At 64.4% G+C, this 57,671-nt stretch carries 41 protein-coding genes, 1 tRNA gene and 2 pseudogenes (1 of these 44 running past the window's edge); 31 read left to right on the top strand and 13 right to left on the bottom strand.

Annotation, left to right across the window (positions count from 1 at the left end):
• The 10 genes from AC1RLW_RS29105 to AC1RLW_RS29060 form a co-directional block, all read left to right on the top strand.
• A protein-coding gene (locus AC1RLW_RS29105; RefSeq protein ID WP_493196002.1) for an acyltransferase crosses the window boundary here: on the top strand, positions 1-143 show its 3' portion. 367 nt of this gene lie to the left of the window's left edge; the window shows 143 of its 510 coding nt (coding positions 368-510); its start codon lies beyond the left edge, outside the window; its stop codon occupies positions 141-143.
• A gap of 4 nt (positions 144-147) precedes the next feature.
• The gene (locus AC1RLW_RS29100) at positions 148-1,044 is read left to right on the top strand and encodes a glycosyltransferase family 2 protein (RefSeq protein ID WP_493196001.1); all 897 of its coding nucleotides are present in this window, start codon (positions 148-150) and stop codon (positions 1,042-1,044) included.
• 196 nt (positions 1,045-1,240) lie between these two features.
• Entirely contained in the window at positions 1,241-2,479 is a 1,239-nt protein-coding gene (locus AC1RLW_RS29095; RefSeq protein ID WP_493196000.1) for a hypothetical protein, read from the top strand.
• Positions 2,476-3,399 (top strand): glycosyltransferase family 2 protein, encoded by a 924-nt coding sequence (locus AC1RLW_RS29090; protein ID WP_493195999.1) that lies wholly within the window; start codon positions 2,476-2,478, stop codon positions 3,397-3,399. The genes AC1RLW_RS29095 and AC1RLW_RS29090 overlap by 4 nt, the downstream gene beginning before the upstream one ends.
• Positions 3,396-4,481, top strand: a complete 1,086-nt coding sequence (locus AC1RLW_RS29085) for a glycosyltransferase family 4 protein (protein ID WP_493195998.1) — start codon at positions 3,396-3,398, stop codon at positions 4,479-4,481. The genes AC1RLW_RS29090 and AC1RLW_RS29085 overlap by 4 nt, the downstream gene beginning before the upstream one ends.
• Positions 4,482-4,550: 69 nt before the next feature.
• Positions 4,551-5,666 carry a glycosyltransferase family 4 protein gene (locus tag AC1RLW_RS29080; protein ID WP_493195997.1) on the top strand — a complete coding sequence of 372 codons (1,116 nt, stop codon included), beginning with the start codon at positions 4,551-4,553 and terminating at the stop codon, positions 5,664-5,666.
• A gap of 68 nt (positions 5,667-5,734) precedes the next feature.
• Positions 5,735-6,337, top strand: coding sequence for a sugar transferase (locus AC1RLW_RS29075; protein WP_493195996.1), 603 nt, complete (start codon positions 5,735-5,737; stop codon positions 6,335-6,337).
• On the top strand, positions 6,337-6,996 hold the full coding sequence (locus tag AC1RLW_RS29070) for an acetyltransferase (RefSeq protein ID WP_493195994.1): 660 nt from the start codon (positions 6,337-6,339) through the stop codon (positions 6,994-6,996). Before AC1RLW_RS29075 ends, AC1RLW_RS29070 begins: the two co-directional genes overlap by 1 nt.
• Before the next feature lie 4 nt (positions 6,997-7,000).
• Positions 7,001-8,188: a DegT/DnrJ/EryC1/StrS family aminotransferase gene (locus AC1RLW_RS29065; protein ID WP_493195993.1), complete on the top strand. Its 1,188-nt coding sequence runs from the start codon at positions 7,001-7,003 to the stop codon at positions 8,186-8,188.
• A 59-nt stretch (positions 8,189-8,247) separates the two neighbouring features.
• Positions 8,248-8,556, top strand: a complete 309-nt coding sequence (locus tag AC1RLW_RS29060) for a VanZ family protein (protein ID WP_493195992.1) — start codon at positions 8,248-8,250, stop codon at positions 8,554-8,556.
• Positions 8,557-8,658: 102 nt separating this feature from the next.
• Here the strand turns inward: AC1RLW_RS29060 and AC1RLW_RS29055 are convergent, their stop codons facing one another.
• Both AC1RLW_RS29055 and AC1RLW_RS29050 read right to left on the bottom strand, forming a co-directional pair.
• Positions 8,659-10,920, bottom strand: coding sequence for a polysaccharide biosynthesis tyrosine autokinase (locus AC1RLW_RS29055; protein WP_493195991.1), 2,262 nt, complete (start codon positions 10,918-10,920; stop codon positions 8,659-8,661).
• Positions 10,917-11,351: a low molecular weight protein-tyrosine-phosphatase gene (locus AC1RLW_RS29050; RefSeq protein WP_493196130.1), complete on the bottom strand. Its 435-nt coding sequence runs from the start codon at positions 11,349-11,351 to the stop codon at positions 10,917-10,919. The genes AC1RLW_RS29055 and AC1RLW_RS29050 overlap by 4 nt, the downstream gene beginning before the upstream one ends.
• Before the next feature lie 492 nt (positions 11,352-11,843).
• Here AC1RLW_RS29050 and AC1RLW_RS29045 point away from each other — a divergent pair, with 492 nt between their 5' ends.
• A complete protein-coding gene (locus AC1RLW_RS29045; protein ID WP_493195990.1) occupies positions 11,844-13,802 on the top strand; it encodes a polysaccharide biosynthesis protein in 1,959 nt (652 codons plus the stop codon).
• Positions 13,803-13,903: 101 nt separating this feature from the next.
• Here the strand turns inward: AC1RLW_RS29045 and AC1RLW_RS29040 are convergent, their stop codons facing one another.
• Positions 13,904-16,954: a YjbH domain-containing protein gene (locus AC1RLW_RS29040; RefSeq protein ID WP_493195989.1), complete on the bottom strand. Its 3,051-nt coding sequence runs from the start codon at positions 16,952-16,954 to the stop codon at positions 13,904-13,906.
• Positions 16,951-17,568 (bottom strand): YjbF family lipoprotein, encoded by a 618-nt coding sequence (locus AC1RLW_RS29035; RefSeq protein WP_493195988.1) that lies wholly within the window; start codon positions 17,566-17,568, stop codon positions 16,951-16,953. The genes AC1RLW_RS29040 and AC1RLW_RS29035 overlap by 4 nt, the downstream gene beginning before the upstream one ends.
• 923 nt (positions 17,569-18,491) lie before the next feature.
• Here AC1RLW_RS29035 and AC1RLW_RS29030 point away from each other — a divergent pair.
• The 8 genes from AC1RLW_RS29030 (at position 18,492) to asnB (ending at position 25,922) form a co-directional block, all read left to right on the top strand.
• A complete protein-coding gene (locus tag AC1RLW_RS29030) occupies positions 18,492-19,253 on the top strand; it encodes a LuxR C-terminal-related transcriptional regulator (RefSeq protein WP_493195987.1) in 762 nt (253 codons plus the stop codon).
• A 160-nt stretch (positions 19,254-19,413) separates the two neighbouring features.
• Complete coding sequence (gene petA / locus AC1RLW_RS29025; RefSeq protein WP_062473677.1) at positions 19,414-20,031, top strand: ubiquinol-cytochrome c reductase iron-sulfur subunit; 618 nt, start codon at positions 19,414-19,416, stop codon at positions 20,029-20,031.
• A 14-nt stretch (positions 20,032-20,045) separates the two neighbouring features.
• Positions 20,046-21,482, top strand: a complete 1,437-nt coding sequence (locus tag AC1RLW_RS29020; RefSeq protein WP_070059900.1) for a cytochrome b — start codon at positions 20,046-20,048, stop codon at positions 21,480-21,482.
• A gap of 37 nt (positions 21,483-21,519) precedes the next feature.
• Complete coding sequence (locus AC1RLW_RS29015; RefSeq protein ID WP_062473681.1) at positions 21,520-22,296, top strand: cytochrome c1; 777 nt, start codon at positions 21,520-21,522, stop codon at positions 22,294-22,296.
• 95 nt (positions 22,297-22,391) lie between these two features.
• Complete coding sequence (locus AC1RLW_RS29010; RefSeq protein ID WP_062473683.1) at positions 22,392-23,003, top strand: glutathione S-transferase N-terminal domain-containing protein; 612 nt, start codon at positions 22,392-22,394, stop codon at positions 23,001-23,003.
• A 41-nt stretch (positions 23,004-23,044) separates the two neighbouring features.
• Positions 23,045-23,623 (top strand): ClpXP protease specificity-enhancing factor, encoded by a 579-nt coding sequence (locus tag AC1RLW_RS29005; protein WP_493195986.1) that lies wholly within the window; start codon positions 23,045-23,047, stop codon positions 23,621-23,623.
• Between the two features lie 56 nt (positions 23,624-23,679).
• Positions 23,680-23,755, top strand: a tRNA-Thr gene (locus AC1RLW_RS29000).
• Positions 23,756-23,951: 196 nt separating this feature from the next.
• Positions 23,952-25,922 carry an asparagine synthase (glutamine-hydrolyzing) gene (gene asnB / locus AC1RLW_RS28995; RefSeq protein WP_493196129.1) on the top strand — a complete coding sequence of 657 codons (1,971 nt, stop codon included), beginning with the start codon at positions 23,952-23,954 and terminating at the stop codon, positions 25,920-25,922.
• A 279-nt stretch (positions 25,923-26,201) separates the two neighbouring features.
• On the opposite strand, the gene AC1RLW_RS28990 is transcribed toward asnB, so the two are convergent.
• The 4 genes from AC1RLW_RS28990 to AC1RLW_RS28975 all read right to left on the bottom strand — a co-directional run bounded on the left by AC1RLW_RS28990 (position 26,202) and on the right by AC1RLW_RS28975 (position 29,360).
• Positions 26,202-27,349 (bottom strand): IS3 family transposase gene (locus tag AC1RLW_RS28990; RefSeq protein WP_493195985.1). Its coding sequence is split into 2 segments (ribosomal slippage): positions 26,202-27,301 and positions 27,301-27,349, totalling 1,149 coding nucleotides; the frame shifts between segments, so codons are not numbered across the junction.
• A 154-nt stretch (positions 27,350-27,503) separates the two neighbouring features.
• The gene (locus AC1RLW_RS28985; protein ID WP_493195984.1) at positions 27,504-27,860 is read right to left on the bottom strand and encodes a transposase domain-containing protein; all 357 of its coding nucleotides are present in this window, start codon (positions 27,858-27,860) and stop codon (positions 27,504-27,506) included.
• Between the two features lie 298 nt (positions 27,861-28,158).
• Positions 28,159-28,974: a class I SAM-dependent methyltransferase gene (locus tag AC1RLW_RS28980; RefSeq protein ID WP_492697784.1), complete on the bottom strand. Its 816-nt coding sequence runs from the start codon at positions 28,972-28,974 to the stop codon at positions 28,159-28,161.
• The gene (locus tag AC1RLW_RS28975; RefSeq protein ID WP_062473689.1) at positions 28,971-29,360 is read right to left on the bottom strand and encodes a cupin domain-containing protein; all 390 of its coding nucleotides are present in this window, start codon (positions 29,358-29,360) and stop codon (positions 28,971-28,973) included. The genes AC1RLW_RS28980 and AC1RLW_RS28975 overlap by 4 nt, the downstream gene beginning before the upstream one ends.
• A 141-nt stretch (positions 29,361-29,501) precedes the next feature.
• Between AC1RLW_RS28975 and AC1RLW_RS28970 the strand changes: the two are divergent.
• Positions 29,502-30,704, top strand: a pseudogene (locus tag AC1RLW_RS28970) (AfsR/SARP family transcriptional regulator); the annotation flags it as partial.
• A 2,014-nt stretch (positions 30,705-32,718) separates the two neighbouring features.
• Here AC1RLW_RS28970 and AC1RLW_RS28965 read toward each other — a convergent pair.
• The 4 genes from AC1RLW_RS28965 to AC1RLW_RS28950 all read right to left on the bottom strand — a co-directional run bounded on the left by AC1RLW_RS28965 (position 32,719) and on the right by AC1RLW_RS28950 (position 36,494).
• A complete protein-coding gene (locus tag AC1RLW_RS28965; protein WP_095743821.1) occupies positions 32,719-33,066 on the bottom strand; it encodes a zinc ribbon domain-containing protein YjdM in 348 nt (115 codons plus the stop codon).
• A gap of 89 nt (positions 33,067-33,155) precedes the next feature.
• Positions 33,156-33,749: a hypothetical protein gene (locus AC1RLW_RS28960; RefSeq protein ID WP_062473695.1), complete on the bottom strand. Its 594-nt coding sequence runs from the start codon at positions 33,747-33,749 to the stop codon at positions 33,156-33,158.
• Between the two features lie 49 nt (positions 33,750-33,798).
• Complete coding sequence (recJ, locus tag AC1RLW_RS28955; protein ID WP_493195983.1) at positions 33,799-35,520, bottom strand: single-stranded-DNA-specific exonuclease RecJ; 1,722 nt, start codon at positions 35,518-35,520, stop codon at positions 33,799-33,801.
• On the bottom strand, positions 35,517-36,494 hold the full coding sequence (locus AC1RLW_RS28950) for a hypothetical protein (RefSeq protein ID WP_493195982.1): 978 nt from the start codon (positions 36,492-36,494) through the stop codon (positions 35,517-35,519). Before AC1RLW_RS28950 ends, recJ begins: the two co-directional genes overlap by 4 nt.
• A gap of 123 nt (positions 36,495-36,617) precedes the next feature.
• Between AC1RLW_RS28950 and AC1RLW_RS28945 the strand changes: the two genes are divergently transcribed.
• The 8 genes from AC1RLW_RS28945 to AC1RLW_RS28910 all read left to right on the top strand — a co-directional run bounded on the left by AC1RLW_RS28945 (position 36,618) and on the right by AC1RLW_RS28910 (position 54,097).
• Positions 36,618-37,874 carry a lipoprotein-releasing ABC transporter permease subunit gene (locus tag AC1RLW_RS28945; protein ID WP_062473701.1) on the top strand — a complete coding sequence of 419 codons (1,257 nt, stop codon included), beginning with the start codon at positions 36,618-36,620 and terminating at the stop codon, positions 37,872-37,874.
• Positions 37,867-38,544, top strand: a complete 678-nt coding sequence (gene lolD, locus AC1RLW_RS28940) for a lipoprotein-releasing ABC transporter ATP-binding protein LolD (RefSeq protein ID WP_095743838.1) — start codon at positions 37,867-37,869, stop codon at positions 38,542-38,544. The genes AC1RLW_RS28945 and lolD overlap by 8 nt, the downstream gene beginning before the upstream one ends.
• A 235-nt stretch (positions 38,545-38,779) precedes the next feature.
• Positions 38,780-39,538, top strand: a complete 759-nt coding sequence (locus AC1RLW_RS28935) for a TonB-dependent outer membrane receptor (protein WP_493195980.1) — start codon at positions 38,780-38,782, stop codon at positions 39,536-39,538.
• 7 nt (positions 39,539-39,545) lie between these two features.
• Positions 39,546-40,064 (top strand): RNA polymerase sigma factor, encoded by a 519-nt coding sequence (locus AC1RLW_RS28930; protein ID WP_493195979.1) that lies wholly within the window; start codon positions 39,546-39,548, stop codon positions 40,062-40,064.
• Between the two features lie 99 nt (positions 40,065-40,163).
• Positions 40,164-41,183 (top strand): FecR family protein, encoded by a 1,020-nt coding sequence (locus AC1RLW_RS28925; protein ID WP_493195978.1) that lies wholly within the window; start codon positions 40,164-40,166, stop codon positions 41,181-41,183.
• A gap of 100 nt (positions 41,184-41,283) precedes the next feature.
• Positions 41,284-52,716, top strand: coding sequence for a filamentous hemagglutinin family protein (locus AC1RLW_RS28920; RefSeq protein ID WP_493195977.1), 11,433 nt, complete (start codon positions 41,284-41,286; stop codon positions 52,714-52,716).
• A gap of 20 nt (positions 52,717-52,736) precedes the next feature.
• Entirely contained in the window at positions 52,737-53,369 is a 633-nt protein-coding gene (locus AC1RLW_RS28915) for a sigma-70 family RNA polymerase sigma factor (RefSeq protein ID WP_493195976.1), read from the top strand.
• Positions 53,370-53,476: 107 nt separating this feature from the next.
• Positions 53,477-54,097 (top strand): ATP-dependent Clp protease proteolytic subunit, encoded by a 621-nt coding sequence (locus AC1RLW_RS28910; RefSeq protein ID WP_489058886.1) that lies wholly within the window; start codon positions 53,477-53,479, stop codon positions 54,095-54,097.
• Here the strand turns inward: AC1RLW_RS28910 and AC1RLW_RS28905 are convergent, their stop codons facing one another.
• Positions 54,098-54,487 (bottom strand): RidA family protein, encoded by a 390-nt coding sequence (locus AC1RLW_RS28905; RefSeq protein WP_062473709.1) that lies wholly within the window; start codon positions 54,485-54,487, stop codon positions 54,098-54,100.
• Positions 54,488-54,680: 193 nt separating this feature from the next.
• Here AC1RLW_RS28905 and AC1RLW_RS28900 point away from each other — a divergent pair, with 193 nt between their 5' ends.
• The 3 genes and pseudogenes from AC1RLW_RS28900 to AC1RLW_RS28890 form a co-directional block, all read left to right on the top strand.
• On the top strand, positions 54,681-56,255 hold the full coding sequence (locus AC1RLW_RS28900; protein ID WP_493195975.1) for an ABC transporter substrate-binding protein: 1,575 nt from the start codon (positions 54,681-54,683) through the stop codon (positions 56,253-56,255).
• 91 nt (positions 56,256-56,346) lie between these two features.
• Positions 56,347-57,543 (top strand): lactonase family protein, encoded by a 1,197-nt coding sequence (locus AC1RLW_RS28895; protein ID WP_493195974.1) that lies wholly within the window; start codon positions 56,347-56,349, stop codon positions 57,541-57,543.
• Positions 57,540-57,671 (top strand): annotated as a pseudogene (locus AC1RLW_RS28890) (ABC transporter permease); the annotation flags it as partial. The gene AC1RLW_RS28895 and the pseudogene AC1RLW_RS28890, both read left to right, overlap by 4 nt.

Raw genomic sequence — 57,671 nt, 5'->3', positions numbered from 1 at the left:
CGGCGAAAATCGTTGGGAGTACGACTGAGTTAGCCGCAACACGCGATCACCTCTTGCAAGAGGCGATTTTTGATTGGCGCGATGAAATTACACCAGAATTAATCATACGCCAGCAACAGCATCTACTTAACAAAATACGCTGAAAATATGACTCCACGCGTCAGTATCTTGGTTGCAGCATGGAATGCTGCCGCATATATTTCAGAAACTATACAAAGCGTTCGATCGCAAGATTTTCAATCTTGGGAATTAATTGTTGTAGATGACGGATCTGTGGATGAGACTGCTGATATTTTGAAGGCATATGCGTCTCTTGATGCGCGAATAAAGCCGTACAGCCATTTAAACCAAGGCGCACATATCGCAAGAAACGTTGCCTTTCAGAAGAGCTGTGGCGAATACATCGTAATCTTGGATGCTGACGATCGGATCTTGCCGGGAAAATTGAAAACCCAGGTTGATCTATTGGACTCCAATTTGGACTGCGGTGTTGTGTACGGTGATACTTGGCATTGTGATCAATTTATGAAAAGATTGGTGCTGGAATCAAAAAAATACCCAGGGCAGCACGTTTCCGGTGATATTTTTGATCAGATGGTAGTTGGCAATCGATTTGCCGTTCACGCTGGAATGATCAGGCGCTCTGTGCTGAGCGACGTTGGATTGCACGATCAGAATCCGAACTTAATTGCCGATTGGGATCTCTGGGTGCGTGTGGCTGAAAAATATAAATTTTTCTACGACAATCGCCCGGTTGCAGAGTACAGAATTCATCCGGGCATGTCTGCAAAAACCGACTTGAGTCAAAAACAGTTTGAGCAACGCATGGGCACTGCGAAAAATATCGAAAAGCTACCGCGCTTTAAGACTATCCCCGCCCATGTAAAGGCTGATTTCTTCTTCGCCAATGGTAGGTTTGCGCAGAAATTCGGGCTGCACTGGGAGGCGCTAAAAATAGCTAAAAAACTTATTTTTAGTCAGCCTTTGAGATTTAAAGGGTATTTGCTCTACGCTTATGCATTAAAAAAAATCGTAATTGGATGAGATTTTAAAAAATAGCCAAAACGGGGCGGAGATTGAAGATAGACGACGACAGTTGACTTTTTCTTGTGCAGCTAAAAATAAATACAATTTCCGGCTTGACGATGAGCGTGCCGACTTTTGGCGCGAATTTATTCTAAGTTATTTTTGTTGAGATCGATTTTGTCTTGTCCGGAGTTGTTGGGAAAATAAAATGCGATTGGATAGAGTCTTCATTGGGGCGTTGTTGATTTCATCAATTGTCCTTCCGGCTGCTGTACCCGAGCTAAAATTCGTCCTGTTCGGCGGCGCGATATTTTTCTCTCTCCTTGGGGATTTGAGAATTAACAAAACAATTTTCCTGTTATCTGTTTTTTTTGGTTTTATCGGATTCGCGTACTCTTTTTATGGTTTTCTTGTCGGGGCTCCCGGGGCATTAAGAGTGCTAACTGTCATGGTGGCTTATCCGCTGTTATTTCCTTTAATTGCCTCTCGCTATAAGGAGGTCGATTCCGAAAGTTTGTTTAGACTTTTTGCTACGGCCTCTTGGTTGTTGGTGGGGGTTAATGTTTTCTATTTACTTTCTGGATTATTGTGGCCGGATAATTACTTCATCAGATATATTAAGTATATTTATGAGGATTATGCGGTTATTGATTCAAACGAAGACTACTTCAAGTACACAATACCAAATATATCTTCATTGGTTTTCTTGTTTCCGTTTTGTATTTCTGCCTTCTTTGTAGTTAAGCGTCAAGCTGAAAAGGTTGAGTTTTTTTTCTTGATCTTGATGATGCTGGTGTTGACGGTGCTTTCTGGGCGAAGGGCGTTGTTTGTTGCTGCTGTTACAGGCCCGGTAGTTTTGTATTTCGTATCTTTGAAGGTAAGAGGGGGAGGGGGAGCGTCGAGATTTTCTTTTGCGAAAATATCATACCTCGTTGCTTTTTCTGTATTTGTTGTTGCGTTTTTGTATTTTTTTGACTTTTGGGATTTCTATTATTCTCAAATTGGATCCATATTTGATTTTACTGGAAGCAGTAGCAATATTGAGCGCGCATTACAGTTCAAGTACTTGATTGAGGGCGTTGTTGAAAAGCCATTCTTTGGACACGGTGCGGGAGCGGCAGCTGGATATTCAAGGTCATTTGAGCAGCCCTGGGCGTATGAATTGTCATACGTGGCATTTTTGTTTCAATATGGGATTGTTGGATTTCTTATCTATGCATCCGGGGTAGGTTTGCTTTTTTACGGGCTTTGCGTCTCGTTGAAAAAGAAAGAAAATCCAATATTTGAATATTGCTTTATATCTGGCTTTGTGGCTTTTATGGTCGCCAATGCTACAAATCCATATTTGGCCAAATTTGATTACATGTGGGTTATCTTTATTCCGGTGGGAATTTTGTCTGCGAATCTAAAAAATTTGAACCGATCGGCGAAAAATCGATTGATTAAATCATGATAACGGTGATTGTTGTTAATTGGAATGCCGGGAGAATGCTCCGGACATGCCTTGATTCTGTTGCCAACTACGGATCTGGATTGATCAGTAAAGTTGTTGTGGTTGATAATGGTTCGACGGATCATTCTGATGCAAATATTGAGAGCTTGCAGAATGTTTCTGTGATTCGCGCAGGCGCAAATTTAGGCTTTGGAAAAGCCTGCAATCTAGGGGCGAGGCAGGCTGAAACCGAATATCTACTATTTCTCAACCCGGATGCGGCGCTGCATGAAAATACCGTCGCCACGGCATTGAGTTATATGCAGAGTCCAGGTAATTCGGGCATCGGTATATGCGGCGTTCAGTTGCTTGATGAATTTGGTCGTGTTTCAAAAAGCTGTGCGCGATTTCCACGCCCCGGCGGTTTGATTGCGCATGCAATCGGTGTTGATAGATTGTTTCCGCATTTTGGGTATTTCATGGCTGATTGGGATCATGCCCAAACGTGCCAGGTTGATCATGTTATTGGGGCTTTTTTTCTGATTCGGCGGTCTTTGTTTGACTTGCTAAAAGGATTTGACGAGCGTTTTTTTGTTTATTTGGAGGATTTGGATCTATCTCGTCGTGCCCGATCGGCTGGATGGAATACGGTATATCTAGCTAGCGCGCAGGCTTTTCATGCAGGTGGAGGTACCTCTAACCAAGTGAAGGCACGACGTCTGTTTTATTCTCTACGCAGTCGTTTGCTATACGCGTTCAAGCATTTTTCATGGCTGGGTGCTTTTGGTGTGTTATTGGTTACGCTTTTGATCGAGCCGTTGTCACGGTCGGCATTCGCGTTGCTGCGACGCTCGTGGTCTGGTTTGATGGAAACTTGGACTGCTTACGGTATGCTTTGGCGTTGGTTGCCACAATGGGTGCTCATGGGAGTTACCCGTTGAAAACAGTCAAGATGCTGGCGCTGACCAAGTATGGCCGAATGGGGGCGTCGTCACGCATGCGTTCATTTCAATATGAGCCATGGCTTAAAAGTTTTGGATTGCAGATTTCGGTACAGCCATTACTGTCCGACGTATTGCTTAAAGCTCGTTATGAGAGGGGGAGCTATGGTCCGGCGCTGCTACTGGCATATGCCAGTCGCTTACGAGCCTTGATGACACGTCGACATTTCGATGTACTTTGGATTGAAAAAGAAGCCCTTCCCTGGTGCCCCCTTTGGCTGGAATTGCTCCTGCTGCGCGGAGTGCCGTTCGTGCTGGACTATGACGATGCAATTTTTCATAGCTACGACCAGCACGCGAACTCCGTAGTTCGCCATCTATTTGGACGCCGCCTTGATGAGCTGATGGCTCGGTCAGCTTTGGTGGTTGCAGGTAATCACTATTTAGCAGAACGTGCTCGTGATGCGGGTGCACCAAGAGTGGAGACGCTGCCCACCGTAATTGACCTGCAACGCTACACTTTTGCGTCCCAAGAGGTGGCGAGCGACTTGAGTGTGCCGAGAGTTGTTTGGATCGGCTCGCCTTCCACGGTGCGCTACCTTCAAGCGATTCAAGGCCCCTTACAGGCATTGGCTGCGCGCCGACCGTTTATATTGCGCGTGATCGGTGGCGGTAGTGCGGTTGACTTGCCTGGTGTTCGAGTGGAAGTAATGGATTGGGCAGAGGAGAGCGAGGTCGCAAACATTAGTGCTTGCCAAGTAGGTGTGATGCCTTTGCTGGATTCGGTCTGGGAACGTGGCAAATGCGGCTACAAACTTATCCAATACATGGCGTGTGGCTTGCCAGTAGTTGCTTCCGGCGTAGGAGCCAATTTGGAAATCGTTCGCAGCGGCGAAAATGGATTTTTAGCTAATAGTGCGGAAGAGTGGTTGGCGGCACTTGAAAATCTACTTCAGTCTCCAGCATTGTGCCGCCAGATGGGGGCGGCGGGAAGACTCAGGGTTGAGAAGGAGTATTGCATCCAAAAAACGGCCCCCCGACTCGCTACGGTTTTGCGTTCAGTCTCGAAAAACTGCAGCTAACCATGCGCAGATTTTTGCTTGGCTTGGTTATGAGAATTCTCATTTGCTTAAAAGCAGATTAATCGAGTAATGAAGTTTTTGTTAATCGCTGGTTTCGCGGATTCACTCCTGAATTTTCGAGGGCCTTTGATTGCGGCTCTGCAATCGCGTGGCATGTGCGTGCACGTGGTTGCACCAAACTTACCCTCTGAACATCCGATACGCAAGCAATTGGAGTCTCGAGGCTTATGCGTACACAGCATTCCTATGCTTCGTGCGGGGACCAATCCACTAGCTGATCTAAAGACGTTTTTGGCTTTATGGGGGCTTATGCTCCGCGTGCGGCCCGATTACATGATGGGTTACACCGTGAAGCCAGTCATTTATGGCTCACTCGCTGCTTGGTTAGCTGGGGTACCGCACCGATTCGCATTGATTACGGGGCTGGGCTATGCCTTTCAGGGAGAAGGCCAGCGTGGATGGGTTCAAGCACTGGTGCAGTGGCTGTATGCGCTGGCACTGACTCGCGTGGACAAAGTTTTTTTCCAAAACCCAGATGATGAAGCGTTATTCCGCCGTCGCAGTATTTTGGCCCCAGGCACGCCCTCTTGTGTCGTCAATGGCTCGGGCGTGGATGTGAGCAGTTTCATAGTGGCGCCGCTGCCACCCGGACCCCCGCGATTCTTGCTCATTGCACGCTTGCTGGGGGATAAGGGCATCCGTGAATATGTCCAGGCGGCGCGGCGTATTCGAAGCGTGCACCCTAGTGTGCGGTTCTCGATGGTGGGTTGGATCGATGCGAACCCTGACGCTATTTTGCAAACTGAGTTAGACATGTGGATCGAAGAAGGCAGCGTCGATTTCTTAGGCCGGCTGTCGGATGTTCGCCCCGCCATTGCCGACAGTAGCGTATATGTATTGCCTTCGTACCGGGAAGGCACGCCTCGCACCGTCCTTGAGGCTATGGCCATGGGTCGAGCCGTCATCACCACCGATGCTCCCGGGTGTCGCGAAACGGTTGTGAATGGCGACAATGGTTTACTGGTCCCTGTCAAGTCCGTCGATGCACTAGAGCAGGCGATGCTGCGATTCATTGAGGATACAACGCTGATTTTTCGTATGGGGCGGCGAGCCCGCCAGTTGGCGGAAAAAAAATATGACGTGCATAAGGTGAACGCGGTGATGCTGCGGGAAATGAATATTTGATGATTGGCCGTTGCGTGTCAGTTTCATCATTTCTAGCCTATGACATTCCAATACTCTTCTGAGGTCCGATGAAGCGCTTCTTTGATTTCACCGCCGCTTTCGTTGCCTTGCTCATACTTTGCTTGCCGCTCGCTATATTGATCGTCCTGGTGCGCCGCAAACTGGGGCGCCCCGGGTTGTTTCGACAGATCCGCCCCGGATTGGACGCCAAGCCGTTTGAAATGATCAAATTCCGAACCATGACTGACGCGCGTGCATTGGATGGTCAGTTGTTGCCAGACGCCCAGCGACTTACAGCATTCGGAAGCTTTCTTCGCGCTAGCAGCCTCGATGAGTTGCCAGGACTCTGGAGTGTGCTCAAAGGGGACATGAGTTTGGTTGGTCCGCGTCCACTTTTGATGGACTACTTACCGCTGTACTCGGCTGAACAATCGCGACGTCATGAAGTCCGCCCTGGCGTCACAGGTTGGGCGCAGGTCAATGGGCGCAATGCCTTAAGTTGGGAGGAGAAGTTCAAACTCGACGTTTGGTACGTTGACAACCATTCAATGTGGCTCGACGTCAAGATCCTTTGGCTCACCGTTCGCAAGGTACTCGTGCGGGACGGCATAAGCGCAGCGGGCGACGTGACGATGCCGCGTTTCACGGGCTCGCGGATGGGCTCCGAATAATGACTTTCCCGCTATTTGCCGTATTTGGAGCCAGTGGCTGCGGGCGTGGCGTTATGCCTCTGGCTCGCGCGCAACTTGAATCTGCGGGTGTTCCTGCAACGCAATTGGTTTTTGTGGATGACCAGCTTGGAGCTACAGTCGTCAACAGGCATCATGTATTGCGATACGAAGACTTCTTGCGAACTGAAGCTAGCGCGAAGCACGTCGTCATCGCCATCGCCAATGGTGCCATTCGCGAGCGGCTTGCCAAACGCTGTGCGGTCGATGGGGTGCACCCTTGGACTGTGGCTGCTTCCAATGTGGTCGTGATGGATGACGTAACGCTTGGCGAAGGAGCTGCGCTCAGTCCGTTCGTGACACTTACTTCCAACATTCGCATTGGCAAGTGTTTTCACGCCAATCTGTACAGTTACGTCGAGCACGATTGCACGATCGGCGATTTCGTCACGTTCGCCCCCGGCGCCAAGTGCAATGGCAACGTGATCATCGAGGATCACGTCTACGTCGGCGCCGGCGCCGTGATCAAGCAGGGCAGGCCCGGCCTGCCCCTCGTGGTTGGCCGGGGCTCGGTAATCGGTATGGGGGCCGTGGTCACCCGCGATGTGCCGCCCGGTGCCACGGTTGTTGGCAATCCCGCCAAACCACTTTTGAGAGGTTGATCTTGTGTTAAATACTCCCTTTTCCCCTTGGCCCAGCTTTACCGCCGAAGAGGCTGCTGCCGTGCAGCGCGTGCTGTTGTCCAACAAGGTCAATTACTGGACCGGTCAGGAATGTCGCGAATTCGAGAAAGAATTTGCAGCATGGACGGGAACTGCCCACGCAGTCGCATTGGCTAATGGGACGTTAGCGCTAGACGTTATTCTCAAAGCCATGGACATTGGTCCCGGTGACGAGGTGATCGTCACGCCGCGCACTTTTATTGCGAGCGTTTCGTGTGTCGTGAATGCGGGAGCAACTCCAGTGTTTGCGGACGTTGATGCCGAAAGTGGCAATCTGTCGGCAGAATCTATCGCGCGTGTAATTACTCCGCGAACCAAGGCTGTTATCTGCGTGCACCTTGGTGGGTGGCCGTGCGACATGGAGCCGATCATGGCACTTGCAGCCAAACACGATTTCAAGGTCATCGAAGACTGTGCGCAAGCGCATGGTGCGCGCTACAAGGGCAAACCCGTTGGTTCGATCGGCCACGCCGGCGCTTGGTCTTTTTGCCAAGACAAGATCATGACTACTGGTGGGGAAGGTGGCATGGTGACCACCAATGACGAAGCACTCTGGCGAACCATGTGGCAATACAAAGACCATGGAAAGAGTTACGAAGCCGTCTACGAGCGTAAGCATCCGCCAGGCTTTCGCTGGGTACATGAGAGCTTCGGTACGAACTGGCGAATGCTGGAGTTACAGGCAGCTATTGGCCGCATTCAATTGCGCCGCTTGACTGATTGGTCTGCTGCGCGCATGCGTCATGCTCAGGCTGTGTGGGAGTCCGCACAACCTCATGCCGCGGTTCGCGTTCCTGACTTTGCCAATCACGAAGCGGCTGGCAGTATTCATGCGCACTACAAGTGCTATGTCTATGTGCGACCCGAGAAGTTGGCCGCTGGCTGGAGCCGAGATCGGATCGTCGAGGCTATTCAAGCGCAGGGTGTGCCTTGCTATCAGGGATCGTGTTCCGAAGTGTATCTGGAGCGCGCATTCGACGGCACGGGCTGGCGACCGGCTGACCGTTTGCCCATTGCGCGCGAGTTGGGCGAGACGAGCTTGATGTTCTTGGTTCACCCGACGTTAACTTCGGGCGAAATGAACAAGAGTTCTCAGGTCATCGCACAAGTGCTGGCAGAGGCGTCGGCGTGACAAGGTGGGGCCGCCTCGCGGCCCATGTAGCTGTGTGGCGCTGGTTGCTGGCTATTGCTATGCTGGCGCTGCTGGTGCTCAGCTTGACGCCCGCATCTGTTTCAACTCCAAGCACCGGCTGGGACAAAAGCAATCACGCGCTAGGCTTTGCGATATTGGCACTTCTCGCCCATTGGGCGTGGCCGGAGCATAGGCCAAAGGTGCTATTGGTGCTCTTCGGCTATGGGGCGCTGATCGAGCTGCTGCAGTCAATCACGCCGGATCGCTCGGCTGAATGGAGCGATCTGTGGGCGGATGGGGTGGGGCTTCTGATCGGTGCAGTGGCCGCTTCAATGGTGCGGCGACTAACCGTGGCTCGATCGATCTAATCGAGGTCAGAGCCCCCGCGGTATGTGCGTTAAATACCCGCCCCTAGGGCGGGTAGTACGACGGGCCTATTTTACCCCGTGCACTTTTCATTGAGGCTCGCCTTACGCCGCCTCTTCTTTGTACTTGTATTCGGTGTATCGATAGCCGCCATACTTGTAGCCGTAGCTGCCATAGTGACGGCGGGAGAGATCCATGCCATTGAAGACCACGCCGTTGACCTGTTGGCCCGCATGCGCGAGGCGTTTGACGCTCTCGTTCAGCTCGCCAAGTTGAGTCAGATTGTCACGAGCGACCAGCAGGACAGCGCCGACATGCGCTGCAACCGCCGCAGCGTCGGCAGCCACTAGTACTGGTGGGCTGTCGATCACAATCAAGTCATAGCGTTCCGAGAAGCCGTTTAGCAACTCACCCAGAGTTGACGAGAGCATCATGTTGGCGGGATTGAAGGGATAGTTGCCGGTCGTCAAAACGTCCAAGTTGGGAATCACCTGGCCATGGATTGCTTGCTCTGGTGACATGTCGCCCGCCAGAATATCTGCCAAGCCACCCAGGCGTGGTAATCCAAAGGCTTTTTGCAGATGGCCCTTTCGCAAGTCGGCGTCGATCAGTAATACGCGTTTTCCAGCTTGTGCCATGATGACAGCAAAGTTCCCGGAAACGAAGCTCTTTCCCACTCCCGGCGTAGCTCCAGTGATGAGCACGCGGTTGTTGCCGCTTTCCATCAAGGTTAGCTGGAGGGATACCCGAAGGTTGCGCAGGCTCTCAATGGCAAGGCTTTCGGGGGAAGTCACGGCTAGTAGTTGAACGCCCTTCGCGCCGCCCGCAATGTGCTGCAGGATCGTTTCCTGCTCAAGGGCGAGTGGGACGACAGAGTAAACGTTCAGGCCAAGCCGATCTTCGATCTCTTGAGGGTTACGAATACCCCTCGACAGCTTGGCGCGGAGGATGGCCAGTGCAACACCTGCCAACAAGCCCAAGACCAGCGAAAGTGCGACGACCAGAGATCTTTGAGGCTTGACTGCGTTTTTGGGCTCCACGGCTGTGTCGAGTAGCCGCACATTGCCGATCTTGCCTTCCTTAACGAGACGCAATTGCAAAGAGCTATTGAGCAAAGACTTGTAGAGTTCGCTGTTGACGCGCACGTCACGTTCCAAACGCAAGGCGTCGCGCTGTATGGCGGGCATCGCGCTCACACGAGTTTCTAAGCCATTGATTTCATGTTGGATAGCTGCAATCTGTCCGTCGACCATGCGAACCTTTGGGTTGCCCTCAGTGAAACGAGAGAGCAACTCACGCCGTTGCTGTTGAGACTCGAGCAGCTTGGTCTGTAGCTGCACGGATAATCCTAGTACGGTCTTGGCTTCTTCATCGAAGGCGACAGTGCCGTTCTGATTGCGGAATCGTGCGTAGGCGTCTTCAGAAGTTTCGAGTTGTAGTTTGAATTCTGGCAACTGTCGATCGAGGAACTCAATCGTTTTTTCCGCCTCTGCCGCTTTGCGCTCTACGTTCTGACGTACATACTGGATGCCTATCTCGTTGAGCGTGCGTTGCAAACGATTTCGATCGCTGTCTTCAAGGACAACATTGATCACATTCGACTGCTTACCTTGTTCGCCGAGTTGTATGCGTTGTTGCAGACTCTCAATTGTTGCAAGCGAAGACGCATGCGAAACCACAAACTCAGCGCCCGGCTTGCCGTCGAGTCGCGAAACCAGCAGTGCAATTGTGCCTCCAGCAATGCGCTGACTGAGCAGCTTGCCTACCGTACCGGTCAGAGGGTCCGCGAGTTCGGGGTGTGTGAGTACATATTGATTGTCGGCCAGTGCGACGATCTTGAAGGGCTGCTGATCTTCGAGATTAACGGGGACATCGAATTTGGCAATATCGATTGCTTCTGTGCCCGAGACATAGCCGTCCATGCCCAAGAAACCAGGGTCCGAGAGTCCCTTGGCACGGCGTGAGAGCCATTTTCCGATGATCGGAACATACCGAGGGCGAGCATCAATGTACAGGCGGGTCGCCTCTACAGCCCCCCCTATGACTAGTCGTGAGCGAATAATTTGAATTTCACCGCTGGCTGGCGTCTTTACGTCAAAGAGATTGGCGGTGTCGCCAAGGAAGTTTTTGGCATCTGGAGCAGAGTCCTCGACTTGAATGAGTAGGTTGGACTGATAGACCGGAGTAGCGAGAACGGCGTAAGCAGCTCCGAATGCTAAGGCCGCGATGGTGACGCCGGCTACCAACCACTTACGATCAAAGAGTATGTCGAAATACTCGGACAGATTGATCGCATCACTGTCGCCGTCGTGAGCGAATGTGGTGGCGGATGCCGAAGAGACCGATGTAGAGGCGGAAGGTGTCATGAGAGTTTGCGAATGCGTTCGGCCCAGGCTTGGGCGCCATCAGCGATGAGTTGCAGGGCGTGCTCGAAGGCCTGGCGGCCCATGCGATACGGATCGGGAATATCAACTCGTGCGACTTCGCCTAGACGAAACAGCTTGCCCCGGGTCAATGGATGGCGCTGCCCGATGTGAATCCGCTGGGCTTCGTCCATCGCAAGAATGAGGTCGGCCTGCTGGCACATTTGTCCTGTAAGTTGGCGTGCTCGGTGGGCCTCGATGTCGAGGCCGCGTTCAGTCATGAGTTTGCGTGCAATCGGATCTGCTTGGTGTCCAACCAAGGCTCCAGTCCCTGCTGACGCGACTTGAACCTGCGGCAACGCTGCAGCAATCAGTGCTTCCCCCATCGGACTACGGCATATGTTGCCAATGCATACCACCAGAACAGATTTCATGAGACTTGGCTCCCCTGCGAAGGCTTGTGCCTCTGTTGTCAGATTCAACGTATTGCGTGCCGCGTGCTTCATGTCCAGCATGAATCACATGTCATACAGAGATGTCCTTGCCATTTTTCCTTCGTTGAGCGATCGGATCGCGTTGTCTAAAAGAAGAGAGCCGAAGGATGGCTAGGCACGCCTTTGGCATTGTAGTCAGGGCGTTGACGCACACCCTGTGGATGTGGTCAAGCAACAGGCAGTCCTAGCTTGAATCGATGGTTGCCAAAGAGACCGCTGATCGAGGGGCGGATCAGCAGCTCTATGCCAAAGTCATGTTGATGCAAAAGATACAAAAAATGACATTATGAGTGTCGTGAATCCCCTGAATTGGGGGGGAGGGGTAGGTACCCTTCACGGACAATTGCTGCAGCGCGGCGCGCCCCGAGCGTCGCAGGAGTTTTCAGTGTGATCAATCGTCTGGCTGCGCCCTTGCTTGCTTTGCCGCGCCCCATGAAGCGCATGCTGGCCCTGGGTGTCGACGCAGTGCTTTGCGTCTTGTGCGTGTGGTTAGCGTTCAGCTTCCGCTATGAGCAATGGGTAGTGCCGCACGGCGTCCAGTGGTCCGCCGTTGCAGTCGCTGTAGCGCTGGCTCTCCCGCTCTTTGTGGTTTTTGGGCTTTACCGTGCCATTTTTCGATATGCGGGGACGGCTGCGGTCATGGCGATCGTGCGCGTGTGCGTGCTCTTTGGTCTCGGCTATGTTTTGATCTTCTCAGTGGTTGGCGTAAGGGGAGTGCCTCGCACGGTCGGTCTACTGGTGCCGCTGCTCTTGTTTTTGGCCGTTGCAGGCTCCCGCATGTTTGCGCGTTACTGGCTGGGCGGCCTCTATATGAGCGCGCTGCAGCGCAAGCAACTACCTCAGGTTGTGATCTACGGTGCAGGTAGTGCTGGTTTGCAGTTGGCTGCGGCGTTGGCGCAAAGTCGGGACATGGTGGTCCGTGCCTTCGTTGACGACGCCCCGCACCTCCAGGGCAACACGATCAACGGCCTGCACATCCAGTCTTCCGATTGGCTCAAGGACCACGCCGCCAGTTGGAACATCTCGGATGTCCTGCTTGCGCTGCCTTCCGCCAGCCATGGGCGTCGCGTCGAAATCCTGAACCAACTGTTGCCATTGCATCTGCATGTACGAATGCTTCCGGGGCTTCTCGATTTGGCCAACGGCAAGGTGCAGGTGAAGGACCTGGTTGAAGTCGACATTGAAGACTTGCTGGGCCGGGATCCGGTCGAGCCGGTGGCAGACTTGTTGCATAAGCACATCCGCGGCAAAGTAGTGCTGGTCACTGGTGCTGGTGGTTCCATCGGCAGTGAACTGTGTCGGCAGATTGTCCAGCTGACGCCTTCCACGTTGCTGCTCGTTGAGTTGAGCGAGTATGCGCTCTATGCGATTCATCAGGAGCTGGAGCAACTGGCGCCGAACGTGCGTGTCGTTCCACTGCTAGCTTCGGTATGCGATGCGGCGCGGCTCCGCGAAGTGATGCGCGCCTGGCGTCCTGACACGGTCTATCACGCGGCGGCGTACAAGCATGTGCCGCTCGTCGAGCACAACCCGGCAGAGGGTGTGCGAAACAACGCAATAGGTACGCTCACAACGGCGCGGCTCGCCATGGAGTGCAAGATTCCCAACTTTGTCCTGATCAGCACCGACAAGGCCGTGCGACCGACGAACATCATGGGGGCCAGCAAGCGCGTCGCCGAAATGGCACTGCAGGGGCTGGCGCAGCACAGTTCGGACACTTGTTTCTCGATGGTCCGCTTTGGCAATGTGCTGGGTTCGAGTGGGTCAGTGGTGCCGCTGTTTCGCAAGCAGATCGAGGCGGGTGGCCCGATCACGCTGACGCATGCAGACATCACGCGCTATTTCATGACCATTCCCGAGGCCGCCCAGCTGGTGATTCAGGCGGGTGCGATGGCGCAGGGCGGCGATGTCTTCGTGCTCGATATGGGCGAGCCGGTGAGGATCATTGACCTCGCCCGCCGACTGGTGGAGCTTTCGGGGCGCACGGTCCGTGACGAGCATTCGCCGGATGGCGATATCGAGCTACAGGTGACTGGGCTGCGACCCGGCGAGAAGCTTTACGAAGAGCTCCTGATTGGCGACAGCGCAATGCCCACAGCGCATCCGCGTGTCATGAAGGCGCACGATCCCTGTCTGCCTTGGAATGAGCTCTGGCGCCAGTTCGAGACGCTGAATGCGGCACTCGAAAGCAGCGATGTGCCAATGCTGAAGCAGGCGCTGACGCAGATGCTGCCCGGCTATCGGCCCCATGCGGAGGTGGTGGACTGGGTGCATATGGAGCGTCACCGTGTGCGTGACCGTGCTCTGCCGATCGCAGCGGCAGTCGGCGCTGCGCAGGTGGGTGAGGCCAACCAGCCATCCGCGCCGAATCAGATTGCCGTGGCAATCTGATTCGATAGAACTGCTTCATTTTTTCCCGCCCCGACTCACTGAGGTGATGCTGAGACCAAGAGCCCCGGATCGGGGCTCTTTTGTTTTCAGGCCTGTGGCGCCTATTGCGCCCGCTTGAAGTCGAGGATGTTGTCCCCTGCCTTGGGTGCTTTGTCATCGGGCGGCGAGAAGCTGAAAGCCTTTGGATCCCGTATCGACGTCATCTCGAACAGTGGGTTGATCCGTCCCAGCTTGGCGCCACCATCCCGTACCAGCGGAGCCCAAGCAAAGTTCGCAGTGAACTTGCTCGAGCGCGGCAGTAATGCATCGAAGGGAATGGAAACGTAGATGCCCTTGTCGAAGCTGCCTTCGCCGAACTGGGCGGCGGACACGTTGGTCTTGGTGGCCCAGGCGCCGATCGTCACGCCATTGTCGAAGCGGCGGCTGATATCGAGGGTGACGCCACGATCACCCGCCAAGTACTGACCCGCGCTGATCCTGGCTTGCACGCCGTTCCAGCCCGTGTCCCAATAGAGCGTGGCATGGCCGGTGTTGACCTTGTAGTCGCGCAGGCCGAGGTCTTGCGCGAAGTCGCGCTGGCGTACGTGGTTGATGTCGATGCCGAAGGCGAACTTGCTGCGCCACGGGCGGTAGAGCCATTCGGCGCCCACGCCGGCAAACATCGACTCAAGGGCGCCACCATAGACGCTGTAGTACTGGTCTTCGTTCAGTCGGCCCACGTGGGTCAGCTGAAACACCGGCATCGTCAACCGCTTGGTCGTTGCGTACTCGCGTTGGTAGGTTCGCACGCGGGGAAGGTTGCTGGGCGCCGTGTAGGTGAACTTGTCGAAGTTGTCAATCAGGCGCCAGTTCAGAGCGGCGTTCACCCAGGTGCTCGGTGTAAAGCGGTACTCCGCGGTGGCCGAGACGCCGAGTTGGTAGAGCATGAAGGCATCGGGGCCACCGAGGATCTGCGAGAAGCTCGGGGTCAGGCCGAAGGTGAGTTTTTCCGTGCGCCGCTCCCATGGCGCCATGGCCGGCGTCTCGCCGGACGATGCGGTGGCGGTTGTATCAGTGGGTGTGCGCTGCGGCGATGCCGGCACGTAGAGCCCGTCTTCGGTTCGGCCGCGCGGCGGGGCATAGTCGCGCTGGTCCGTGGCGCGCAGTTCTGCGGGCGTCTGTGCCTGGTAGTGCGCAGTCACCCACTCGCTGCGATCGACAACCTGCGTGTGTAGTGCGAGTCCGCGCTCGTTGTAGTGAAGCACGAAGTGCCTGATCGATGCCGGTGCATCGCGATGCATGACGGCAATGACCTGCTGCACGCGGGCCTCGCGGTACACCGTGTGGCTCTCGGTGATCCAGACGTGCGCGCTGTCGCCTTGCGGCGCGATGCGCTGCACGGTCCATTCGGTGCGTGCCTGGATCTCCGCCGCGGTGGTGGCCCATCCGGGTGGGTTGGTCGGCGCCTCCGGCGTGAAGCGGGGTGGCGGCGGGTCTGCGGGCTTGCTGGCTCGCATGCTTGCCATGTTGGTGGACAGGGTCAGGCCCACCATCACCTTGTTGCCGCGCTCCAGGCCGGCGGTGAAGGCCACGCCGGGTGAGTAGCGATATTCCAGGCCGATGTTGAAAGGTGAGCGCTGAACCTGGTTGTTCTGCTGGGGCTCGTTCTTGTAGTTGTTGCCTTCGTACTCGAGCTTGACGGTCAGGGGATCCCAGGGCGTGCGCCATTCGACGCCGCCGAACAAGGAGGCTGGCCCTCGAAAGAAGGCCTTGAAGTTTGTTTCGCCGCCCGTTGCTGAGCTCACCGTGCGCGTTCTGAAACGATTGCTCAGGGCCAGCAAGGGGTTTCGGATGTTTCCGCTGTTGCCCAGGTACCCCCAGCCGATGCCGAGGCTGAAGTCGAGATCGCCGTAGCGCTTGTTGGCGACCAGGTACTCTGCCGAAAAGAGGCCGGTACCGCCAAGGTCGCGAAAGCCCAGCGCAACCTGAGGCACATACGCGGATTCGCGCAGCAGCCGCAGCTTCACGTCGATGCTCTTGTCCTTGTTGCTCTGGCCAGTGGTGCTAGCGGCATACGCGCGGTTGCTGATGGAGGTGTAGCGAAAGCCCGCCTCCATCCAGTCCAGCGGCTGGAACATCACGTTCAGTCGCGTATAGGGCGACACGTGGCTGATCGAGGTGCGGAAATCACCGGCCTCGCCCATGCGTGCCGTCGGCGTCTGGAGCAGGCCGGTTTCGCCCCAGTCGTTGCTGCTTGTGCGAGGCGCCTTGTATTGCGGGGCTGAGGCGTCGGGGCGTATGGAGATGATGCTTTCCGGCGAAACTGACGGCGGGATGGACGTATTGGTTGCGGCGGTCGGCTTGGCAACTGCAAGCGCGGCAGTGGTGGTGCCGAGCGCCGCTGTCTGAGGCGAAGGGCCCTGGGTCGCCAGGAACTTGATGATGCCTTCCGATGCGTCGACCAGTTCGGCCATGCCGCGCGGCGCTGCCCAGATCCATGCACCGGGCGCCGGCTCATCGGAGGGGTGGCCGTTCCAGGGGGCGATGCCCACACGTGACGTCCGGCCGTCGGGCTGCGCCACCCATGCCCAATCGTGAGTCGTGTTGGGGGCGCAGGCGATGACGTAGTCCCAGGCGGTCCGGCCGGCTTCGTGCGCCACATGGCACAACTCGCCATTGGGGCGGACGACCGCGATGGTTTTCAATTGTGGAGAGGGCACCACGAGTTGCTGGCCGGCCGACAGCACCGGGTCTTGATCCGGGTGTGCCTGCAGCCAGCGGGGGTCCACGATGCCCAGCGCCACGCGGCCAGTGACCGGCAGGTTCTGCAGCCACGTGATGAGCTTCAGCCGATCGAGTTGCTCGGAGCGCGGGGCGCGCTTGCTGGCCGTCTCGAGGCGCACGAGCAGGGTGTTCTTCAGGAACTGCTGGGCCAGCCGTTCCTGCGGTACGCGCCATGCCAGCCCGGGCGCTGCAGTGCCTTCTGGCTGACGCAGCAACCAAGTGCTCAGTCGTTCGCCGGGTCGCACCTCGGCATCGCTTGCAGGTTCAACGGTGGCCGCGTTCTGCGACGGCTCCGCCGCGGCGCCAAGACTTGCCATCAGCGCGCAGGCAAGGGCCGTTCGACGGGGCCAATGCGGGGGGCTGATGGCTCGCAGGAAGGGGGAGCTCATGTACCAGCGCGCGCCGCGGTGCCGGCTGCTGGTGCGGGGGGTGTCCACTGTTCGAAGCTCATGCAGAGGTCGCGGGAAATACATTGCTCCGAATACACGACCTGAGGGGCGCCAGAAGCAAATGAAACGCCGAAGCGGGCGGGAGGAACGGAGGCTGTCGCAGGGCGGGACACGCTGCGTTCTTCATACCAGCGCAGGGCGCTTGCGGGCACGCCGGCGAGAGCGCTGTCGGTGGGCGGCGCGATTGACGCGCGCGCGATGTCGTCGCGAATGCCGAAGCGATAGCCGGGCATCAGGTCGCGTTCGCGCGCGTATGTCTGCGTGGTGTTGGCAGTGTGAGCTTGCCAGGCCGGGGGGTTGGCAAGTCGAACGTCGCGCCAGTCGGTGGACAGCCCGGTCGTGCCGACCAGTTGACCATTCAGAAGTCGGACGACCTCGCCCGTGCCGCTGTACCAAACCTCGACGGGCCCTTCGGCGCGCTGATCGATATAGCCGAGCACCATGTACAGGGCGCGCCCATCGACGGTGGCCCGCAGGTACCGATAGCTGGGATTGAAATTGGGCTGGGCTGCTGCAGACTCACCGCGATACAGCAGGCGAGCCGAGTCCAGCATGGCCGAGGTTCCGGAGGAGCAACCGCCAACGCCCAAGCAAAACGTTGCCAAAAGGCAACGTTCTAAGAGTCGCGTGGCGGAAGCAACGCGCGGACTTTTCAGCGAATGCCCTCCTTTCAGGAGGGCAAGCAGCATTAACGCGTGCCGGTAGTGCCCGTGCCGGTAGTGCCGGTGCCAGGGACGAAGAAGCCGCCGCCACCGTTGCCATTGTTGCTGCTGCCGAGGGCCAGCATCAGGGCGCCGGTGCCTCCAACAGCGCCCCATTGAGCGGGGGTCAGGCCGCCAAGGCCAGCAGCGGTTGCGCTCGGAGCGCCAGCGGGGCCCGGTGCAAATGCGCGAGTGTTGTTGCTTGCGGGCGCCGGGGTAACCTGCGTTTGGGCGAAAGCCGACGAGATTGCCAAGGTGGCAAGGGCGACGGTCGCAACCAGTTTGTTCGTCTTCACAGTGATCCTCTCAAAGGGTTTTTATGCTCTTGACTTGAGGTTAGCAGCATCAGAAGTGTGCCGCAACTAATTTGGCCTGGAGGACGAGGCGTTTGCCACGGCATCCTTGTAACCGTGTATTGCCTCGATTTTCGCGGATGAGTGTGACGGGCGCATGTGTATCTCAATGCTACGTAACGTTCCGCCTGCGACGACCGTAACGACGGCGACTGGCGCGTACCTCTATCCGCGGGGCAGCCGGCGTTGCCTCCGCATTTCTTCAATGAAATCAACGCACTGACCGAGCCATCGTTGCAATGGGCCGCATGGCCGACTCCCAGGCATTGTTCCTGCAGTACCCCGAAACGAAAGTTGACATTCAAGGTAGGCCGCGGGGCACAACAAGGGGATATGCGTGGTTCGATTGTCTGAAGGTGGGGTGGCGAAGGGTGTGCGAGTGTGCGGGCGCGCGGCCGATGGCGTGATCGGAGGCGTCTGCTCATGATGAATCACCTGTCCGCCAGCAGCGCACAGTCGGCGCCGGCACTCGCTGGCCGGTACGCCGCCTTGGGTTGCGCCTTCTTCGGTGCGCTGATCGTCGAGGGCGACCTGGCCCTGGCCGATCGCATGCGACGCCTTCTTTGCGATCTGGCCCCGGGGCGCCGCGTCGTGATCGCCTCCACGCACACGGAAGCGATCCGTCTGCTGGCCGCGTTGCCCTACGACCTGGTGCTGGTCGACATGCACCTGACTGACGATGGCGGCGTCGCGCTCCTGTCGCACCTGCGGCGTGCCTACCCACAGATCGACGCCATCGCCATGTCGAAGGACGACGACCGCCTGCTGGTCGAGGCCGCGATCTCGTCAGGAGCCTCCGGCTACCTGCTGACGAGCACCGACGATGCCGAACTCTCTTTCTTGCTGCGCTCGATCGAGCGCGGCGGTTCGCCGATGGACGCACGCGTCGCGCGTCGCGTCCTCGGCCTGATTGCGGCGTCCGCGAAACCGGAGGGTGTCGAGTCCGCATTGCGCGACGGCGACACGGTCTCGCCCCCGATGCCTGCTCCCGGGCTGCTGTCACCTCGGGAGCTCAATGTGCTGCGCCTGATCGCGCAAGGCTGGAGCAATCGGCAGATTGCCGAAGCGATCTGCCTCTCGATCAACACGGTCGAGTTCCACGCCAAGCGGATCTACCGCAAGCTGGCCGTCAAGTCGCGAACCCAGGCCGTTCGGCAGGCGACCCAGTACGGGCTGCTGAGCTGAGCGCCAAGGGCCGTCGCGTGCTGTCGCGCACGTGCTGCGGCGCCGTGCGCACGCGCGGCAATCATTGAAAAACCCTTTTGCGCCCCGCTACAATCTCGGGTTGACCTTGCTGTGGCAAAGGTCAGCCCCTGCTCCAGCGAAGAAGACTTAGAGGATCCCCATGAGTGACATGACCTCCGGCTCGCCCCGGATCGACACAAGCAAGCGGACGTGGTTGATCGCATCCAGCTGTGCCGGCGTAGCGGGCGGCGTGGCCACCGCAATCCCTTTTGTGAGCACATTCCAGCCGTCCGAAAAGGCCAAGGCCGCGGGCGCCGCGGTCGAAGTGGACATCTCGGCCCTCAAGGTCGGCGAAAAGATCACCGTCGAATGGCGTGGCAAGCCCGTCTGGATCCTCAAGCGCAGCCCTGACCAGGTCGCCGAACTCGCCAAGCTGGACGGCCAGCTTGCCGATCCGCTCTCCAAGCGTCACCCCGACGAATTCACGCCCAAGTACGCACAGAACGGCCACCGTTCGATCAAGCCCGATGTGCTGGTCGTGGTCGGCATCTGCACCCACCTCGGCTGCTCGCCGGTCGACCGCCTGCAGGCCGGCCCGCAACCCTCGCTGCCGAACGACTGGGAGGGCGGCTTCCTTTGCCCTTGCCACGGCTCCACGTTCGACCTCGCCGGTCGCGTCTTCAAGAACAAGCCCGCTCCTGACAACCTCCCTGTGCCTCCGCACATGTACCTGTCCGACACGCGCCTGCTTATCGGCGACGACAGCAAGAAGGCCTGAGGGAGACCACGAACATGGCTGAATTTCACGAAGTTTCCCCGAACGCCCCCGCCGGCGAGAAGCTGCTCAACTGGGTCGACAACCGTTTCCCGCTGACCAAGCTCTGGAACGACCAGTGGGGCAAGTACTACGCACCGAAGAATTTCAACTTCTGGTACATCTTCGGCTCGCTCGCGATGCTGGTCCTCGTGATCCAGATCGTGACCGGCATCTTCCTCGTCATGCACTACAAGCCCGACGCGAACCAGGCGTTCGCATCGGTCGAGTACATCATGCGCGACGTGCCCTGGGGCTGGTTGATCCGCTACATCCACTCGACGGGCGCCTCGGCGTTCTTCATCGTTGTGTATCTGCACATGTTCCGCGGCCTCATGTACGGCAGCTACCGCAAGCCGCGCGAGCTGATCTGGGTGTTCGGCTGCGCGATCTTCCTGTGCCTGATGGCCGAAGCTTTCATGGGCTACCTGCTGCCGTGGGGCCAGATGTCCTACTGGGGCGCCCAGGTGATCGTGAACCTGTTCGCCGCCATCCCGTTCATCGGTCCTGACCTGGCCCTGCTGATCCGCGGTGACTACGTCGTGAGCGACGCCACGCTGAACCGCTTCTTCAGCTTCCACGTCATCGCCGTGCCGCTGGTGCTGCTCGGCCTCGTGGTGGCCCACCTGATCGCGCTGCACGAAGTGGGTTCGAACAACCCCGACGGCATCGAGATCAAGGCCAAGCGCGGTCCCGACGGCCATCCGCTCGACGGCATCCCGTCGCACCCGTACTACACGGTGCACGACATCTTCGGCGTGGTGGTGTTCCTCACGATCTTCTCGGCCGTGATCTTCTTCGCGCCTGAAGCCGGTGGGTACTTCCTGGAGTACAACAACTTCATCCCGGCCGACTCGCTGAAGACGCCGAACCACATCGCTCCGGTCTGGTACTTCACGCCGTTCTATTCGATGCTGCGCGCCACCACCGACGACATGGTCAACGTGTTCGCGCTGATCATCGCGGCCGCCGCCGTCTGGAACTTCATCAAGGGCAAGTCGGGCATGGGCCTCAAGGTTGCCGCGGTGGTCGTGGCCGCCGTCGTGATCTTCCTGCTCAAGACCTTCGACGCCAAGTTCTGGGGCGTGGTCATCATGGGCGGCTCGGTCATCATCCTGTTCTTCCTGCCGTGGCTCGACCACAGCGAAGTCAAGTCGATCCGCTACCGTCCGAGCTGGCACAAGTATGTCTACGGCGTGTTCGTGTTCCTGTTCCTGATCCTGGGTTACCTCGGCATCCAGGCGCCCGGCGTCTGGGGCAACCTGGTCATCGGCTCGTTCGCCCTGGACATCGCCCAGACCATCTCGCAGATCGGCACGCTCTTCTACTTCGGCTTCTTCCTGCTGATGCCGTGGTGGAGCCGCAAGGGCGAATTCAAGACCGTGCCCGAGCGCGTGGTCTTCGCCGCCCATTGATGCGCGCACAAGTGCAAGAGAGCTTGAGAGAAACACGATGAAGAAAAGAATTTCCGGCTGGCTCGCTGTCATGGGTCTGGCACTGGGCCTGACCTTCTCCGCAGCCGCATCCGCCGAATCGGGCGGTCTGGCGTGGGACAAGTCGCCCAACAAGACCACCGACGTGGCGGCCCTGCAGAACGGCGCCAAGCTGTTCGTCAACTACTGCCTGAACTGCCACTCGGCCGCCTTCATGCGCTACAACCGCCTGCAGGACATCGGCATCAGCGAGCAGCAGATCAAGGACAACCTTCTGTTCACGACCGACAAGGTCGGCGAAACCATGAAGGCCAACATCGACGCGCGCCAGGCCAAGGAATGGTTCGGCACCACGCCGCCCGACCTGACGCTGGTCGCACGTTCGCGCGCCGGCCACGGCGGCACGGGCCCCGACTACCTGTACACCTTCCTGCGCAGCTTCTACCGCGACGACACCAAGGCCACCGGCTGGAACAACCTGCTGTTCCCGAGCGTCGCCATGCCGAACCCGCTGTGGGAACTGCAGGGCGAGCGCCTGCCGGTGCACGCCAAGGTCGAGCAGCACGGTCATGCCACCGACGTGTTCACGGGCAAGTGGGAGCAAGTGACCCCCGGCACGCTGACCCCGGTGCAGTTCGACAGCGCAGTGGGCGACCTCGTCGGCTACCTGCAGTGGATGGCCGAGCCGGCACAGAACACCCGTGTGCGCATCGGCGTGTGGGTGCTGCTGTTCCTGGCCATGTCGGTGGTTTTCGTATGGCGACTGAACGCCTCGTACTGGAAAGACGTCAAGTAATTCCGTTCACGCCGACCGGGCGCCTCGTGCGTCCGGTCCCACAGAGTGGGTTGCCCAGGCGACCCACTCTTTTTGATTTTTAGGAGTCTCTCGCCATGATGGTCTTGTATTCAGGAACGACCTGCCCCTTCTCCCACCGCTGCCGCTTCGTGTTGTTCGAAAAGGGCATGGACTTCGAGATCCGCGACGTCGATCTCTACAACAAGCCCGAAGACATCAGCGTGATGAACCCGTACGGCCAGGTGCCGATCCTGGTCGAGCGCGACCTGATCCTGTACGAGTCGAACATCATCAACGAGTACATCGACGAGCGCTTCCCGCATCCGCAACTGATGCCCGGCGACCCGGTCGACCGCGCCCGCGTGCGCCTGTTCCTGCTCAACTTCGAGAAGGAACTGTTCGTGCACGTCGCCACGCTCGAGAACCGCACCGCCAAGGGTAACGAGAAGGCGCTCGAAAAGGCCCGCTCGCACATCCGCGACCGCCTCACGCAGCTCGCGCCCGTGTTCCTCAAGAACAAGTACATGCTGGGCGACAACTTCTCGATGCTCGACGTGGCGATCGCACCGCTGCTGTGGCGCCTCGACTACTACGGCATCGACCTCAGCAAGAACGCGGCACCGCTGCTGAAGTACGCCGAGCGCATCTTCTCGCGCCCGGCCTACATCGAAGCACTGACGCCGTCCGAAAAGGTCATGCGAAAGTAAGTAAGCTGCGTGCTTGCTTCCTTCGTTTTCCGCCGCTTTTCATGATCAACGCGCTCGAGTCCTCTTCCACCCGCCCGTACCTCATCCGGGCGCTGTACGAGTGGTGCACCGACAACGGGTTCACGCCCTATGTCGCGGTGCTGGTCGACGACACCGTCCAGGTGCCGCGCGAGTACGTGAAGAACGGCGAGATCGTGCTGAACATCAGCTTCGACGCGACCAGCTCGCTGAAGCTGGGCAACGACTTCATCGAGTTCAAGGCCCGCTTCGCAGGCACGGCGCGCGAGATCAGCGTGCCGGTCGGTCGCGTGATCGCGATCTATGCGCGTGAAAACGGCCAGGGCATGGCGTTCCCGGCACCGGTGCCGGCCGCCACGTTGGACGATGGTGGCAATGACGCTGCCACGGCCACTTCATCGCCGAACAGCGCGCCGCGCATGCCGCTGCGCGATGCCTCGCGCGGCACCGAAGGCGACGCCAGCAAGGTGTTCCATCTGGTGACCGGCGAGGACGATGGCGAGGCGGTCGATGCGAGTTCAGAGCCTGCTGACCCGACCGACGAGCCGCCGCGTCCACCGGCCGGCGGCGGCTCTAGGCCGTCGCTGAAGCGCGTCAAGTGACGACGCGGTCGGCCTCAAAGCTGGCCGCTTAGAATCTTCGCCAACACTGTTTTTCAGCCGCTTTAGCTCAATTGGTAGAGCACCCGCCTTGTAAGCGGAAGGTCGTCAGTTCGATTCCGACAAGCGGCACCAAAATTAAAGCCCTGTAACGTCCAAGGACGTCCGGGCTTTTTCTTTTTTTACTCGAAGGAGCCTCGTCTTTCCCATGATGAGAGCGGCACTAAGGTACATCCCAACATGTCGCGGCGCATTGGTTTCAGTCGCGCATATTCATTCATAAAAATCTTAGTGTGGCATCTCCGCTTGGAGCGGATGGGAGTCGTTGAAAATGTGCGGACTTGCAGGTTTTCTGGGTGGTCAGTGGCCTAGTGATTCAGCTTCACAGTGGCTTAGAGCCATGACGGATGCGATAGCGAATCGGGGTCCCGATTCGGACGGACAGTGGCTGGGCGGAGATGTCGCTATCGGATTAGGGCACCGTCGTCTGGCCATCGTCGAGCTGTCTGACGCGGGTGCGCAGCCCATGACCTCAGCCTCGGGGCGATACGTTCTCGCCTACAACGGCGAGATCTATAACCACATGGATTTACGAGCCGAGCTGGACCGGTACGGCGGCGCTCCCGCTTGGCGGGGGCATTCAGACACCGAGACGCTGTTGGCTGGTTTCGATACATGGGGCATTCGCGCGACCGTAGAGCGGGCGGTAGGCATGTTTGCCTTTTCCGTGTGGGACCGGCAAACGCGGACCCTGACGCTCGCACGCGACCGTCTAGGCGAAAAGCCGCTGTACTACGGCTGGCAGGGCAGTGGTCGCGCCGCAGTGTTCTTGTTTGGCTCTGAACTGAAGGCATTGCGCGCGCATCCAGCATTCGGTGCGCAAATCAATCGCGATGCACTGTGCCTGTTCATGCGGCACAACAATGTGGGGGGGCAGCACTCCATCTACGAGGGAATTTACAAGCTATTGCCAGGTAGTTTGTTGACCGTGTCGCAGGCCGCCCCAGAGCCTGTCCTCCAGACCTATTGGTCGAATGCAGCAGCAGCGCAACGTGGCGCCGCTCAACGATTCGAAGGTAGTGCGAAAGAGGGCGTTGACGCACTCGAGGCTTTGCTCAAGGACGCGGTGCGACGACAGATGATGGCCGACGTGCCGCTGGGCGCCTTCCTTTCGGGCGGAGTCGATTCTTCTACCGTGGTCGCACTGATGCAAGCGCAGGCCAGTCGCCCGGTCAAGACCTTCTCGATCGGCTTTAACGAGGCGGCTTACAACGAGGCCGAGCATGCCAAAGCGGTGGCGCAGCACCTGGGCACTGAACACACCGAGATGTACGTTGCGCCAGAGCAGGCCTTGGCCGTCATTCCAAATCTGCCCCGGCTCTATTGCGAGCCGTTTGCCGACTCCTCGCAAATCCCTACGTTCCTGGTGAGCCAACTCGCGCGTCGTCATGTCACGGTGTCGCTCTCAGGTGATGCCGGAGACGAATTGTTCTGTGGCTACAACCGCTATTCGCTCACAGCGAGTTTGTGGCATCGCCTGTCGGCGGTGCCGCAGCCTCTGCGGCGCATGGTGGCCCGGGCGTTGACGAGCGTGTCTCCAGACCGTTTGAACCGCATTGCCGCTCATACGCCTCTCGCGCGCCGTTGGGCGAATGTGGGCGAGAAGTTGCATAAGGGCGCCGGTGCTATGACGGCGGGTTCGGCGGCCGAACTCTATCGGAACATGGTTTCGCATTGGTTGCACCCTGAAGATGTAGTGCTTGGAGGCGCAGAGCCGACCACGGTGCTCAATGATTCGGGGCCTGTCTTGAAGGGACTCAACGATGTTGAACACATGATGGGGCTCGACTTGCAGACCTATCTGCCCGATGACATCCTGACCAAGGTGGATCGGGCCGCCATGGGCGTGAGCCTGGAAACGCGCGTGCCTTTTCTCGATCACCGGGTCGTGGAATTCGCGTGGCAGTTGCCCATGGAATACAAGCTGCGAGAAGAAAACAAGAACTACACAACCAAATGGGCGCTGCGCCAGGTGCTGTTTCGCTACGTGCCCAAAGCACTGATCGAGCGACCCAAGATGGGTTTTGGCGTGCCCATCGACAGTTGGTTGCGCGGCCCCCTGCGCCCTTGGGCGGAAGACTTGCTGAGCGAGTCGCGGCTGAAGCGCGAGGGCTATTTCAACCCTGCGCCCATACGAAAAAGATGGGCGGAGCATCTGAGTGGGCAGCGGAACTGGCAGCACCAGCTCTGGTGCGTGCTGATGTTCCAGGCTTGGTTGGCGGAGCAGCGCAGCGTGAGATGAAGTTCCTGCTAGTTGCCAGTCTGGCCGCGTCGCTGATCAATTTTCGTGACCCCTTGATTGCAGCGCTGCAGCGCGCGGGCTAGCCGGATCTGCTGAGGCGCCATCTGGCGGGTGTTGTAATCGGCGTACGTGGCCAATGAAGCAGCCTGAACTACGACTTCTTCGTTGGGGCCCCCATTTTCGAACCCGAGGGTTACCGCAAGACCGCACTGGACCTTGATCTCAACGCGAGCCACTAATGACAAGCACTGGGCTGCTGCCGGTCTCATAGACACTGACCTAAGCTCTTGGAGCTTTCTCGAACTCTATCGGACTGACGTAGCTGAGCGTCGAATGACGGCGAGTCGGGTTGTAGAGCTGCTCGATGTAGTCGAACACATCGGCGCGGACCTGCTCGCTGGACCGGTACACCTTTCTGGCCGCGCGCTCAGTCTTCAGTGAGCTGATGAAGCTCTCCATGGCCGAGTTGTCCCAGACCTCACCCGCGCGGCTCATGCTGCAGGTGATGCCTTGCTCCTTCAGCTGCTCCTGGAAGTGCTCGCTGGTGTATTGGCTTCCTTGGTCGGAGTGATGCCGCAACGCGACCGGCTTGCCCCGGTGCCACACGGCCATCATCAATGCATCGGCCACGAGTTGCGAGGTCACGCTGCCCTGCATCGACCAGCCGACAATGCGACGCGAGTACAGGTCGAGCACCGCAGCGGCATATAGCCAGCCCTCGGCCGTCCAGATGTACGTGAAGTCGACCACCCACTTCTGGTTGGGCGCATCAGCCTGGGACTGACGGTCCGACACGTTGTCGGCGTTAGCGCTGCGCAGGCCTCGATCCTGCGGCAAGCCCCGGCGTCGCGGCTTCGCACGCCGGGGCTGTTCACGCTTGAGCCGTTCAATGCGGTGCAATTCGCATCGTTGACCCAGTGCCAGCACGTCATGCCACACGCGCCGGGCACCGTAGGGGCAGTCGCTGCCCAGGACGCTCTGACGCACCTGGCTGCCGAGCACCTCGTCTTCCAGGCTGCGTTGGCTTCGGGGCCTGCTGAGCCACGCATAGAGGCCACTTCGCGAGACACCGAGCGCCTCGCACATCATTGCCAACAGCCACGTCCCTCGGTGTTTCGCAACGAAGCCGAACTTCACCTCGACTCCTTGACGAAGTAGGCCACCGCTTTTTTTCAACAGGTCACGCTCCATGTGCAGCTTGGCGTTCTCTTGCCTCAAGCGCTCCAGCTCAGCCTGTTCGGGCTTCATCACGCCCTGACCAGGAAACGCCTGCTGCGGGTCGACCGCAGCCTCGCGCACCCACTTGCGCAACACGTTCTCGTGCACATCGAGGTCGCGTGCAGCCTGTGCCACCGACACGCCTCGTGCCTTCACCAGCTGACTGCCTCAAGCTTGAACTCTCGGCTGAATTGTCTTCTCGCTCCCATGAACCACCACCGGTTTCATTTCATACCCTAGCAAGGTTTCTTTGAAACCGGCAGCAGTCCAATGAGATCAATTTTTCGTCTGTAAACCCCACCGAAATCCGTAGATTCACGCAACCAGGCCTTGCGGTGTCGGAACCGATGCGCACAGGGCGGTCTACAGTCCGCCAAGCTCAATGTTCCGGGGCAGCAGCGGCTCGCGGTCGTCGGCGGTCTGCGCTAGCGGTAGCGTCTTGAACAACGCGACGAGGTACTGATAGGGCTCGACGTTGTTGGCCTTGGCGGTTTCGATCAGCGAATAAAAGATTGGCACTGGCGTTCGTGCCGTCGACGGTGCCGGCGAACAACCACGAGCGTCTTCCGCCGACGAAGGGCGAATCGTGTTCTGCACCGGATTGGAGTCCAGCGGCCGGGCGCCGTTGCCCAGGAACCACGCGAGCTTGGGCCACTGCCCGTGCAGGTACTGCAGTGCTTCGCCCAGCAGGTTCGACGGCGCAACGCTGTGCAGATGCATGAGCAGCAACCGCTCGATTGCGCACAACTGCGGCGCTGTAGTGCAAGCGCAGCCGTAGTCGTAGTCGTAGCGCGGGCGTCCAGTCCCCGGCCAGCGCCTCCGCGCAGTACAGCTTGCCAATGAGTCGCACGAGCCGGGTAGCGATCTGATCCGGTGAGCGAGGCTGCCTTTGGTATGGCCTCCTCGGCCTTGATCAGTGGTCGACGTGCGTGAACCCGGCACCAGAGATGCGTGAGACCATCGGCCTTCGCGATGCCTCGGCGATCTGGACTGGCCGCAGAAGGCGACAGGCCGCGCATCACCCCACCTCCACCGTCACCCGCAGGAACGTCGCGGCGATCAGGCAGGTGTTGGGGTACTGGCTCTGGTTCTGGCTCTGGAACAGCGTCACCAGTTCCGTGCGCAGTTCGTCGGTGCGCCCCGCCTGGGCTGCCGCGTCGAATGCGTTCATGGTCGGGCCATAGAACTGCCGGAACGTGTCGACGAATTCCGCCGCCGAGCCTTTGAAGTCGAAAATGTAGCTGTCGCGTTCCCAGCTGATGGCCTCCGAGGCAACGCCCGCCGCGCCGAAGCGTTCGATGATGTTCGGGGTCGATCCCCAGCCCATCGGGCTCACGAAGCCCTCGGGCGGCGGGGGCGCATACGACGAGCTGATCTTCAGGATCTGCGCCACCAGCGTCGGGTCGTTCGGGATCCAGTTGCCCATGAGGATGCGGCCGCCCGGACGCGTGACACGCACCATCTCCCGTGCCACGTCGAAGGGCTTGGGCGCGAACATGGCGCCGAACATGCTGATGACGAGGTCGAAGGACTTGTTCTCCAGCCGCAGCTCGCAGGCGTCCCCTTCCTCGAACCTGCAGCTGGCCGACAGCCCGGCCTGGGCCGCCCGCCGGTTGCCCGCGGCGACCAGGTTGGCTGCGATGTCGACGCCCAGCACCTGCGCGCCGAGCTTGGCGGCCGGGATGGCGGTGTTGCCGTCGCCGCAGCCGAGGTCCAGCACCTTCATGCCGGGCGTGATGTGCGCGTGCCGCACGACGTCTTCACCGCTCTCGCGCATGCTCTCGGCGATGCGGGTGAAGTCGCCTTTCTCCCAGAGGGCCTTGTTCGGGTTCATGACTTCACCTTCTCGATCATGTGGTCGATCACGTGCGTGTGCTCGTGTTGCGGGCTGAACATCACGATCTCCGCGTCGGCGTCGACCTTGACGTTGTGGCCGGGCGGCCAATAGAACAGGTCGTTGGTCTGGACGGTCTCCTGCTCCCCGGCGTCGTCGGTGGTGGTGATCTGGCCCTTGAGCACGAACCCCCAGTGCGGGCACTGGCAGGAGTTGTGGTTGTTCAGGCCCTGGAAGAGCGGCGTCGTGTCGACGCCCGCCGACAGCGTGAAGTACTCGCCGCTGATCTTGCTGTAGCCGGTCGCGTCGCCGAAATTCAGACGCTGCCGGATCAGGGCACCGGGAATTTCCATCTTCACGTCGACGGCGTCTTTTGCGATATGCATGAGGTACTCCTTGAGGGTCCGCGGGCGCGAGGGTGATGCGTCTATTCGTTGCACCCGCCAGATTCGATAGACGGCATACTGATGCTCCACGCTTGGCGTTCCTGAAACGTTCCCGGCCCGTGCCGGGGGAAAGGAATCGCGATGTCGCCCCCACCGACTCCGCCGTCCGAAGCCGTGTCCATCCGGCTGCTGGGCCCGTTCCACCTGAGGGTGGCCGGCGATGACCCGCAGATTCCACCAGTGCCGCTGACCCGGCGCGCCGCCGAGCTGTTGCAGCTGCTGGCATTGCAGCCCGGACGCAGCCTGGCGAACGAGCAGGTGGTGGAAGCCCTGTGGCCGCACCTGGACCCCGACGCGGGCAGCGCCAACCTGCGCAAGGCCGCACACCACGCGCGCCAGTTCATCGGCCAGCCCGACGCCCTGGTGCTGCGAGGCGGCCGGGTTTTCCTGCTGCCCGACCAGGCGGTGGCGTGCGACGCCGAGCAGTTCGAGCGCACAGCGGACGAGGCCCTGCGCAGCGGCGATCCGCAGGCCTGCAAGGCGGCCGCGCAGCTCTACGGTGGCGACCTCCTGCCGGACGCCCGCTACGAAGCCTGGACCGAGGCGCCGCGCCAGCGGTTGCGCGACAAGTTCCTGCGGCTGCTGCGCCAGACCGGCGACCTGGAACGGCTGGTGCGCGAAGACCCCACCGACGAGGCAGCCCATGTCCAGTTGATGCGCGAGGAACTGGCGGCCGGGCGGCGCTCTTCGGCGCTGCGCTGGTACGGCCACCTGCGCGACCATCTGCAGCAGACCCTGGACATGCGCCCCGGTCCGCCGGCAGAGGCGCTGTACCGCGAATGCGTGGCGGGCCTGGAAGGCGCCGCGCCGCGTTTCGTCGGCCGTGCCATGGAGCTGGTGCGTGTCCTGGGGTGGCTGCGCGCCAGCCTCGCGGGCCGGCCGGGGGGCGCGGTGGTGCGCGCACCGGCGGGAATGGGCAAGACCGCGTTCTGCCGCCGTGTCGCCGAAGAAGCGCGGGGCCTGGGTTGGCAGGTGCGCTCGTTGCAGGCCGGCGACTGGACCCGGCCCTACGGCATCGCGGCCGACCTGGTGGAGCCCTTGCTCGGCGAACTGCCGGACGCGGCGCAGGCCATCGGTGCGCACGCTCAGGCTGTGCTGGCGCAGATGACCGCCTCGGGCGACGTGAAACCGCTGGCCCTGCCGCTTGGGCGCCACCAGATGGTGGGCGCCGTGCGCCGGCTGCTGCTGGCCACCGCTGCGCACAAGCCGGTGCTGCTCATCGTCGACGATGCGCACGCGGCGGACGACGCGAGCGCTCAGGCGCTGACGCAACTGGCTGCGAGCGGCCCCCCGGTGTTCGTGTTGCTTGCGTGCCGGCACGCGCTGCCGCCGCTGCTGGATCGGAACACTTCCCGCCTGCAGCGCGCCGGCCAGCTGGAGGCCCTTGAACTGGGGCCGCTGTCCGAGGAAGAAGCCGCGCTGCTCGCGGCCCGCTCAGCCGACGCACCGATGACGGCCGAGGCCGCCACCGCCATCGCGCGCCGTGCCGAAGGCCTGCCGTTTGCCGTGGTCGAGCTCGCGCGCGGTGCGGCCACCTCAGACGGCGCCACGGCGGTGATGTCCCGCAGCCTGTCGTCGGCCCTGGCCGAACGCCTGTGCGACCTGGACCCCGGCACGACGGAGGCCCTGCGCCGGTTGGCCTTGTCGGCCGAAGATTTCGACGTGGCCACGGCCGTGGCGCTGGCCGCCGACGAAGGCCACGACGCATTGGCGCGCCTCGACCAGGCGCTGGCCGCGGGCGTGCTGGTGGTCGCCGATGGCCGCTACCGCTTCCGCCACGCCCTCGTGCGGGACGCGCTGGCCGAAGGCATCCCGCCGCACCGGCGTGTGCTGCTGCACCGCGACGTGGCGGCGCGGCTCGCGCAAGGCGGTGCGGCACCGGGCCTGGTGGGCCATCACTGGCTTGCCGCGGGCGATGCCGAGCGGGCGATGCCGTGTGCGCTGGCGGCTGCGCGCCAGGCCTTTCGCCTCGGCGCCTACGAGGACGTGTTGCGCCACGTCGAGCCGCTGCTCGCGCACCGGGCGGCGCAGCCCGAAGCCCTGGCGCTGCGTGCCGAGTCCCTGGACGCGCTGGGCCGGCCCGGCACGTTGGCCGCCTACGATGCGGCCGCCGCCGTCGCTGCGGAGGCGCTGTCCCACGAACTGCGCGCCAAGCGGGCCTTGGCGCAAGTGAAGATGAGCGATCCGCCCGGTGCCCTGCAGTACCTGAAGGACGTGCATCCCACCACGGTGGCGGGGCGCCTCGCCGAAGCGCTGGCCTACAGCGGCGCGGCCGCCCTGGGCTTCGGGGATCCCGCCGAAGGCACGCGCCGGTCGGCCGAAGTGCGCCGGATCGCCCTGGAGACCGGCGACGAAGGCACGCTCGTGATCGCCTCCTGGTCACAGGCCGCGGCGGCGCACGCGCGCGGCGACCTGCACGGCAGCGTGTGGGCCGACCTTAAGGAGACGAGCCACCTGCCGCAGCTGGCGGTGCGCGTGTTCGACGGCCACCTGTGCATCACGCAGCGCTTCCTCTACGGCTCGCGGCCCTATGCAGAGGTCATCGCGTTCGCCGATGCGCTGGCCATGGAAGCGCAGCGGCTGGGCGCGGCGCGCGGGCATGCGTTCGCGGTCACGCTGCGCGGCGAGGCCTGGCTGCTCAGCGGCCAGCTCGACGCCGCCGAGCAGGACCTGGTGGCCGGCGGGCGCATGCACCGCGCGATCGGCGGTGCGACGGGCGAGGCGCTGTCGCTGCAGCGCCGCTCCGAGCTGGCGATCTACCGCGGGCAGATGGACCGGGCGCGCGGCCTGCTCGACGAAGCGCTCGACGTCGCGCGCCAGTCCGACGTCGGCTTCCACCTGCTGGACCGCATCTACGGCACCCGCATCGCGATGGCCACGCAGCCCGACGCCGCGCTGGGCGTGCTGGAGGAGGCCGAGGCCAACGTGCGCGGCCCGTTGGAAAGCTGCCCCGGCTGCCGCATCACCTTCGCCATCCCGGCCACCATCGCGGCCGCGAGAGCCCACGAACTGGACCTGGCGGCCAGCCACCAGCAGCAGTCCGAATACCTGGCCAACGTGGTGATGAAGCTGCCGGCCTGGTACGCGTCGCTGCACGAGGCGCAGGCCCACATCGAACGGGCCACCGGCCGTGTCGCTGCCGCGCGCGAAGGCTTCGCCGCGGCGGCGCGGGAGTTCCACGCCTGCGGCCATGCGCTGGACGCCGCACGCTGCCGGGAGTTGGCCAGCTAGGAAGTCCGCGCGGCACCGGCGTGACGAGCGGACAGCGAGACGCTGCGCCGCATGAGCCAGGCCGGTCTCACGCCTTGCGCACGAATTCCGACTTCAGCTTCATCGCGCCAATGCCATCGATCTTGCAATCGATGTCGTGATCGCCATCGATCAGGCGGATGTTCTTCGCCTTGGTGCCGACCTTCACGACCAGCGACGAGCCCTTGACCTTGAGGTCCTTGATGACGGTGACGGTGTCGCCGTCGTTCAGCACGTTGCCGACCGAATCCTTGATGACCCGGCCCTCATCGGCCGCGCTTTCGGCGGCAGCGCCCGAGGCGGACCATTCGTGAGCGCATTCGGGGCAGACAAGGTTGAGACCGTCTTCGTAGGTGAATTCCGAATGGCATTGGGGGCAAGGGGGCAGGGTGCTCACGGCGGTAGGTAGGGTCCGTATCGGTTGAAGGACGTGGATACTAGCCTGCCCTCATGGACGCAGGTCCTGTTCCTGTTGGCCGCAGCGGCTCAATCCAAGGTGTCGAAGAGCCGGAAGATCCACGACAGCTGGTAAGCCAGCGTGCCCGCGACGAAGGCCGTGTGAAAGCGCGGGTTGGCCGACCGGGCTGCCGCGATGCACAGGCCCACGAGGATGGGCGTGCGGATGAGGTACTCCATCGCAAAGCGGGCGAAGTGCGCCTCGCCCTTGATCAGCGTGTCGACCACGTCGAGCAGGTAGGTGGCGGCCAGCAAGCCGAAGAACCACGCGCGGCGGGCGTAGAAGTAGTCGCGGTAGCTCGCGTAGTCCTGCATGCTGTCGGGAAAGAGCAGCGCGCACAGCAGGAAGAGCAGGATCGCGTAGCTGACGATGAAGGCGTAGGTGCCGAAGGTCCAGCTGTCGATCTGGTACAGGCCGAACTCCCACCACCAGAAATGCACCAGCGCCAGCAGCACCGAGGCGACCCAGGCCAGGTGCACGGCATAGAGCCGGTACTGCGTCGGGTGCTGCACGATGCGTGCGACGCCCGACAGCAGCCGGGTCACGCCCAGGCCGATGACCATGCCCATCACGACGCGGATGTGCGGAAAGATGTCGTGGGCCGAGATGGCTTCTTGCTGCATTCGAGAGTGCCCGTTCGAATGGATGGGGCCCCAGTCTAGGCCGCCCGCGTCACACCTCCGCGCCTTCGACCAGAAAGCGCAGCCGGCGCACCCCTTGCCACTCGTCCGCATCGAGCCGGAACGCCAGCTTCACGCGCGGCGGCAGCGGCTCGGTGTGGCTGAACCAGATCGCGTCGATGGGCTGGCCCTGGTGCTTGAGCTTGAGCGCCAGGTGCTTCTCGCCCACCAGCCGCTGCGACACCACCTCGACCTCTTCGCTGAAGGTGGGCGGCGCGAAGCCCTGGCCCCAGACCTCGCGGTGCAGCGTGTCGACGAGGTCGATGCGCATGTACTCGCGCGCGATGGGCCCGTCGGTTTCGATCTGGCGCGTGAGCGCGGCCTCGGCCAGCCATTCGCCGGCGACCTGAGCCAGCGCGCGCTCGAAGACGGGAAAGTGCTCGCGCGCCACGGTGCAGCCCGCGGCCATCGCGTGGCCGCCGAAGCGCAGCAGCACGCCGGGGTGGCGCTTGGCCACGAGGTCGAGCGCATCGCGCAGGTGAAAGCCCGGAATCGAGCGGCCCGAGCCCTTCAGCTCCTGCTCCTTGCCCGGCGCCGCGCTGGCCGCGAACACGAAGGTCGGGCGATGGAAGCGGTCCTTGATGCGCGAGGCCACGATGCCCACCACGCCCTCGTGGAAGTCCGCGCCGAACACGCTGATGGCCGGCGGTGGCGCTTCGACGCCTTCGCCATCGGCCGCGAACAGCGACTCGGCCAGCAGCAGCGCCTGGTCGCGCATGCCGCCCTCGATGTCGCGCCGCTCGCGGTTGATGCCGTCGAGCATGCGCGCGAGTTCGTCGGCACGGCCCGCGTCGTCGGTCAGCAGGCATTCGATGCCCAGCGTCATGTCGGCCAGCCGGCCGGCCGCGTTGATGCGCGGGCCGAGGGCAAAGCCGAAATCGAAGGTGGTCGCGGCCGAGGCGGTGCGCCCCGCCGCCTTGAACAGCGCCGCCACGCCGGCCGGCATCGCGCCCGCACGGATGCGGCGCAGGCCCTGCGCCACGAGGCGGCGGTTGTTGGCGTCGAGCTTTACCACGTCGGCCACGGTGCCCAGCGCCACCAGCGGCAGCAGCGCATCGAGCTTGGGTTGCGTGGCGGTGTCGAACACGCCGCGCGTGCGCAGTTCGGAGCGCAGCGCGAGCAGCACGTAGAACATCACGCCGACGCCGGCGATGCTCTTGCTTTCGAACTCGCAGCCGGGCTGGTTGGGGTTGACCATCACGTCGGCCAGGGGCAGTTCGGGGCCCGGCAGGTGATGGTCGGTCACCAGCACCTGCAGGCCGCGCGCCTTGGCGGCGGCCACGCCTTCGACGCTGGCGATGCCGTTGTCGACGGTGATCAGCATGTCGGCGCCGGCCGCTGCCACGCGCTCGGCGATCGGCGGCGTCAGGCCGTAGCCGTCCACCACGCGGTCGGGCACGAGGTAGCTCACGTGCTTGCCGCCCAGCAGGCGCAGGCCGCGCACGCCGACCGCGCAGGCGGTGGCGCCGTCGCAGTCGTAGTCGGCCACGATGCACAGGCGCTTGTTCTGCGCGATGGCGTCGGCCAGCAGCACGGCGGCTTCGCGCGTGCCGCGCAGCGTGTCGGGCGGCAGCAGGCGCGCGAGCCCGTCGTCGAGCTCGTCCTTGCCGCGCACGCCGCGTGCCGCAAAGAGGCGCGCCAGCAGCGGGTGCACGCCGGCCTGTTCCAGCGCCCAGACGGTGCGCGGCGGGATGTCCCGGGCAATGATCTTCATAGGGACTCCAGCACCTGCGTGGCGCGGTTGCGGTCGAACAGGCCCTTGGCCCAGCGGGCGAGGCCGCGCGGCTGCACGGTGAAAAGCTGTGCGCCGCGGTCGCCGCACAGCGAGAGCGCCACGTCCGCGCCGCGCGTGAGGTCGGCGAGCAGGCCGGCGACGGCGCCCGCATCCAAGGCCTGCCAGGCGGCGGCCCAGGCCAGGCCGTCGTCGCGCAGCGCGGCGTCGCGCAGCGCGAGTTCGACGACCGGCGTGCGCGTGGCGGGTGGCGAGGGCAGGTCGCCGTCCTTCAGGACGCCGGTGCCGCTGAGCCAGAACGAATTGATCGGCGGCACGCCGCGCGCGGTGCGCTCGTCGTTCACGCGCTGCGTGTACAGCAGCATCTGCATCTCGTTCTGCAGCCGGCGCAGCGGCCGCGAGGCGTCGCCCAGCGGCGACCACTGCGAAATGGGGTACCCCACCGCGCGGTCGATGGAGGCCGTGGCCAGCCCGTCGAAGATGGGCGCGCGGGCGAGCCAGCGGCCCGGTGTGTCGGAGGGGTACAACGCGATGCCGTCTTCCTCGAAGAACGGGTCTGCAACGGTCAGCAGGGCCATCGACTCGGCGGCGTCGATCTCGATGGCGCTCGGGTCGCCCAGCGCCACGTCGTCGATGCCGACCTGCCAGTTGCACAGCGTCACCAGGCCCCAGGCCTCGTGGTCGCCGGGCGCGGCCAGGCCGGTCTTGCGGGCTTCGAGCGCGGCCCAGGGAATGCAGCCGTCGTCGGCGGGGGGCAGGCCGAGCGCGCGCGCCAGGGCGCGTTCGTGCGGCGGGGTGCGGGTGCTGTCGTCCTGCGTGTCGGTGTCGGCGAGCGTCAGGCGCAGCAGCAGGGTTTCGAGGTTCGGCAGCCGCAGGGTCGCGAGCGCCGCGCGGCAAGCCGGGGAACCGCGGCCGGCAAAGGGAATCAACAGATGACGTGGGAGGGGTTCGGCCATTTCCCTATTGTCCGGGATGCCACAATTCCACCGTATGACCTACCCCCTCGCTCCTCACCCCGAGTATTTGCCGCCCCCCGCGGGTGCGCCCATGCCCCTTGAGGCCACGGGGCGAGGCCACTGATGCGATTCCCCTACGAACTGCAGCTCGGCTGGCGCTACACGCGCGCAGGCCGTGCCACGCGACGCAACGGCTTCATCTCCTTCATCTCCGGCGTATCGATGCTCGGCATCGCGCTGGGCGTGGCGGCGCTGATCATCGTGCTCAGCGTGATGAACGGCTTCCAGAAGGAAGTGCGCGACCGCATGCTCAGCGTGGTGTCGCACATCGAGATCTTCTCGCGCGACGGCCAGGCCCTGCAGGACATCGACGCCATCATGGCCGACGCCCGCAAGAACCCCGAGGTGATCGGCGCGGCGCCGTTCATCAACACGCAGGCGCTGATCGCGCGCGGCGAAGACATGAAGGGCGCCATCGTGCGCGGCATCGACCCCGCGCTGGAACCCGAGGTCACCGACACCGGCGGCATCGCCAAGGGAGGCACCTTCGACAAGCTGGTGCCGGGCGAGTTCGGCATCGTGCTGGGCATCGAGCTGGCGCGCTCCATGTTCGTGCAGCCCGGCGACCAGGTCACGCTGGTGGCGCCGGGCGGACAGGTCACGCCGGCCGGCGTGGTGCCGCGCCTGAAGCAGTTCACCGTGGTCGGCGTGTTCGACTCGGGCCACTACGAGTACGACTCGGCGCTGGCGATGGTGCACGAGAAAGACGCCGCCAAGGTGTTCCGCCTCGAAGGCCCGACCGGCATCCGCCTCAAGCTGAAAGACCTGCACGAGGCGCGCGAGGTGGCCGACCAGCTCGCCGTCACGCTGCCGGGCCAGTTCCTCATCCGCGACTGGACGCGCCAGAACAAGACCTGGTTCGCGGCCGTGCAGGTCGAGAAACGCATGATGTTCATCATCCTCACCCTGATCGTCGCCGTGGCGGCCTTCAACCTCGTCTCGACGCTGGTGATGACCGTGACCGACAAGCGCGCCGACATCGCCATCCTGCGCACGCTGGGCAGCTCGCCGCGCAGCATCATGGCCATCTTCGTGGTGCAGGGCGCCATGGTGGGCGTGATCGGCACCGTGGGCGGCCTGCTGCTGGGCCTGGGCATCGCCTACAACATCGACGTGATCGTGCCCTTCCTGGAGCAGCTCTTCCACGCCAGCTTCCTGCCCAAGGACATCTACCTGATCAGCAAGATGCCGAGCGACCCGCAGCAAAGCGACATCATGCCGATCGCGATCATTTCCCTCATCCTGGCCTTCCTGGCCACGCTGTATCCGAGCTGGCGCGCCAGCCGTGTGAACCCCGCCGAGGCCCTGCGCTATGAGTGATGTCGTCCTGAAGGCCCGCGGCCTCACCAAGCGCTTCCATGAAGGCCGCATCGACCTCACCGTGCTGCACGGTGTCGACCTCGACGTGCATGCCGGCGAAACGCTGGCCATCGTCGGCGCGTCCGGCTCCGGCAAGAGCACGCTGCTGCACCTGATGGGCGGGCTCGACGCACCCACCGCGGGCAAGGTCGAACTGCTCGGCAAGGACATCGCGCATGCCGACCCCGCCGAGCAGGGCCGCTTGCGCAACCATCACCTGGGCTTCGTCTACCAGTTCCATCACCTGCTGCCCGAGTTCAGCGCGCTCGACAACGTCGCGATGCCGCTGAAGATCCGCCGCGTCGAGGCCGGTGAAGCGGCGCAGGCCGCGGCAAAAATCCTCGCCAGCGTGGGCCTGGGCGAGCGCCTGCATCATCGGCCGGCCGAGCTGTCAGGCGGCGAGCGCCAGCGCGTGGCCATTGCGCGTGCGCTGGTCACGAAGCCCGCCTGTGTGCTCGCTGACGAGCCCACCGGCAACCTCGACCGCAGCACGGCCGACGCCGTGTTCGCGCTGATGCTCGACCTCGCGCACCGGCACCGCACGGCCTTCGTGATGGTCACGCACGACCAGGACCTGGCCAAGCGCTGCGACCGCGTGCTGCAGCTGGTGGCGGGGCGGCTGGCGGGCTGAGCGTCGGTCAACCGCTCGAGGGGCGTCCTCGGGCTTCCCGCGGCACACGGGATGCGCGCCACGCGCCGGGGCGCAGGAAGGTCTGACGTTGCAACGAGACCGTCACACGCCGGTGACAGCATGCAAGTTTCCCGACTGGCGTGCGCTCCTTGCCGACTCGACTTTTTTCCCTGCCATGGCTTTCGCATCCTCACGGCGGGCGTGACGATGCGCGCGGCATCGTTGCGCCGCGAGGGTGAGCGAGGTGCACCCTGGGTTCGCGGGCTCGGCAGGCCGCAGCGTCGCACTCTGCGCGCTCGCGCTGTCGTCGCTGGCCGGCACGGCCTGGGCGAGCGACGGATCTGCATCGCCGCTGCGTGAGGGCGAGGCCCCGGCCGGCGCGGTTCCAGGCGCGGGTGACGCCGCACTGGCGTTCGACATTCCCTCGCTTCCCTTGGCCGATGCGCTCAAGCGCTATGCCGCCGTCACGCGGCAGCCGGCACTCTTTCGCAGCGAAATCCTGGCCGGGCTGACGTCCTCCGCGGTGCGCGGGCTTTACGCCCCCGACACCGCGCTTGAACTGTTGCTGGAGGGCACGGGCCTGGTGGCCGAAAAGGTCCGCACGGGTTCGGCCGTCACGCTCGCGCTGAGGCCGGCGCAGGCCCGGGCGGAGGCCCCGCGCGCGGCCAGCCTGGGAAGCCTGGCGGGCTACCCTAGCCTGCTGCAGGCGCGGGTCTGGGAAGCGTTGTGCGGCAATGTGCGCACGCGGCCGGGAACGTACCGGTCCTTGCTGCGCTTCGAGGTGGACGAGGGAGGCCAGCTTCGCCGGCCGCGCCTGCTCGGCCTGACCGGCGACGCGGCCCGCGACGCCGAGATGCTGGAGGTTCTGCGGGGCGTGCGCCTCGCGCATGCGCCGCCGCCGGACCTGCCGCAGCCTTTGACGCTGCTCATCCTGCCCACCGATGCGCGCGGCGGAACGCGCTGCCGCGAGGCGGCCGGCCGCTCGCCGTCCTGACCTGTCCATGGCCGAAGACGTCCGCCCCGTGCTCATGGACTACCTGTCCAGGCACTACGACGCCCTCAAGCGCCAGCTGGGCCGCGCGTTGCGCAATGCAGACCTGGCCGAGGACGCGCTGCACGACACCTGGCTGCGCGTGAACGACCAGGGCGGAAGTGAAGCAGGGCCGATCCAGCGGCCGGGCGGCTATCTCGTGCGCATGGCGTTCAACATTGCGCTGGACATCCAGCGTCGTCAGAGCCGCAACCTGCCTTTCGAAGAAGTCGATGCGCTGATGGAACTGGCCGACACGGCGCCGGGACCCGCGCGGATCGCCGAGGCGCGTTCGCAGCTGGACGCCGTGATCCAGTTGCTGGACCGCATGCCGGCGCGGCGGCGCGAGGTCGTCGTGCTCGTGCACATGGAAGGACTGACGCAGCCCGAAGTGGCCCGGCGCCTGGGCATTTCCCTGCGCACCGTCGAATACGAACTCAAGCATGCGCACGATTACCTGAGTGCCCGGATGGCCCATGACAAAAAATAGTTGCGGGATCGGTGCGGCCCGTTCGTCGTACGGAGTGAAGAATCGAATCACCCTGGCGCTCGCAACGGGCCGAGGCCCAGAAGAAGGGTCGCGGCCGTGATGCACGACCCCCTGACGGCACCGGTCGACGATCCCGTCCTCGCTGCCGACACGACGCGGCACGAGGCCTGGGAGTGGCTGCGGCTGCTTCATTCGGGTGCCGTCAAGCCGCAGGACGCCCAGCGCTTCAGGCACTGGCTGGCGCGCAGCCCGGCGCACGCGGCGGTCTTCAAGGAGGCCAGGGCGCAATGGGCCGTGCTCGGTCAGGCCTCTGCCGGCGTGCTGCGTACCAATGCCGATGCGGCGGCGTTTCATGCGCGCCACCGGCCCCGACCGGTGCTCGCGCGCCGCGCTTTCCTCGGTGCGGCAGCGGGCGCGGCGGCCATGGCCGGTGTCGCGGGCGTGGCGGTGTTCCATCCGTCTGCGGGCTTGTGGCCCGCGCCGGCGGGGTGGGGCGGCGACTACCGCACCGCCACCGGCGAGCAGCTGGAGGTGGGCCTCACCGAGCGGGTGCAGGTCACCCTGAACACCCAGACCCGCATCCGGCGCCGCACGGTGGACGGCCGGACGACCGGCGTCGACCTGCTCGAGGGAGAGGCCGCGTTCGATCTGTCGTCGGCCAGCGGCGCACGGCCCTTCGGCGTCGTGGCCGGGGCCGGCCGCAGCCTGGCCGAGTCGGGGCGTTTCGAGGTCCGCTACCTGGACGCCAAGGTGTGCGTGACCTGCATCGAAGGCGCGGTGCGCGTGGAACACCCCGCGGGCGCGCGTGAGCTGCGCGCGCGCCAGCAGACGGTGTACGACGGCACGTCGGTGAGCAGCGTGGCGCTGGTCGGCGCCGCCAACCTGTCGGCCTGGCGCAAGGGCGAGCTGGTGTTCACGCAGGCCCGGTTGTCCGACGTGCTCGACGAGATCAACCGCTACCGGCGCGGCCGCGTGGTGCTGATGAACTCGGCCGCGCGCAGCCGCCTGGTCACCGGGAGCTTCTACATCGCATCGCTCGACCTGGCGCTGGTGCAGCTGCAGCATGCCTTCGATCTCGACGCCCGTTCGTTGCCGGGCGGGTTGACGGTTCTCAGCTGAATCGGGCGGCCGTGGTGCGCGGCCTGAAAAATAAGTTGCGGGGTCGTGGGGCGCTCGTTCGTCGTAGTGCATCGACTCAACTTTCCGGCGGAAACGACTCATGAGCACACGCGGGCCCCTCACACCGATCCACGCAACGAAGGCGCGCAACCGGCGGCAGGCGCGGCGCTTTCGCATGGCGCCGATCGCGCGCGCCATTGCCATGACGCTGGCGGCCAACGGCGCCCTGGTGCTCGATGCCCAGGCCCAGCAGGCCTTCAGCGGCGCCTGGTTCGCCAACAAGAGCGCGGTGCAGAACACCGCCTCGGCGACGGGCCGCCTGCCCAACGGCATGCCGGCATCGATGCTGACCAACCCGCTGGAGCAGCGCAAGGCCGGCGAACAGTTGCAGCGCTCCATGGGCAACCTGAACATGGCGGCGCGTTCCATTGCCGCGCAACAGGCGGCGCAGGCGGCCGCACGCGAGGCCGCGTCGAACGGCGGCTCGGACATCCCCGACGGCCTGGCCGACGGCGGGCTCAAGGTCGATACGAACAGCCTCACCGCAGGCTGGCTCAATGCCAGGGCGCCGGTGCAGACCGCGGCGGGCGGCCGCACCGTGGTCGGCATCGAGCAGACCGACGACAAGGCGATCCTGAACTGGGAGAGCTTCAACGTCGGGAAGCACACCACGGTGCAGTTCGACCAGAAGGGCGGCGCCAAGCCCGACGGCACCAACGCATGGATCGCGCTGAACCGCATCAACGATCCGAGCGGCCGCCCCAGCCAGATCGCGGGGCAGATCAAGGCCGACGGCTCGGTGTACCTGGTCAACCGCAACGGCATCGTCTTCACCGGCTCCAGCCAGGTGGACACGCGCTCGCTGGTCGCGTCCAGCCTTGCGCTGTCGGACAAGCAGTTCAAGCTGGGCATCAACAACCCGCAGGTGCTCACCAACCAGGGCAACGATTTCCCGATTCCGCAGTTCGGCGAGTTCACCTCCGCGCGGCCCCTGATCTACGGCGACGCGGGCTTCAAGGCCGGCGTCGGCGGCGCGCCCGACAAGATGGGCGACGTGGACCGCTTCGTTCCCGGCGCGGCGCCCGGCGAAGTGCGTGTCGACGCAGGCGCGCAGCTGGCGGCGAACAGCGGCGGCAAGGTCATGCTGTTCGCGCCCAAGGTGCGCAACGCGGGCCGCATCTCGGCGCCCGACGGCCAGGTCATCCTCGCGGCCGGCGAGAACATCTACCTGAAGACGCCATCGACGCAGGACCCGAACGCGCCCCGCGGCCTCGACGTGGCCGCTTCGGCAGTGCCCGGTTGGGCTTTCACCGGCGGGCAGGTGTGGGGCGCGCTCAAGCTCTCGCCGGTCTATGCCGACGCCAACTTCGTCGCCGGCCTGCGCGATGTCGTCATGCCCGAGATGGCGGCGCGCGCCAAGGCGGTCGGCTACGAGGTGGTCAACACCGGCACCGTGCAGGCCGACCGCGGCAACATCACCCTGCAGGCGCAGGACGTGCGGCAGTCGGGCGTGCTCAGTGCAACCACCGCGTTGAACAACCGCAACGGCTCCATCCTGCTGCGCGCCTGGGGCCTGGGCTCGCACATGTACGCCGATGGTGTGAACGACCTGATCAACTGGTCGGCCGGCACGCTCACGCTGGGCGAGGGCAGCATTTCGCAGGTATTGCCCGACACCTCGGACACGAGCGAGATCGAGGCGTCGGCGCTTGCCACGCGCTACCAGCCGGGCCGCGTGAGCCTGTACGGGCAACTGATCGACATCCGCTCGAAGGCCGGCGTGCTGGTGCCGGCGGGAACCATCAAGCTCGAGTCGGCGGTCAATCCGATGTTCACGCTGTTCCCGTATTTCAAGCCCGGCAGCCTGCGCGACGCGAGCCGCATCTACGTGGACAACGATGCCTTCCTCAGCGTGGCCGGCCTGCAGGGCATGCAGGTGGCCATGTCGCGTAACTTCATCGAGGCCGAGCTGCGCATCAACGAACTGCGCGACTCGCCCATGCAGCTCGACGCGTGGGTGCGTGGCAAGAAGGTGATCGTCGACCGGCGCGTGAGCGGCGTGTTCAAGGACGGCCCGATGGCGGGCGTGCAATGGGTGCTGGGCCCTGACGGCGCCACCTACATTCCCGGTGCCTGGGTGGGCACGCCGCTGGGCGACGTGAGCGGCTGGGTGGGCGTGGGCAAGACCGACCTGGGCGAGCTTTCGGCCAACGCGGGCAGCATCGAGATGCGCTCGGGCGGCTCGGTGATCACGCGCACGGGATCGATGCTGGACGTGTCCGGCGGCTCGGTGCGCTACACCGACGGCATGAACACCGCGACCAAGCTCATGGGCGCCGACGGCCGCGTGCACACCATGGACCGGGCCATGTCCGACACCGACTACACCGGCATCGCGGGCGAGTTCACCAACCAGCATGCGCGCTGGGGCGTGAAGACCACCTGGCGCACGCCGCTCATCGGCGCCGACTACAAGGAAGCCGGCTACACCGAAGGGCGCAAGGCCGGCGCCGTGCAGATCTACGCGGGCGACACCATGGTGCTCGAGGGCGACATGCTGGGCGGCGTGGTGGTGGGCGAGCGCCAGTCGAAGAACCCGGGCGGCAACAAGGGCGGCCGGCTGCAGCTGGGCGAGAACTCGCCGGATGGCCGGCCGTGGTCGCCGGGCACCATCATCGTCAGCCACGACCCGAAGCGGCTCGCGCAGGACTTCGATGCGAACACGAAGCTCGGCGACGACTTCTATGTGCAGTTGAAGCCGGGCGAGCAGAAGTCGCGCAAGCTCACCCTCCTGTCGGACGACATGCTCAGCAATTCGGGCATGGGCACCATCGTGCTGAACCACATCAACGGCGACTTCGAGCTTGCGAGCGGTGCCGCGCTGAACCTCTCGCCGGGCGCGTCGCTCTCGGTGGCCGGCACCGAAGGCTCGACCAACGACATCCGCATCAACGGACTGATCCGCGTGCCGGGCGGGCAGATCGGGCTTTCGTCGGCCTACGGAAAAGTGGAGCTCGGCGAGCAGGGCCGGCTGGACGCCAGCGGCCAGTGGATCAACACCTGGCGCGACGGCGCACTGCGCGGCGCCTGGGCGCTGGACGGCGGCGCGATCAAGGTGATTGCCGGAAAGATCGTGGCCCACAAGGATGCCGTGCTCGACGTATCGGGCGGTGGCCGCGCGGACCCCGGCAAGCAGGGCCTGCCGACGCTGCGCGTGGGCAATGCGGGGTCCATTTCGCTGGCCGGCGTGACGCCCGACCTCGACCTGAACGCACTGAACATGCGCGCCCATGCAGCGGGCTCGGCGGGCAGCCTGTCGATCCAGACCGCCTCGGCGGTGCAGATCGGTGGCGTGCCGCCCGTTTCGCCGCCGGACGAAGCCGGGGCCACTTCGGCCTCCTCGGTGGTGATGCTGCCGCCCACGCTCTTCGGCGAGCGCGGATTCGGCAACGTCACGGTCTCGGTGCGCGGCGAAGGCAAGGGCATCGTGGTGCCCGAAGGCGTGGTGGTGTCGCAGCAGGCCACGAGCATCGACCTGAACAACTTCGCTTGGCGCGACCTGCCGAGCGGCCGCAACCTGGCCGAGGCAGCGCCCCTGGGCATGCTGCGGCCCGACGAACGCGCGGCGCGAAGCCCCGCGGCGCTGTCGCTCGGCACCGAGAACGGCCCGGTCCGCATTGCGCGGGGCGCCAGCGTGCGCACCGACACCGGCGGCAGCCTGTCGCTGAACGCCGGTGGCGAACAGGGCGTGCTGACGGTCGGCGGGCGCCTTGACGCACCGGCGGGCCGCATCGGGCTGAGCGGCGGCACGGTCGTCCTCGAAGCCGGCGCTGAATTGCTGGCGCGCGGCGTGCCGCTGATCCGCATCGACAGCAACAGCGGCCGCCGCGTGGGCGAGGTGCGCGACGGCGGCACGGTGAGCATCCTGGCGGGCGACATGCGGCTGGAGAAAGATGCGCTCATCGACGTGTCGGGCGCCACCGGCACGATCGACGGCGTGCCCGATGCCGGCCCCTCGGGCCCGCGCGTGCACCGGCCCGCACCGGAGATCCGGCTGGACAGCAACGGCGGCCTGATCGAAATCACGGGCAAGGGCCTGATCGAAAGCACGATGGTGGGCAAGGCGGGCGGGCCCAACGGCATCGGCGGGCGCATCCGCCTGAACATGACCGCGACATCGGGCCCGACAGGCTCGCCGCTGGAGCAACTGCAACGCGTGCTGCAAGACCCGGACTGCGTGGGCCTGGCGGTGGACGGCGTGTGCAGCGACTGGCGGCAGGGCGTGGACTACGACTGGGCGCCCGGCCTGCGCAGCTACGGCTACGAGATCGACGGGCCGATGATCCTGTCGTCGGCGCTGCTCGCGAAGCTGGCGGACGTGAAGGAGTTGGTTGTGTCCGACCGGCTGGGCCTGCCCGGCGCAAACGGTGCGCTCGATGCGGCGCAGTTCGGCCTGACGCCGCAGGCGCTGGACCTGTTCCGCGACGCGCTCTTTTCGAGCGACCTGCTGCGCGACCTGCTGAACAAGCCCGGCCAGGTGTCCACGCTGACGGTGCGTCCGCAGGCCTTCAAGGACGGCGGCTTTGCCGACCTCTCGCTGGTGAATGCGACACAGGGCGCGATTCGCCTGGACAACGCGAACCTCGCGCTGGGCCGCTCGATCTGGCTGCAGGGGCCGATCGTCGGGCACGCGGGCACGTCGTCGTCGCTGCGCGCGCCACGCATCGTGCTGTCGGCCGTGCCTGCCGCCTCACCTGAAGCGCCGGTATCGTTGGCCGCGTCGGCAGGGGCGGGGCAGCTCACCGTGGCCGGCTCGCTGATCGACATCTCGGCATCGGAAGACCCGACCCAGTTCCAGGCCGGCGCCGTGCGCATCGGCGGCTTCGGCCGCACGGTGCTCGAAGCCGGAGAGATCCGCATGGGCGGCGCGCTGCCTTCGCCGATCAACGAAGAAACCCGGCTGCAGGTCAACCTGGACGTGGACGGGCAACTGGTGCTGAACGCCGGCCAGGTGTACCCGACCACCGCGATGACCGGCGTGATCCGCGCCGGCGATTCCATCACCGTCGAGCGCCTGGGCGATGCCGGCAGCGCACCGCTGTCGGCCGGCGGCAGCCTGCGCCTGGAAGCACCGGTGATCGCGCAGAACGGTGTGCTGCGCGCGCCCTTCGGCCAGATCGAGCTGAACGCCGGCGAGCGCCTGTCGCTGGGCGCGGGCAGCCTCACCTCGGTGTCGGGCGCCGGAATGACCGTGCCCTTTGGCACGCTGTCCAACAACGAGCACTGGCACGACCCGTCGAAGGCGGTCGATCCTGCCAATCCGTCGACTGGCTCGCTGGTCGCGCCGCCTGAAAAACGCATCACCATGAAGTCGCCCGACGTGGCGCTGGCGCGTGGCGCGGTGGTGGACATCGCGGGCGGCGGCGACCTGCATGCCTCCGAATTCGTGCCAGGCCCGGGCGGCTCGCACGACATGCTGAACATGCCCGGCATGTACGCGATCCTGCCAGGGCAGGCCGGCGCGGCGCCCGCTGGCGGTGCCGCGGCGGGCCAGCGTGTCTGGCTCGCCGGCGGCCCCGGTCTGGCGGCCGGCTGGTACACGCTGCTGCCCGCGCGCTATGCGCTGCTGCCCGGTGCCTTCGCGGTGCAGGCAACGGGCAAGGCCTGGGGCGGCGCACTCGCGCCCGCCACCCGCGCACCGGACGGCAGCCTCGTCATGCAGGGCAAGGCCGGCAATGCCTATGGCGGCAACCAGGACGCGCAGGCGTCGGCCTGGCGCGTGATGTCCGGCGCCGTGCTGCGGCGCTACTCCGAATACAACGAGGCCACGGCCAACGACTTCTTCTCGTCCGAGGCCTTCAAGCTCACGCAGTACCGCCTGACCGGCCAGAACGTCGTCACGCCGCGCCTGCCGCGCGACGGCGGCGCGGTGGTGTTCGACGCCGGCCGCCGGCTGGTGCTGGACGGCACGCTGCGCTCGGCACCCGACGAGGGCGGGCGCGGCGGGCTGGTGGACATTGCCGGCAAGAAGATCGCCATCGTCGGCAGCGGGCAGGACAGCGCCAGCCTGCAGGCCGACGGCTACCTCGTCATCGATGCGGCGAGCCTGTCGAACTTCGGCGCGGGCAGCCTGCTGGTGGGCGGCAAGCGCAAAGGCAACGCGCTCGGCCTGGAACTGGACGTGACCGCGACCGACATCGTGGTGCGCAACAACGACGGCTCCGAACTGTTCGGCCCCGAGATCATCCTGGCCGCCAGCGACAAGGTGGCCATCGAGGGCGGAAGCCGCGTCAGCGCGAAGGGCGCGGGCGGGCGCGGCGCGGGCAACCTGGTCATGAAGCCGCGGGTGGCGGCGGTCTACGCCGACCCGGACGGGCAACTGGACGACAACTTCGATGGCGTGATCGACGCCAAGGACGCGGTGGACGACGTGCTCGTCTCGGCCGCCAGGGATTGGGGCGCGCTGGTGCGCGTGGCCACCGGCGACGCGGTCAAGGTCATCCGCCAGGGCGTGGACACCTCGCGCGGCGGGCTGGTTTCCATCGGTGCGGGTGCCATCGTCAACGGCGATGCGGCCTTGCTGATCGACGCCACGCGCACGACGGAACTGGCGGCCTCGGCGCAGATTGCGGGCACAGACCTGTCGGTGGCGGCCGGCCGCATCGGCTTCGGCGGCGGCACCGAAGGCATGGTGCTGGACAGCGGCGCGCTTGCGCAGCTGGGCCGTTCGACGCGCCTGACGCTGCGGAGCTACACCGACTTCGACTTCTACAGCTCGCTCGACCTGGGCGCGGCCGGCCTGAAATCGCTGACCTTCGACGGCGGCGCATTCGTGGGCCGCGGCGCGGGCGACGTGACGATCAAGGGCGACAGCATCGTGCTCGTCAACAGCGGCGGGGGCGGCACCGGCGTGCCCGCCGCCGGCGGTGCGGGCGGCTTCACGCTGGACGCGGCCACGCTGGTGCTGGGCGCGGGCCAGAAGACGTTCTCGGGCTTCGGCGCGGTGACGCTGGCGGGCCGCAACGCGATCATCGGCGAGGGCGCGGGCGGCATCGACACGGGCGCGTCGCCGCTCACGCTGAACACGCCGCTGCTGACCGGCCGCGGCGGCGCGGCGCAGTCGATTGCCACGGGCGGCGCCTTGCAGGTCGTCGCTTCGGCGCAAGGCGAGGCCGCGTCGTTCGATCCGCAGGAAAGCCTGGGCCTGCGCCTGGCCCTCAGCGGGCGCAGCATTGCCTTCGACGGCCGGGCGGTGGCGCGGGGCGGCAGCATCGACATGACGGCGACCGGCGGCAGCCTGGTCGTGGCGCGCGGCGCCACCATCGACGTGAGCGGCTCCGCCAAGCAGTTCTTCGACGTGGCCGAATACGCGGACGCGGGCCGCATCGGCCTGTCGGCGGTGGGCGGCGACGTGCGGCTGGAGGCCGGCAGCCGGCTCGACCTGGCCGCCCACCCGAGGGGCGGCGACGCCGGCACGCTGAGCCTTGCGGCATCGCAGGGCGGTACGGTGGTGCTCGACGGCCTGATCGCGGCGCAGGCGGGAGGCAATGGCGGCAAGGCCGGCAGCTTCGCGCTCGACATCGAGGCGCTGCCCGATTTCGCCGGCGTGAGCCAGCGGCTGAACGACGCCGGCTTCAACCGCTCGCGCCAGTTCCGCATCCGCCAGGGCAACGTGGCACTGGGCGGCTTCACGCAGGTGGAAGACTTCGGCCTCACGGCGGACCGGGGCAGCATCGACATCTCGGGCACGGTGGATGCGCGCTCGGCCTACGGCGGCGCCATTCGCATCACCGCCGGCAACGGCGTGGCAATGCAGGCCGGCGCGCAGTTGCTCGCCGGTGCCACCGGCAGCCTGGGCAACGGCCGCGTCACGCTCGAAGCGGCGGGCGGGCAGCTCAACCTGCAAGGCGGCCTGATCGACGTGGCCGGCAACGAAGGCGGCAAGGTGCGCCTGCGCGCGCAGCAGAACGCCACGCACGACGACGTCGCGGTCAGCGCGCTGAACGTTGCCGTGAACGGCGCGCGCTCGGCGGTGCTCGAAGGCGTGAGCGTCTACGACGTGAAGGACTACGACGGCGCCACGGTCGATTCGGTCAAGCCCGACGCCATTGCCGATGCCGCGCGTTTCAGGGCTGCATCGGGCGGGGTGGCGGCACGGCTGGGCACCGGGCTGGCCGTGATGCCCGGCATCGAGGTCCGCAGCGCGGGCGACCTCGCGTTGAACAGCGACTGGAATCTTTTCAGCGATTTCTCCGGCGCGCGCGAAGGCACGCTGACCTTGCGCGCGGGCGGCAACCTGGCCATCAACGGCCACCTGAGCGATGGCTTCGACGCGGCCGACCGCAGCGGCCGGCTGCAGGCGGGCCCGTCGTGGAACCTGCGGCTGGTGGCCGGCGGCGAACTGGCCTCGGCCGATGCGATGGCGCTCAAGCCGCTCGCGGCGCAGGCCGCGGGCAAGGGGTCGATCACCGTGGGCACGGCCAACACCGCCGTGCCCACCGACATCGACCCGAAGCCTGACAACGGCGCGGGCAAGCTCGTGCGCACCGGCACCGGCGACCTCGAAGTGCGCGCGGGCCGCGACCTCACGCTGGCGCACAAGGAATCGGTGATCTACACCGCCGGGCGCAAGGACACGACGGTGTGGAGCGACTTCTCCACCGCCAACCCGAACGCCAGCTACGGCGTGGAAGGCGGCAACCTTGCCATCGGCGCGCAGGGCAGCATCGAGGCCGCGCCGTCGGGCCAGCACTTCACCGAATGGCTCAACCGGCAGGGCACGCTCAATGCCAAGCGCTTCTTCGGCGAATACACCAACGGCGAAAACGGCTGGAACCCCGACGGCGTCTACGGCCCCGTCATTCACGCGCCCGAGCAGTCGAGCTGGTGGATCGACTACGGGCGCTTCCAGCAGGGCGTGGGCGCGCTGGGCGGCGGCAACGTCAGCGTGGAAGCCGGCGGCGACCTGCGCAACCTGCTGGTCGCCTTGCCGACCCACATGCGCATGCGCGGCGGCCGCTCCGCCAGCGAGGCCATGGCCATGGAAATGCGCAACGGCGGCGCCATGTCGGTGCAGGCCGGCGGCGCGATCCGCGGCGGCCAGTACTACGTGGCGCGCGGCGCGGGCGACATCCGCGCCGGCGAAACGGCAGTCGGCCACACGGTGACGATAACCCGCGACGACAGCGGCGGCGGCTTGACGAAGAGCAGCTACACCGTGGCGCCGATCCTCGCGCTGGGCGACGCCACGCTGAGCCTGCGCACGGCCGGTGACCTGCGCCTGCAGACGGTGGTCGATCCGCTGCTGGTGACCTACGGCGAGGGCCTGCGAGGCGACGGCCAGGTGCTGAACTACGGCGCCTACATGAGCGGCTACACCGACCGCAGCGCGCTGCGGCTGGTGTCGACCGGCGGCAACATCACCTTCGTGAACCGGACCGAGTTCATCTTCCGCGACCTGCTGCTGCGCTGGGTCGAGAAGGACACGCTGGTGGGCTTCGGCGGCAACCGGTATCCGGCGCGCTTCTCGGCGGCCGCCCTGAACGGCGGCATTGCCATCGACGGGCCGCTGTACGTGCTGCCGGGTACCACCAACGACGTGCGCGTGGTCGCGAAGAACGACATCCGCTTCGACGCGCCGCTCGTCATGGCCTACGCCACGCCCGCGATGATGCCCACGGGCTACATGCCGGGCGGCGCGGGCTCGCCGTTCAGCCAGATGAACATGGAGGACATGCTCGACAACCTGATCGAGCGGGCACTGGCCTCGCCGGTCAACAACTCGTACCTGCGCAGCGTGAACAACCCCGAGGTGCTGCCGCTGGCCAACGACTTCGAGCCCAGCCGCATCTATGCATCGCAGGGCTCCATCGTGGGGCTCGACGTGAAGGCCAACGAGCAGACCTGGGTGCGTGCGGGCACCGACATTCGCGGCCTGCGGCTGGCGGGCCGCAACCTGCGTGGTTCCGACGTCACGCTGCTGGAGGCGGGCAACGACATCCTGGCGATGAAGAGCACGGCGCGCCTGGACCCGAACAACGATCTCTCGGTGGGCCTGACCGGCAACATCGAGATCCAGGGCCCCGGCACGCTGGTGCTGGCCGCCGGCCGCGACCTGTACGCCGACAACCTGCAGGTGCAGACGCTGGGCAACCAGCGCTACGACAGGAACAACCGCGCGCTGCCCGAGACGCAGGTCAAGGGCCTGCCGGAACACGGCGCCGCCATCACCGCCATGGCCGGGCTGAACCACGCCGTGGGCTACGACGCGTTCACGGCCGCCTACCTCGATCCGTCGAAGGTCGCGTCCATGCCCGACTACCTGAAGACCCGGGGCGCGGACGGCAGCGTGCTGCCCATCTACCTGGTGGACCAGGTCGAAACGCGCGCAGGCGGGCAGGAAAAAACCGTGCGCCGCGGCCTCGTCTCGTTCATGTCGGACATGACCGGCGAAAAGCTGGAGCCGCTCGAAGCCTGGGCGCGCTTCCAGAAATTGCCCCAGCTTGCGCAGCAGCAGTTCCTGCGGCAGGTGTACCTGCTCGAACTGCGCGAAGCCGGGCGCGACCAGAACGAGCCGGGCACCGGCGGCCTGCCGCGCAACGGCGGCTACAACCGCGGCTACACGGCCATCGAGACGCTGTTCCCGGGCGACACATGGAAGGGCGACGTGGCGGCCAACAAGCTGATGCTGCGCACCATGGCCGGCGGCGACATCGACGTGCTCACGCCCGGCGGCGGCCTGCAGGTGGCGGCGCTGGGCGCCGCAGTGCCGGCCGGCTACGGTCTGGTGACGCTGGCGTCGGGGCACATCGGCATTGCGGCCCGGAACGACGTCACCGTGAACCAGTCGCGCATCCTGTCCTTCGTGCCCGAGGTCACGAAGCAGGGCAGCGACCAGATCATCTGGTCCACCGTCGGCGACATCGATGCGGGGCGCGGCGCCAAGACCTTGCGCGTGCCATCGGCGCCCGAGGTGTCCACCGACCTGGACGGCGTGACGGTGATCCGCGAGAAGTCGGACATGAGCGGCAGCGGCATCGGCACCGTGGGCGACGGCGACGTCGACCTGGTGGCACCGCGCGGCACCGTGAACGCCGGCGATGCGGGCTTGCGCGTGGCGGGCAACCTGAACATCGCGGCGCTGCAGGTGCTCAACGCGGACAACATCCAGGTCAAGGGCGAGACCAAGGGCTTGCCGGTGATCGCGTCGGTGAACATCGGCGCGCTCACCAATGCGAGCGCTGCCGCTGCGCAGGCGACGGCCGCCGCGCAGGACGCGGTGCAGCGCGAGCGCGCGGCCGCGCGGCAGGCGCTGGCGTCGGTCTTCACGGTGCGCGTGCTCGGCTTCGGCAACGAGCCCGCACCAGAGGGGCGCGACGCGCCGGCGCCGCGGTCGGGACTGCAATCCGGGGCGCAGGTCGACTACGACCCGCAGAACCCCGTGCAGGTGGTGGGCATGGGCCGCAAGATCGACCCCAGGCACTGGGCCGCCCTGAGCAGCGACGAGCGTCGTCGCCTGCAGCAGGACCGCTAGGCGGGCAGGAGCGGCATGTCATGGCACCCAGTGTCCCTTGCGAACAGGAAGCACCGGCGCGCGACGAGGCGGCCGATGCGCTGCGGGACGAAGCGCAGCGTCGCCTGGCGCTGCAGGTTTTTCTCTGCGCCAACTACGAAGGGTTGCGGCGCAAGCTGACCCGCCATCTCGGGTGCGCCGAGATGGCCAGCGAATGCCTGCACGACGCCTGGCTGCGGCTGGGCCACCTGCGGGTGGGCGCACCCGTGGAGAACCCCAACGCCTACGTCTATCGCGTGGCCTGCAACCTGGCCATGGACCGGTTGCGCAGCGAGGGGGCATGGCGCTATGTGGACGACCCGCACACCGCCGTCGAGTCGGCCATCGACCACGCGCCCGGGCCCGAGGACATGGCCGAGGTGCGCGCCGAAGTCGGTTCGGTCGACCGCGCGATGCAGGGCCTGCCGCGGCGTCACCGGGCGGTGCTCGAGGCCTTGCGCATCGAGGAGAAGACACGCCAGGAGGTGGCCTCCCACTACGGGCTGTCGCTGCGCAACGTGGATACCGTCCTGCGCCAGGCGCTGGACCACTGCGGCGCGATGACGGGGCGCCCGGTGCTGGCCGGCGTCGGCACATCCCGAAGGGCCGTGGTGTCGCCCCGGATGGGCGCCTGAGCGGCACGTGGCACCGTGGCACCACGGTGCTGCTTGCCACGGCAGGCGCAATGTCACGAAACTGTGGGCTTGTTCGTCAAGACAGTTCAACCACAGGAGCTTTCTTCATGCAGCCCATGTTTTCAACACTGGAAACCGACGACGACACCCCGCCCGCGGCGACGGCCGAGCCGCGCAATTCCTACCTCGAGGAAAAGGCGTTCAAGTCGCGCACGCTGCTGATCTTCGGCAGCATCACCGACAGCGTGGCCGCCGACGTCACGCGCCGGCTCATCGCGCTCGATGCCGACAGCGGCGAGAAACCCATCGACATCCTCGTGAGCTCGCCCGGCGGGCACCTGGAGTCGGGCGACGCCATCCATGACGTGGTGCGCTTCATCAGCGCACCGGTGCACATGATCGGCACCGGCTGGGTGGGCAGCGCCGCCACGCACCTGTTTCTCGCGGCCCCGCGCGAGCGCCGCGTGTGCCTGCCCAACACGCGCTTCCTGATCCACCAGCCCAGCGGCGGCGCGGGCGGACAGGCGACCGACATCGCGATCCAGGCGCAGGAGATCATCAAGGCCCGCCAGCGCATCGCGCACGAGATCGCGCGCGAAACCGGCAAGCCCATCGACGTGGTGCTGGCCGACATCGAGCGCGACCGCTGGCTGTCGGCCACGGAGGCCGTGGAGTACGGGCTGGTCTCACGCATCATTCAGCGCAAGACCGAGTTGCGGCCCGCCTGATCAGGCCTTGGGCTTGTAGGCGACGACGTCGATCTCGACCTTCGCATCGACCATGAGGCGCGCCTCGGTGGTCGAGCGGGCCGGCTTGTTTTCACCGAAGTAGCTCATGTAGACGCGGTTGAAGGCACCAAAGTCGCGCGCGTCGTGCAGCCAGACGGTGCTCTTGCACACGTCGTCGAGCGTGGCGCCGGCCAGCGCGAGCACGGTCTTCAGGTTCTCCATCACCTGGCGCGTCTGCACCTCGATGCCGCCGGCCACGATCTCGCCCTGCGCGTTGGCGGGCACCTGGCCCGACACGTAGACGAAATCGCCCGCGCGCACGGCGGGGGAGAAGGGGCGGGCCTGGCGGTCGGAAGCGATGGGCGGGGCGCCGAGGTATTCGAGGGGCATGGGAACTCCTGTGAGTGAGAGGGGTTGAGTGGGGCGGGTGAGGGCCGCAGTATCCGCCTGATTTGAAAGACTTTTTCAGAATAACCCCTCAACAAGGGTTAACACGGATGATTTGGCATGAAGTCTGCTTCAGAGTTCGGTCTAGAAAGAAAATTTCTTTCATAAATCAGTACGCCCCATGAAGGAGTTCTCCATGTCTCACGCCGGTCTTGTCCAGCGCCTGCCCCGCCTGTCGAAGCGCAGCCTGCTGGGCGCTTCGCTGCTCGCGGTGCTGTGCACCACGCTGCCCCACCATCCAGCGCATGCGCAGGGCCCGCGCAACTTCGCCACGCTGGCGATGGTGGCCGAGCCGCAGACGCTCGACCCGATGGCCTCCACGGCCGACCTGGTCGGAACCATCATGCAGCACGTGTACGAGACGCTGTACACCTTCGACGCCAAGTGGAACGTGGTGCCGATGCTGGCCGAGGGCATGCCGAAAATTTCGGCCGACGGCAAGACCTACGCCATCACGCTGCGCAAGGGCGTGGCGCTGCACAACGGGCGCGAGCTCACGGCCGACGACGTGGTCGCCAGCCTGCAGCGCTGGATGGACCAGTCGCCGCGCGGCAAGGCCGTGGGCAAGGAAATCGAGAGTCTCAAGGCCAAGGGCCCGCTGGGCGTGGAGATCGTGCTGAAGGCGCCGTACGCACCGCTGCTGTCGCAGCTGGCGCTGCCCAGCGGCATGGCGGCCATCATGGCCAAGGACTCGATCGCTTCGCCGCTGAAGGATTTCGTCGGCACCGGCCCCTACAAGTTCAAGGAGCGTCGCCCCGACCAGTTCGTGCTGCTCACGCGCTTCGACAAGTACGCCGCGCGCAAGGAGCCCGCGAGCGGCTACGGCGGCAAGCGCGAAGCCGCCATCGAAGAGCTGCGCTTCGTGCCCGTGCCCAACGCCAGCACGCGCGTCGAAGGTGCACTCGCCGGCCAGTACGACTTTGCCGACCTGCTGCCGGTGGAAGCCCTGCCGCGCCTGGAGAAGGCCGGCGGCAAGACGCTGCCGATCATGACGCCGTCGTTCGGCTTCCCCTACCTCGTGCTCAACACCAAGGAAGGCGTGGCCGCCAACCCGGCGGTGCGCCAGGCCGTGCAGACCGCGCTGGGCCAGGGCGAGATGCTCGCGGCCGGCTTCGGCGACACGCGCTTCTTCGTGGCCGAGGCCAACCACTTCCCCAAGGGCTCGCCGTTCTACTCGGCGGCCGGCGCCGACCACTACAACCAGCGCAACGCCACCAAGGCCAAGGACGCCGCGGCCAAGGCCGGCTACAAGGGCGAGCCGATCCGCGTGCTCACCAGCCGCCAGTACGACTTCCACTACAACATGTCGCTGCTGATGGCCGAGCAGCTCAAGCGCGCCGGCTTCAAGGTCGACCTCAACGTGGTCGACTGGGCCACGCTGGTGCAGCGCCGCAACGACCCGAAGCTGTGGGACATCTACGTGACCCACTCGGGCCAGTTCCCCGAGCCGATGCTCTCGCCGCCGCAACTGGGCGACGGCGCACCCGGCTGGTGGGATTCGCCCGCCAAGAAGGCCGCGCTCAGCGCCTTCAACACCGAGAGCGACCCGGCCAAGCGCGGCGCGCTGTGGGGCAAGGTGCAGCAGGTGGTGTACGACGAGGTGCCGTACATCAACGTCGGCAAGTTCAACGGCCTCTCGGCCAAGAGCCCGGCGCTGGACAACTACCAGCCCGCGACCTGGCCGTTCTTCTGGAACGCGAAGATCAAGTAAGGCCGCAAGCACCGCCATGCCGTCGCGTCGTCAACTTCTGCAAGTCAGCGCACTGGCCTCCGGCCTGGGCGCCCTCGGACTCAAACCATCCATGGCCACTACCGCTCAAGCCACCACTTCGGGCCCCGTGTACGCCTACGTCGGCACCTACAGCGACGGCGGCAAGCCGTGGCGCGGCGGGCGCGGCCTGGGCGTGCACCAGTTCGTGGTGGACGGCGCGACCGGCGCGCTCAAGCCCATCCCTGGCGCACCGCCCGCCGTGGCGAGCGCGGGCAGCGATGCGAAGCTGCGCAACCCCGCCTCGCTGGCGCGGCACCCGACGCTGCCGATGCTGTACGCCGCCAACGAGTTCGAAGCCGGCTCCGTCTCGGCCTTCCGCATCGGCGCCAACGGCGCGCTGTCGTTCGTGGCCGAGATGCCCTGCGGCGGCAAGGACCCGGCGCACCTGAGCGTGCACCCCGACGGCCGCTTCGTGTTCACCGCCAACTACGCCAGCGGCGACGTCAGCGTGATCGCGCTGCGCACCGACGGCAGCTTCGACACCGACCGCGCCGCCGCCGTCTACAAGGACGTCGCAGCCTGCGGCGCCGCCACGCCCTGCAAGCCCGGCGCCGACGTGGTGCCGCTGGCCGCGCGCTCGCACGAGGGCTTTGCCACCAGCGACCACGACGGCCCGCACGCCCACATGGTGCAGGCCGACCCGGCCGGCAACTTCGTGCTCGTGGCCGACCTGGGGCTGGACCGCGTCATCTCGTACCGCTTCGATCGCGCCACCGGCGTGCTGAGCCAGCCGAGCACGGTGGCCGTGTCCGAGAGCTCGGGCGCGCGCCACTTCGCCTTCCATCCGAACGGCAAGTGGGTCTACCTCGTGAACGAAGAGGCCTCGACCATCGCCTTCCTGCGCTACGACGGCGCCACCGGCGTGCTCACGCTGGTGAGCGAAACCTCGGCGCTGCCGGCCGGCTTCAAGGGCACCAGCTACGCCTCGGGCATCCGCATGCTGCCGGGCGGCACGCACTTCGTGTCGCTCAACCGGCTGCACGACTCCATCTCCATCTTCAAGATCGATGCGCGCACCGGCGCACCCACGCTCGTGCGCGAGGAGTGGACGCGCGGCAACTACCCGCGCAGCTGCACGCTCGAGCCGAGCGGGCGCTTTCTCTACGTGTGCCACAACAAGCAGGGCGACAACGTGACCATCTTCCGCGTGAAGAAGAACGGCGACGTGCAGTTCACCGGCCAGTACGTGGCCGTCGGCAGCGCCGCCGCCATCGAGTTCTCGTCATGATCAAGAGCGCATCGCTTCGCTACATCGCCTCGCGCGCGGGCGGCATGCTCATCGTGCTGGCGCTGGTGGCCGTGCTGGTCTTCGTGCTCACGCGCGCCGCCTCGGGCGACCCGATCTCCGTGCTGCTG

Source organism: Variovorax sp. GW822-FHT04A09 (assembly GCF_058801005.1).
This window is presented reverse-complemented; position numbering and strand designations above follow the sequence as displayed.

What these genes read in the sequence shown, in the direction of transcription:
- AC1RLW_RS29100 (WP_493196001.1), top strand. Translation starts at nt 148, where the DNA reads ATGACTCCACGCGTCAGTATCTTGGTTGCAGCATGGAATGCTGCCGCA.
- AC1RLW_RS29090 (WP_493195999.1), top strand. Translation starts at nt 2,476, where the DNA reads ATGATAACGGTGATTGTTGTTAATTGGAATGCCGGGAGAATGCTCCGG.
- AC1RLW_RS29080 (WP_493195997.1), top strand. Translation starts at nt 4,551, where the DNA reads ATGAAGTTTTTGTTAATCGCTGGTTTCGCGGATTCACTCCTGAATTTT.
- AC1RLW_RS29075 (WP_493195996.1), top strand. Translation starts at nt 5,735, where the DNA reads ATGAAGCGCTTCTTTGATTTCACCGCCGCTTTCGTTGCCTTGCTCATA.
- AC1RLW_RS29070 (WP_493195994.1), top strand. Translation starts at nt 6,337, where the DNA reads ATGACTTTCCCGCTATTTGCCGTATTTGGAGCCAGTGGCTGCGGGCGT.
- AC1RLW_RS29060 (WP_493195992.1), top strand. Translation starts at nt 8,248, where the DNA reads ATGCTGGCGCTGCTGGTGCTCAGCTTGACGCCCGCATCTGTTTCAACT.
- AC1RLW_RS29055 (WP_493195991.1), bottom strand. Translation starts at nt 10,920, where the DNA reads ATGACACCTTCCGCCTCTACATCGGTCTCTTCGGCATCCGCCACCACA.
- AC1RLW_RS29050 (WP_493196130.1), bottom strand. Translation starts at nt 11,351, where the DNA reads ATGAAATCTGTTCTGGTGGTATGCATTGGCAACATATGCCGTAGTCCG.
- AC1RLW_RS29045 (WP_493195990.1), top strand. Translation starts at nt 11,844, where the DNA reads ATGAAGCGCATGCTGGCCCTGGGTGTCGACGCAGTGCTTTGCGTCTTG.
- AC1RLW_RS29040 (WP_493195989.1), bottom strand. Translation starts at nt 16,954, where the DNA reads ATGAGCTCCCCCTTCCTGCGAGCCATCAGCCCCCCGCATTGGCCCCGT.
- AC1RLW_RS29035 (WP_493195988.1), bottom strand. Translation starts at nt 17,568, where the DNA reads ATGCTGGACTCGGCTCGCCTGCTGTATCGCGGTGAGTCTGCAGCAGCC.
- AC1RLW_RS29030 (WP_493195987.1), top strand. Translation starts at nt 18,492, where the DNA reads ATGATGAATCACCTGTCCGCCAGCAGCGCACAGTCGGCGCCGGCACTC.
- petA (WP_062473677.1), top strand. Translation starts at nt 19,414, where the DNA reads ATGAGTGACATGACCTCCGGCTCGCCCCGGATCGACACAAGCAAGCGG.
- AC1RLW_RS29020 (WP_070059900.1), top strand. Translation starts at nt 20,046, where the DNA reads ATGGCTGAATTTCACGAAGTTTCCCCGAACGCCCCCGCCGGCGAGAAG.
- AC1RLW_RS29015 (WP_062473681.1), top strand. Translation starts at nt 21,520, where the DNA reads ATGAAGAAAAGAATTTCCGGCTGGCTCGCTGTCATGGGTCTGGCACTG.
- AC1RLW_RS29010 (WP_062473683.1), top strand. Translation starts at nt 22,392, where the DNA reads ATGATGGTCTTGTATTCAGGAACGACCTGCCCCTTCTCCCACCGCTGC.
- AC1RLW_RS29005 (WP_493195986.1), top strand. Translation starts at nt 23,045, where the DNA reads ATGATCAACGCGCTCGAGTCCTCTTCCACCCGCCCGTACCTCATCCGG.
- asnB (WP_493196129.1), top strand. Translation starts at nt 23,952, where the DNA reads ATGTGCGGACTTGCAGGTTTTCTGGGTGGTCAGTGGCCTAGTGATTCA.
- AC1RLW_RS28985 (WP_493195984.1), bottom strand. Translation starts at nt 27,860, where the DNA reads ATGCATCTGCACAGCGTTGCGCCGTCGAACCTGCTGGGCGAAGCACTG.
- AC1RLW_RS28980 (WP_492697784.1), bottom strand. Translation starts at nt 28,974, where the DNA reads ATGAACCCGAACAAGGCCCTCTGGGAGAAAGGCGACTTCACCCGCATC.
- AC1RLW_RS28975 (WP_062473689.1), bottom strand. Translation starts at nt 29,360, where the DNA reads ATGCATATCGCAAAAGACGCCGTCGACGTGAAGATGGAAATTCCCGGT.
- AC1RLW_RS28960 (WP_062473695.1), bottom strand. Translation starts at nt 33,749, where the DNA reads ATGCAGCAAGAAGCCATCTCGGCCCACGACATCTTTCCGCACATCCGC.
- recJ (WP_493195983.1), bottom strand. Translation starts at nt 35,520, where the DNA reads ATGAAGATCATTGCCCGGGACATCCCGCCGCGCACCGTCTGGGCGCTG.
- AC1RLW_RS28950 (WP_493195982.1), bottom strand. Translation starts at nt 36,494, where the DNA reads ATGGCCGAACCCCTCCCACGTCATCTGTTGATTCCCTTTGCCGGCCGC.
- AC1RLW_RS28945 (WP_062473701.1), top strand. Translation starts at nt 36,618, where the DNA reads ATGCGATTCCCCTACGAACTGCAGCTCGGCTGGCGCTACACGCGCGCA.
- lolD (WP_095743838.1), top strand. Translation starts at nt 37,867, where the DNA reads ATGAGTGATGTCGTCCTGAAGGCCCGCGGCCTCACCAAGCGCTTCCAT.
- AC1RLW_RS28930 (WP_493195979.1), top strand. Translation starts at nt 39,546, where the DNA reads ATGGCCGAAGACGTCCGCCCCGTGCTCATGGACTACCTGTCCAGGCAC.
- AC1RLW_RS28925 (WP_493195978.1), top strand. Translation starts at nt 40,164, where the DNA reads ATGCACGACCCCCTGACGGCACCGGTCGACGATCCCGTCCTCGCTGCC.
- AC1RLW_RS28920 (WP_493195977.1), top strand. Translation starts at nt 41,284, where the DNA reads ATGAGCACACGCGGGCCCCTCACACCGATCCACGCAACGAAGGCGCGC.
- AC1RLW_RS28915 (WP_493195976.1), top strand. Translation starts at nt 52,737, where the DNA reads ATGGCACCCAGTGTCCCTTGCGAACAGGAAGCACCGGCGCGCGACGAG.
- AC1RLW_RS28910 (WP_489058886.1), top strand. Translation starts at nt 53,477, where the DNA reads ATGCAGCCCATGTTTTCAACACTGGAAACCGACGACGACACCCCGCCC.
- AC1RLW_RS28905 (WP_062473709.1), bottom strand. Translation starts at nt 54,487, where the DNA reads ATGCCCCTCGAATACCTCGGCGCCCCGCCCATCGCTTCCGACCGCCAG.
- AC1RLW_RS28900 (WP_493195975.1), top strand. Translation starts at nt 54,681, where the DNA reads ATGTCTCACGCCGGTCTTGTCCAGCGCCTGCCCCGCCTGTCGAAGCGC.
- AC1RLW_RS28895 (WP_493195974.1), top strand. Translation starts at nt 56,347, where the DNA reads ATGGCCACTACCGCTCAAGCCACCACTTCGGGCCCCGTGTACGCCTAC.